Source organism: Heliorestis acidaminivorans, from assembly GCF_008933955.1.
Taxonomy (GTDB): domain Bacteria; phylum Bacillota; class Desulfitobacteriia; order Heliobacteriales; family Heliobacteriaceae; genus Heliorestis; species Heliorestis acidaminivorans.
This window is the reverse complement of sequence record NZ_WBXO01000011.1, coordinates 57,295-98,998: the sequence shown is the minus strand read 5'-3', so window position 1 is coordinate 98,998 and position 41,704 is coordinate 57,295. Positions and strand designations below refer to the sequence as shown.

35 protein-coding genes, 1 rRNA gene and 1 other annotated feature (1 of these 37 cut by a window edge) are annotated in these 41,704 nt (G+C 42.8%); of the genes, 14 read left to right on the top strand and 22 right to left on the bottom strand.

Going from position 1 to position 41,704, the window contains the following annotated elements:
* The 4 genes from F9B85_RS14640 to tyrS form a co-directional block, all read right to left on the bottom strand.
* A 16S ribosomal RNA gene (locus F9B85_RS14640) occupies window positions 1–82 on the bottom strand; the annotation flags it as partial.
* A gap of 15 nt (window positions 83–97) precedes the next feature.
* Window positions 98–319, bottom strand: a complete 222-nt coding sequence (locus tag F9B85_RS14635; protein ID WP_207707117.1) for a hypothetical protein — start codon at window positions 317–319, stop codon at window positions 98–100.
* A 138-nt stretch (window positions 320–457) separates the two neighbouring features.
* The gene (gene yunB, locus F9B85_RS12335) at window positions 458–1,156 is read right to left on the bottom strand and encodes a sporulation protein YunB (RefSeq protein WP_151621378.1); all 699 of its coding nucleotides are present in this window, start codon (window positions 1,154–1,156) and stop codon (window positions 458–460) included.
* A 391-nt stretch (window positions 1,157–1,547) separates the two neighbouring features.
* The gene (tyrS, locus tag F9B85_RS12330; protein ID WP_151621398.1) at window positions 1,548–2,813 is read right to left on the bottom strand and encodes a tyrosine--tRNA ligase; all 1,266 of its coding nucleotides are present in this window, start codon (window positions 2,811–2,813) and stop codon (window positions 1,548–1,550) included.
* A 192-nt stretch (window positions 2,814–3,005) separates the two neighbouring features.
* On the opposite strand from tyrS, the gene F9B85_RS12325 reads away from it, so the two are divergent.
* Window positions 3,006–5,546, top strand: coding sequence for a transglycosylase domain-containing protein (locus F9B85_RS12325; protein WP_170270518.1), 2,541 nt, complete (start codon window positions 3,006–3,008; stop codon window positions 5,544–5,546).
* On the opposite strand, the gene F9B85_RS12320 is transcribed toward F9B85_RS12325, so the two are convergent.
* Window positions 5,543–7,912, bottom strand: coding sequence for an endonuclease MutS2 (locus F9B85_RS12320; RefSeq protein WP_151621396.1), 2,370 nt, complete (start codon window positions 7,910–7,912; stop codon window positions 5,543–5,545). The two genes, F9B85_RS12325 and F9B85_RS12320, sit on opposite strands and share 4 nt — an antisense overlap.
* Before the next feature lie 59 nt (window positions 7,913–7,971).
* Entirely contained in the window at window positions 7,972–10,611 is a 2,640-nt protein-coding gene (locus F9B85_RS12315) for a U32 family peptidase (protein ID WP_151621374.1), read from the bottom strand.
* A 290-nt stretch (window positions 10,612–10,901) separates the two neighbouring features.
* On the opposite strand from F9B85_RS12315, the gene rfbD reads away from it, so the two are divergent.
* The gene (rfbD, locus tag F9B85_RS12310; protein WP_151621372.1) at window positions 10,902–11,801 is read left to right on the top strand and encodes a dTDP-4-dehydrorhamnose reductase; all 900 of its coding nucleotides are present in this window, start codon (window positions 10,902–10,904) and stop codon (window positions 11,799–11,801) included.
* Window positions 11,802–11,824: 23 nt separating this feature from the next.
* Here rfbD and F9B85_RS12305 read toward each other — a convergent pair whose 3' ends face one another.
* The 12 genes from F9B85_RS12305 to infC form a co-directional block, all read right to left on the bottom strand.
* Window positions 11,825–13,402, bottom strand: coding sequence for an FMN-binding glutamate synthase family protein (locus F9B85_RS12305; protein ID WP_151621370.1), 1,578 nt, complete (start codon window positions 13,400–13,402; stop codon window positions 11,825–11,827).
* 116 nt (window positions 13,403–13,518) lie between these two features.
* Complete coding sequence (gene glnA / locus F9B85_RS12300; RefSeq protein WP_151621394.1) at window positions 13,519–14,853, bottom strand: type I glutamate--ammonia ligase; 1,335 nt, start codon at window positions 14,851–14,853, stop codon at window positions 13,519–13,521.
* Between the two features lie 201 nt (window positions 14,854–15,054).
* Window positions 15,055–16,017 carry an NGG1p interacting factor NIF3 gene (locus F9B85_RS12295; RefSeq protein WP_151621368.1) on the bottom strand — a complete coding sequence of 321 codons (963 nt, stop codon included), beginning with the start codon at window positions 16,015–16,017 and terminating at the stop codon, window positions 15,055–15,057.
* 23 nt (window positions 16,018–16,040) lie between these two features.
* The gene (gene polX, locus F9B85_RS12290; RefSeq protein WP_151621366.1) at window positions 16,041–17,765 is read right to left on the bottom strand and encodes a DNA polymerase/3'-5' exonuclease PolX; all 1,725 of its coding nucleotides are present in this window, start codon (window positions 17,763–17,765) and stop codon (window positions 16,041–16,043) included.
* Window positions 17,766–17,866: 101 nt separating this feature from the next.
* A complete protein-coding gene (gene zapA / locus F9B85_RS12285) occupies window positions 17,867–18,145 on the bottom strand; it encodes a cell division protein ZapA (RefSeq protein WP_151621364.1) in 279 nt (92 codons plus the stop codon).
* Between the two features lie 244 nt (window positions 18,146–18,389).
* Entirely contained in the window at window positions 18,390–20,840 is a 2,451-nt protein-coding gene (gene pheT, locus F9B85_RS12280) for a phenylalanine--tRNA ligase subunit beta (protein ID WP_151621362.1), read from the bottom strand.
* Window positions 20,841–20,878: 38 nt separating this feature from the next.
* Window positions 20,879–21,901, bottom strand: a complete 1,023-nt coding sequence (locus F9B85_RS12275; RefSeq protein WP_151621360.1) for a phenylalanine--tRNA ligase subunit alpha — start codon at window positions 21,899–21,901, stop codon at window positions 20,879–20,881.
* Between the two features lie 41 nt (window positions 21,902–21,942).
* Window positions 21,943–22,232: a binding site (T-box leader), on the bottom strand.
* A 7-nt stretch (window positions 22,233–22,239) separates the two neighbouring features.
* Complete coding sequence (locus F9B85_RS12270) at window positions 22,240–22,329, bottom strand: YqzL family protein (protein ID WP_151621358.1); 90 nt, start codon at window positions 22,327–22,329, stop codon at window positions 22,240–22,242.
* Window positions 22,330–22,411: 82 nt separating this feature from the next.
* Entirely contained in the window at window positions 22,412–23,233 is an 822-nt protein-coding gene (locus F9B85_RS12265; protein WP_151621356.1) for a TrmH family RNA methyltransferase, read from the bottom strand.
* Window positions 23,234–23,345: 112 nt separating this feature from the next.
* On the bottom strand, window positions 23,346–23,708 hold the full coding sequence (rplT, locus tag F9B85_RS12260; protein WP_151621354.1) for a 50S ribosomal protein L20: 363 nt from the start codon (window positions 23,706–23,708) through the stop codon (window positions 23,346–23,348).
* A 46-nt stretch (window positions 23,709–23,754) separates the two neighbouring features.
* Window positions 23,755–23,952, bottom strand: coding sequence for a 50S ribosomal protein L35 (rpmI, locus tag F9B85_RS12255; protein ID WP_151621352.1), 198 nt, complete (start codon window positions 23,950–23,952; stop codon window positions 23,755–23,757).
* Between the two features lie 89 nt (window positions 23,953–24,041).
* Window positions 24,042–24,623 (bottom strand): translation initiation factor IF-3, encoded by a 582-nt coding sequence (gene infC, locus F9B85_RS12250; RefSeq protein ID WP_207707119.1) that lies wholly within the window; start codon window positions 24,621–24,623, stop codon window positions 24,042–24,044.
* A gap of 349 nt (window positions 24,624–24,972) precedes the next feature.
* Between infC and F9B85_RS12245 the strand changes: the two genes are divergently transcribed.
* The 11 genes from F9B85_RS12245 (at window position 24,973) to F9B85_RS12200 (ending at window position 35,043) form a co-directional block, all read left to right on the top strand.
* Window positions 24,973–26,109, top strand: a complete 1,137-nt coding sequence (locus F9B85_RS12245) for a 3-dehydroquinate synthase II domain-containing protein (RefSeq protein WP_243138206.1) — start codon at window positions 24,973–24,975, stop codon at window positions 26,107–26,109.
* A gap of 3 nt (window positions 26,110–26,112) precedes the next feature.
* Window positions 26,113–26,889, top strand: a complete 777-nt coding sequence (locus F9B85_RS12240) for a class I fructose-bisphosphate aldolase family protein (protein ID WP_243138204.1) — start codon at window positions 26,113–26,115, stop codon at window positions 26,887–26,889.
* Between the two features lie 11 nt (window positions 26,890–26,900).
* Complete coding sequence (locus tag F9B85_RS12235) at window positions 26,901–27,641, top strand: hypothetical protein (RefSeq protein ID WP_151621348.1); 741 nt, start codon at window positions 26,901–26,903, stop codon at window positions 27,639–27,641.
* A gap of 77 nt (window positions 27,642–27,718) precedes the next feature.
* Window positions 27,719–29,161: a hypothetical protein gene (locus tag F9B85_RS12230; RefSeq protein ID WP_151621346.1), complete on the top strand. Its 1,443-nt coding sequence runs from the start codon at window positions 27,719–27,721 to the stop codon at window positions 29,159–29,161.
* 1 nt (window position 29,162) lies between these two features.
* Window positions 29,163–30,497: a phenylacetate--CoA ligase family protein gene (locus F9B85_RS12225; RefSeq protein ID WP_151621344.1), complete on the top strand. Its 1,335-nt coding sequence runs from the start codon at window positions 29,163–29,165 to the stop codon at window positions 30,495–30,497.
* A 4-nt stretch (window positions 30,498–30,501) separates the two neighbouring features.
* On the top strand, window positions 30,502–31,263 hold the full coding sequence (locus F9B85_RS12220; RefSeq protein WP_151621341.1) for an amidohydrolase family protein: 762 nt from the start codon (window positions 30,502–30,504) through the stop codon (window positions 31,261–31,263).
* A gap of 7 nt (window positions 31,264–31,270) precedes the next feature.
* Entirely contained in the window at window positions 31,271–32,572 is a 1,302-nt protein-coding gene (locus F9B85_RS12215) for a phenylacetate--CoA ligase family protein (RefSeq protein ID WP_170270516.1), read from the top strand.
* 18 nt (window positions 32,573–32,590) lie between these two features.
* The gene (locus tag F9B85_RS15070; RefSeq protein WP_151621337.1) at window positions 32,591–33,199 is read left to right on the top strand and encodes a chorismate pyruvate-lyase family protein; all 609 of its coding nucleotides are present in this window, start codon (window positions 32,591–32,593) and stop codon (window positions 33,197–33,199) included.
* Window positions 33,177–33,335 carry a hypothetical protein gene (locus F9B85_RS14480; protein ID WP_170270514.1) on the top strand — a complete coding sequence of 53 codons (159 nt, stop codon included), beginning with the start codon at window positions 33,177–33,179 and terminating at the stop codon, window positions 33,333–33,335. The genes F9B85_RS15070 and F9B85_RS14480 overlap by 23 nt, the downstream gene beginning before the upstream one ends.
* 146 nt (window positions 33,336–33,481) lie before the next feature.
* Complete coding sequence (locus tag F9B85_RS12205) at window positions 33,482–33,829, top strand: hypothetical protein (protein ID WP_151621335.1); 348 nt, start codon at window positions 33,482–33,484, stop codon at window positions 33,827–33,829.
* A gap of 167 nt (window positions 33,830–33,996) precedes the next feature.
* Window positions 33,997–35,043 (top strand): glycosyltransferase family 2 protein, encoded by a 1,047-nt coding sequence (locus F9B85_RS12200; RefSeq protein ID WP_151621333.1) that lies wholly within the window; start codon window positions 33,997–33,999, stop codon window positions 35,041–35,043.
* A gap of 45 nt (window positions 35,044–35,088) precedes the next feature.
* Here F9B85_RS12200 and F9B85_RS12195 read toward each other — a convergent pair whose 3' ends face one another.
* Genes F9B85_RS12195 through F9B85_RS12180 form a run of 4 tightly spaced genes read right to left on the bottom strand, consistent with a single transcriptional unit; the run spans window position 35,089 to window position 41,251 of the window.
* Window positions 35,089–36,144: a glycosyltransferase family 61 protein gene (locus tag F9B85_RS12195; RefSeq protein WP_151621331.1), complete on the bottom strand. Its 1,056-nt coding sequence runs from the start codon at window positions 36,142–36,144 to the stop codon at window positions 35,089–35,091.
* Window positions 36,141–38,306: a glycosyltransferase gene (locus tag F9B85_RS12190; protein WP_151621329.1), complete on the bottom strand. Its 2,166-nt coding sequence runs from the start codon at window positions 38,304–38,306 to the stop codon at window positions 36,141–36,143. Before F9B85_RS12190 ends, F9B85_RS12195 begins: the two co-directional genes overlap by 4 nt.
* A complete protein-coding gene (gene galE, locus F9B85_RS12185) occupies window positions 38,276–39,259 on the bottom strand; it encodes a UDP-glucose 4-epimerase GalE (RefSeq protein WP_151621326.1) in 984 nt (327 codons plus the stop codon). The genes F9B85_RS12190 and galE overlap by 31 nt, the downstream gene beginning before the upstream one ends.
* 18 nt (window positions 39,260–39,277) lie before the next feature.
* A complete protein-coding gene (locus tag F9B85_RS12180) occupies window positions 39,278–41,251 on the bottom strand; it encodes a glycosyltransferase (RefSeq protein WP_151621324.1) in 1,974 nt (657 codons plus the stop codon).
* 143 nt (window positions 41,252–41,394) lie between these two features.
* Between F9B85_RS12180 and F9B85_RS12175 the strand changes: the two genes are divergently transcribed.
* Window positions 41,395–41,704: the beginning of a UDP-glucose dehydrogenase family protein gene (locus F9B85_RS12175; protein WP_151621322.1), read on the top strand. The gene runs 1,064 nt beyond the window's last position; 310 of the gene's 1,374 nt are visible here — the first part of the coding sequence; it begins with the start codon at window positions 41,395–41,397; the stop codon falls past the right edge of the window.

Genomic DNA, 41,704 nt, shown 5'->3' with positions numbered 1-41,704 from the left:
TACTTAATCGACTCCGTTCGACTTGCATGTGTTAGGCATGCCGCCAGCGTTCGTCCTGAGCCAGGATCAAACTCTCCGTAAAATGGATTTTACGAAGTTAACCGCGCCATGGATGGCAATAGCGGTTAACATCCTTTATATCCTTATATTCCGGAGCTTTGACAAGCTCTAATTGACTTAAATTGATTGGTGTCTCTGCCTTTCGGCTTCGACGTTTCGCACGCTTGACTTTTTTTACAACTGTTTGATTTTCAAGGACCAGAACAGTAAGCTTTTTTTGTTGCTTTCTGTTGTTTTTTGTCGCTTGTTGCGTCAACAAAAGCTATCTTATCACATTAACTTCGTTGTGTCAACAAGTTTTTTTGCTGTTGTTTGTCGCATCGCGGCGACAAGGAGTATCTTATCACAGTAGTTCTATAAAGGTCAAGAGTTTTTTTGAAATAAGATTAATCATTTGCTATTCTGCAGTTTTGGAAATATCGATGGATGGCATGATGCCACTGTTGCCTCCCATATAAACGTGGGGAACTTCACCGGGAATGATGGTAGTTGAAATGGGGACGATGGTGTTAACAGCCATATCTGAAGTTACCATGGGCACTACGATACGCACAACTGTTTCAATATCGAGAAAGACCATAAATTTGGTCTGGTTGATACCAGCTTCTTCAAAAGTCTCTACTGCTTTTACTTGAACTGTTCCTATAGGAAGGATACGAACTGGTAGAGTAGGACCTCGGTTAGCAAAAAGGCTAGAGCCTGATATTTGACCTAGCGGTATTTTCAATTCAGTGCTGTTAAGGTTAGATAGTGTATCTTGAACTTCTAATGCTGTTTCAGCGGCAAGGTGATTAATCATGATCGTATTAGGTTGAAGTAAAACAATCCTTCCTTGTTGATCAGTTTTATAGATAATTAGATCTTGAAATTCATTTTGATTGGCAATTCTATGACGGATAGCTTCATTGATTGCTTCTACAGCAAGCGCTTTTCCTCTCGCTTCAGCCATAGCTATAACGGTGCTTCGTAAATTGTTTTCCGCATAAACAAAAAAAACAGGGAGTGACAATAGCAACAACAGAGGAACTGTTATAAAGATAATTAGCAGTCGCCCTCTCCAACGCTCGAATAACCATCTTAAGCGAAGCCAAAACATCAGAGTCACCTCCCTGCTCCCTCAATCTATGCAATAACTCAAAAAAGGTGCATCTTCCTCATTATATTTCGTTTTGAAAAACACTGAGATAATAGACTAATGATTAAACTATGCAAACTTAAGTACTTTACTTATGTTCCATGTCTAAAAAACAAAAAAGAGCTATACTCCTACAAGAATCTTTCTTTGAATTATTATGCTTATGTTATCTACTTTAAGTTTATGATAATAAAACTTTCTCAAATGTCTTAAACAGTGAGGTATACAAAAAAGGGTGGTCTAGCTTTGATGCTAAAACCACCCTTTTGATGTACCGGTTGATATAGAAAGACTAAGGACTAAGGAGTAAGGACTATTGTCTGTTGTCTCAACCTTTTTCTTTTGGCTACTTTTATTTTATTACTTTGGCAAACTTACGCTTACCTACTTTAACAATCATACCATCTTGAATTGTTACTTCTGCTTTATCGTCTTTGATTGTCTCGTTATCAATCTTAACAGCGCCTTGATTGATCATGCGACGACCTTCGCCATTACTTTTGACCAAACCAGCTTCCACCAAAAGTTTAACGATCCAGACGGTACCGTTTGTTTCTAAGTCTGCGGGAACTTTATATTCAGGAATCTCATCTGGTAGTTCTTTTTTCTGAAAAATATTGATGAATTCTGCTTCTGCTTGTTGAGCCGCTTCTGCATTATGATAGGTAGAAACAATTTCTCGAGCTAATCTCATTTTAGCATCGCGAGGATGTATCTGTCCTGATTCTAAACCGGCAGAGATTTTTTCTATCTCATCTAAAGGTACGTTAGTAACTAATTCATAGTAACGAATCATAAGATTGTCGGCTATAGACATGGTTTTTCCATACATTTCCCGGGGAGACTCATTAATGCCGATGTAATTACCAAGACTTTTACTCATCTTGTTAACGCCATCGAGACCTTCTAGGATCGGCATGGTGATAGCTATTTGCGAGGCTTGGCCATACTCTTTCTGTAAAGCTCGTCCTACGAGCAAGTTAAATTTCTGGTCTGTGCCTCCTAATTCCACATCGGCTTGCAATGCTACTGAGTCGTATCCTTGCATTAAAGGATAGAAAAGTTCATGAATTCCTATAGGAAGGTTTTCTTTCATGCGTTTGGTAAAATCATCGCGCTCTAGCATACGAGCTACCGTATATTTTGACGCTAGCTCCAAGATATTTGCAAAATTTAATGGGTTTAGCCAGGAGGAGTTAAATGTTACTTCTGTTTTTTCATGGTCTAGGATTTTAAATATCTGTACTTTGTAAGTTTCTGCATTGCGATTTACTTCTTCTTCTGATAGTTGTTTCCGTGTCTCTGACTTGCCGGAAGGATCGCCGATGCGACCTGTAAAGTCACCAATAATGATGATCACATGATGTCCCAAATCTTGAAAATGACGAAGCTTCTGCAATACAACGGTGTGGCCTAGATGTATATCAGGCGCTGTAGGATCAAGTCCTAGCTTGATGCGCAAAGGTTTATTTTTAATAATCGATTGTTCTAATTTTTTGGTAAGTTCTTCTTCCGGTATAATTTCAGCTGTTCCTCGCTTGATAATTGCTAATTGACGTGCCACTTCCTTTTGTACTTCTGGTGATGGTGCATCATCAGAGTGTGCTGGTTTTGGCATCGCTGTCTCTTCCGTCACGCTGATTCCCTCCTGCTTTGCTCAATAAACTAAACTTTATCATGTTTTTCCACTTCTTTCAAGAAAGTGACCATAATTCGCTTTTTTCAACCTTTTTGTACTATAAAAGACCATTGTAACGACTTCCCTCTCCTGTGCTATAATAGGCAAGAAGTCGAAAGGAGGGCTTTCCCTGTGGAACGTGATAAACCCCAGGAACAAAAAAATACAGTGAAACGCAAAAAAAGAAAAATTCACTGGCCTCGCTTTATTATCTTTATCACAGCAGTTCTGCTGGTAGTTGGCCTGGGTGTTGGATCAGGATTACTTTTTGCGTGGGCAACCGATACGCCTTCGTTTAGTCCTGACGATTTAGATGTTCATACAACAAGCATTTTATACGATATTCATGGCAATGAGTTTGCTAGGCTTCATGGTGGGGAAAACAGAACCCTTGTAGAATTAGATACGATACCACAAAGTGTCCTTGATGCCTTTTTGGCTATTGAGGATAACAAGTTCTATGAACACCACGGTGTCGATTTTCTTGCTATGATTCGAGCTGTTATGGCTAATATCACAGGCGGTTATGGTACTCAAGGTGCTTCTACGATTACACAGCAGTTAGTAAAAAATGCTTTTTTGACACCTGATAAAAAATTAAAGCGTAAAGTACAAGAGGCTATGCTTGCTTTTCAGTTAGAGCGTACCTACTCCAAAGATGAAATTTTTCAGATGTACCTGAATCGAATCTATTTCGGAGAAGGTGCTTATGGTGTACAAGCTGCCGCTCATACTTTCTTCGGAAAGCCCATTAGTGAAGTAGGCCTTCATGAAGCGGCCTTACTAGCGGCTATGCCTAACGCTCCTAACCACTGGTCTCCCTACCGTAATCCTGAACTGGCTGAACAGCGCCGCCAGCTAGTGCTGACGCAGATGAATCGTTTTGGTTACATTACTGCGGAAGAAGCGGAAGAAGCAAAGCAAAATCAACCTACTGTAGTGGAGCGCGGCAATCGTGTCGGTTCAGCTAGCTCCAACCTCTATCCTTATTTTGTTGATTATGTCATTCAGGAAACTATTGAAAAATACGGTATCAGCGAAAACCTTCTCTACAGAGGCGGTTTACGCATTTATACGACTGTTGATCCTAAAGTTCAGAGACCAGCTGAAACATCTCTTTCTGACAGCAAAAACTATCCTCCAAGCCGCGGAAGTCAACCTGTGCAAGCTTCTATGGCCGTTATCGATCATACTACAGGGCAGATTCGCGCTCTTGTAGGCGGTCGAGAGCATACAGCTAAAAGAGGTTTTAACAGGGCTACAGACTTGAAGCGACAACCTGGTTCTGCTTTTAAGCCAGTTGCTGTTTATGCTCCTGCTCTAGAGATGGGAAGGACAACGGCAACAGTTGTTGACGATGTTCCCGTTCGTTACGGTAATTATGAACCAGATAACTATGATGGCGTTTATCGTGGTTTAATAACGATGCGGGAAGCAACGCAGTATTCTGTGAACATCTATGCTGTTAAGTTACTTAACGAGATTGGCGTGCAAAACGGTTATAATTTTTCCAAAAGACTTGGCATTAAGTCTCTAGATGACAAAAGAGATCAAGTTTTAGGACTTAGCCTAGGTGGTTTAACTCACGGAACTAACCCTTTGGAAATGGCTGGTGCCTACGGTGCTTTTGCTAACAAAGGGGTATGGATTGAGCCCCATGCTGTTACGCAAATACTCGATCGCGAAGGCAATGTTTATGTTCAAGCTAAACCGAAACAAGATATTGTAATGAAAGAAACGTCAGCTTATCTGATGACAAGTATGTTAGAGACAGTTGTACAAAGTGGTACGGGTACGCGAGCACAGATGAATCGTCCTGTAGCTGGTAAAACAGGGACGACGGAATTACCAAAAGACGATCCTCAGTTTCGAGGCATGCGCGGTAACAAAGATGCTTGGTTTGCCGCTTATACGCCCGAGCTTGTTGGGGTTGTCTGGATGGGATATGACCAAACAGACCGCAACAACTACCTTTATCAAACTTATGGTGGTTCTTATCCCGCTCAAATATGGCGCTCTGTAATGACGGCGGCGCTAAGAGATGTGCCTGTAAAAGCTTTTCCAAGACCTCGTGGTCTGACAGAAGTAGCTGTGGATATTAAGTCTGGTATGTTACCTAGCGACCTTACTCCTTCTCAATTTATAAAAACCGAAATTTTTGATGAGCGAACTGTGCCAAAAGAGACGAGCAATGTGTGGGTAGAAGGTGTTGTTTGTGTCGATACAGGCTTACCTTATACTTTTGGTGATGACTGTGAAGGTGGCTTGACTAGAGCTGTCTTTTTACAAAGGCCCGTTCCCTATACAGGTGCAAAGCGACCTCTAGATGCGGCATTAGAAGTGCCAACGCCTATCGTAGCGGATGAAGATGCAGATGATGCTGATTCTAACAATACACCAGATGTACCTTTGAGACCTAATGAAACGCCAGCTGTTCCAACACCAGCACCTGCAACTCCCTCACCTTCTCCTGCTGAAAATAATCAGCAACAACAAAACTCATCTTCTAATTCTTCTGGCAATTCGTCGCCTTCTCAAAATGATCGCAATGTCCCATCTGTTCCTGCTGAACCTCCTGCTTCAGGGAATGGGAAAAAAGATGAAGAAGAGAAAAAACAAGAAGCCGATGATGTTATAGAGAGACCCTTAACACCACCGGCAGAACTCTTTTAGCTTTTCATCTCAACAACAGTAACGCCGAGACCACCTTCACCCTGCTCTCCATTGCGGAAGGATTTGATGTAATGATGGTTTTTCAGATAGCTTCTGATAGCGGAGCGCAAGGCGCCTGTTCCTTTACCATGAATGAGATACACAGGTGAAGTGCCTGTAAGATAGGCATCATCTAGGTACTTGGCGACTTGTTCCATAGCTTCATCAACAGTAGTACCACGGAAATCTAATTCTCTAGAGATTTCTCGCGCTTTATCTCCGGCCATGACTGCGTAAGATGTTCTTCCTTTTTCCTCTTTTTCTTCTTCTGTAGCTTCTAGTTCTTTAATATTTACGGTAAGCTTCAAAATACCTGCTTGAATTTGCAGGTCACCTTGATTATTAGGCAGTGTTAATACACTGCCTTTTTGATTGAGTCTTGGCACGCGTACAGTTTGGCCGATTTTTACTGTTTTGAGCCCATTATGGGCTCTTTCTTCTTTATTTAGCCTTTGCCCTGTAATTGTATCTTGCATTTGCCTTAATTTGTTACGTTCTTGTTCTGCTTTGAGCAATTCTTCCTTAATAGGCAAGCGCTTCATTGCTAAGCGTAAATCTTTGACGATGCGCTCGCTTTCATCTTTCGCTTCTTTCACGATACGATAAGCTTCGTCACGAGCTTTTATTAAGATTTTATCTTCTTTTTCTCGCCAAGCCTTTTCTCTCTGATCTAGTTTTCGTCGTAATTCTTCTGCTTCTTGTCGTAAGCGCATAGCTTCTTCTCGTTCTTTTTGCGCTTCTACTTGATTAGCTTCGAGGTGTTCAATCAAGTTAGCTACGTTTCGTTCATCTTGCGTAAGCAGTGAGCGCGCGCGATCGATAATATTATGACTTAAGCCTAGCCGTCCTGAAATCTCGAAAGCATTAGAGCGACCTGGTCGACCGATGAGCAATCGGTAGGTGGGGCTTAAGGTTTCAATGTCGAATTCTACGCTAGCGTTTTCAATTTCTTCACTCGTATAGGCAAAAGTTTTGAGCTCGCTGTAGTGTGTGGTGGCGATGGTTTTAGCACCTTTTTGGTGTAAGTACTCTAGTATGGCTTGAGCAAGGGCAGCACCTTCCGTAGGATCGGTGCCTGCTCCGAGTTCGTCTAGTAAAACTAAGCTTGAAGAGTCTGTTTTTTCCAAAATCTGTACGAGATTAGTCATGTGAGATGAGAAAGTACTTAATGATTGTTCGATAGATTGTTCGTCACCTATATCTACGAAAATCTGTTCAAAAATAGCTAGCTCTGTGCCTGGTTCAGCAGGTACATGCAAGCCAGCCTGAGCCATAAGCGTTAGAAGGCCTACAGTCTTTAAGGTTACTGTTTTTCCACCTGTATTAGGGCCTGTAATGACGAGAGTTCGAAATTTTTTCCCTAACTCAATTGAGACAGGGACAACTTTGCCTGTAATCAAAGGGTGTCTACCTGAGCGAATAGTCAACTGTCCCCTTTGATTGATAGCTGGTTCTCCACCATCCATTTTCTGTGACAGTCTAGCTTTGGCAAAGATAAAGTCAAGACGGCTGAGGATTTCTGTACTTACAGCTATATCTTCGCTTTCTTGCCCTACTAGAACAGAAAGACTTTGCAAAATTCTTAAGATTTCCGTTTTCTCAGCGGCATGATAGCGTTTCAAGTCATTGTTCAATTCGACAACAGCCATAGGTTCAATAAATACGGTGGCACCAGAGGCTGACTGATCGTGGATAAGCCCAGGAATCTGGTTGCGATATTCTTGACGGACAGGAACAACATAGCGGTCACCGCGCACAGTGACGAGAGCTTCTTGTAAGTATTTTTGTTTTTCGGGACTTCGAATAATAGCTTCTAACTTTTCCCGTACTCTTGTTTGAAAGGTTTTAATCGTTTTACGAATCCGTTGTAGTTCTGCTGATGCATTGTCAGCAATTTCCCCTTCTCCAATAATGCAACGGTTAATCTCTTCTTCTATGTTGCGATAATTGCCCAGACCTTCAGCTAGTGCTTTAAGCATGGGAATGGGCCTTTCTTCTTTCTCTTCTGTAGTTAGGAATGTGCGCATTTTCCTTGAAGCTCGCAAGGTAGAAGAAACTCGCAAAAGCTCCTCCGGCTCTAAGAGACCACCGATTTGTGCTTTTTTGAGAGCAGAACGAATATCTTGAAGACCAGCTAAGGGCACGCTGGGACGAAGACGAAGCGTTTCTTTCGCTTCTGTCGTTTCCGCTAGCCCATCTTTAATATGCCAACCTTTGGTGGAAGGCCTAAGCTCTTGGGCTTTTTCTTTGCCTAATGAAGAAGTGCACAGTTGGGCTAGGTTTTCAATAATTTTATAAAACTCCAGCTTGTGCAAGATCGGATCCATCAAAATGCTTTTTCTCTCCCTTTGTCTTGCCAATTTGCTTTTTTTAATGTTTTTTCTGCTTACTCAACACCGCGGAATAGATGACCTTTCGTATATCCTGCTTGGTGACAAGAAGTAAGCTCTGTCACGGCTTTCTGAAGATGCTGATCTTGCAATTTGCCTGTTCGCCACAGCTTTAAGGCTTGGCTATAGATAGTAGTAACTTTTTTTATCCAGGCCGGTGATTCTGTACGACCTTCGATACGCAATCTTCCCAAGCCTAGTTGAGCTAGTTGTGGTAACTTTTCTATCAGAGCAAGATCTTTGGCATTCATTAAGTGCATGCGACAAAAGGCATCAACGTAGATCGGAAATCGAAAATTCATGCGGTCTTGTAGATAAAGTTCTTTGTGACGCAGACAAGGCTTGTTACAAGCTTTTTGATTGCTCCGCTCACCAAGAAGTGCACCAGCGGCACAATATTCGCTAATCATCATGTTCAATGAGCCATGAATAATCATTTCAAAATCCTTTGCTGTTAAGCCCTTCTTCGGTGCTGTCACTTGCATCATTTTTTCTATCTGAATCCACGCTAGCTCTGGACTAAGGGTAAAGCTATCTAGTCCTTGCTCACGTAAAAAAGAGGCCGCTTCTGTGTTCATTACCCAGAGTGGATAGTCAGCTCTGATCTGCAAGTCTGCTCCTGTTAGGCTCAAGGTTCTTAACAATGGTAGATATCCTAGATTAGCAATAAGAAAGGTACGAGCGCCTGCAGAATACCATCTGCTGATAATTGCTTCTACTTCTTTTTCTTGTTCTACTCGATAGAGCTGAGGCAAAGCGACGACAGCTTGTAGGCCTGACTTGCTACAAAGCTCAAGAGCTTTTTTCTCTTCTCCTACCTGAAAAGGTCGACGGTGACGAAAGCCTTCTGTGCTTAAGTAGATTTCATCTGCTCCACCTTCTATGGCGCTTTGTACAGCGGCCAGACCTTCTACGGTAACAGAAAGCAAAGGCCCTGAAGAAGCTTTGCCGGAGGGCTTTGCTGAGGGTTTAGATGAAAGCCTTTTCCCTGCCTCAACAGTGACAGTGTCGTTCTGAGCTAGTGGCGAAGGCTTTTGGATTTTTCGCAGATTCTGCCGCCAAATTTCCTCATCAAGAGCAGGATTAGTGAATCTCTCTGCTCGATTTTTTTCTAATTCAGCAATAGCTTGACGGCGTACTTCGTTCAATTGCCTTAAAGGTACCATGGCCGCTGAGTCGAGCTGACATTCTAAGCTTTCTAAGGAAAAGGCAGTTGTACCGAGCCGACCTAGTTGCTCTCTCAAAACCTCTTCTGTCAAAGGTCGTTTCAACGCTATTTGGACAACATCTTCTGTACTAGCTTGTCCTTTGTTACCTTCTCCATCACAGTAAGTTACCGTCAGTGGTAAGCCTACTTGGGCAGTCACCTGACCTACTAAAGGGATGCGACTTAAGAGGCTTGGGCGCTGGTAAGATTGGCGAGCCCAATTCATCAATTCATGGTCATATATCTTAAAAACCCGATCGCCTGTACGGAAAGCGCCTTGCCAGGAAAGAGTTACAACTTCTCCCGGTAAGGCTTTTTCTCTTTTTTCTTCTGCTACAGTCATTTCCTTGACAGCTGTAGTAGTTCGACCACCTTTAGAGACCCAGGCTTCAATTTCGTCTTCTAGAGATAAAGTTTCATCCAAATCGATGTGTACAAGATTTTGTTTGTAATCACTGCTTCTGACTCGTCCTATATAAAAACCACGATGATTGGGCCTTTTATAACTCATCAAGTCTTGACCAGGGTTACCTTGCAAATAAGAAGGTGAAAAAGAGCGGTTAAAGATCTGATGGAGTCGTCTTTCTTCCTCTTCTAGTACCTGAAAAGATCCTTCTAAAGCTCGATCAAGAGCCTGACGGTACTGATGAACGACAGTAGCTACATATTCGGGCTTTTTCATTCTTCCTTCTATTTTTAGGGATTTAACACCTGCTGCGATTAAAGCTGGTAGATGTTCGATAGTCTTAATGTCTCTAGGACTTAGTAAATGGTGGCCTACTTTTTTTCCATCTATTAGATTTTGCCCCTCTTCATCGACCAAGTCATAAGTTAGTCGACAAGGTTGCGCACAACGACCGCGGTTTCCACTTCGTCCTCCAATGAGACTAGACATGAGACATTGACCAGAGTAGCAAATGCAAAGAGCCCCGTGGACGAAGACCTCTACTTCTATATTGGGAAGCTCTGTAATCTTCTGAATCTCCGTAAGCGATAATTCTCTGGCTAAAACGATTCTATTCAAACCTTCTTGAGCCAAAAAAGCTGCTCCTTCAACATTGCTTACAGTCATCTGCGTACTGCCATGAAGCTCCCAGTCTGGAAAAAGAGTACGCAACCTGCGTAATACACCTAGGTCTTGAATAATGAGAGCATCTACTTGAGCTAAATATAGCTGGCGAGCATAATCAGTCAGCTCCTCTAGCTCTCGATCATGAAGCAACGTATTGACGGTTACATAAACAGCAACATTACGTTGATGAGCATATTGAACAGCTTGAGCTAATTCATCGAGGTCAAAGTTAGAGGCATATTGGCGAGCACCAAAACGGGTGCCACCTAAGTAGACAGCATCGGCTCCATTTTCGATAGCACCTCGTAGAGCTTCCATCGAACCAGCCGGCGCTAATAATTCAGGCAATTCAGGCACAAAGTGGCCTCCTTACGTTTGCTTACATTCTATCTTTTTCTACATATCTCATTATAACAAATGCTTGACCAATGAAAAAGAAAGGCCCATACACCCTTTTCTCTATCCTTTCATAGATTGAAAAGAAAGTCTAGGCCCAAAAGAGGTTGTCGTAACCTTGTCTATGACTACAACAAAGCTTGTATCAAAAGCATAGGCCAATATGCACAAACGAACAGGCCTTTTGTGTACTCACTGAAAGGGTCCACCTTCCTTTAGGCATTAGAAAGTAAAAATTAGGAGGTTCGGGCATGCCCCGAATATTGCTCATCGGAAAAAAAGGTCAACTAGGTTCACAGTTAGAACCTTTGCTAGCACCCTTAGGTGATCTTATCGCCCTCGAACGAAGTCAACTGGACTTATCTGAACCAGATACTATTCGAGAATATATGCGCCTGATACGCCCTGATCTAGTAATCAATGCAGGTGCATATACGGCTGTTGATAAAGCGGAAGAAGAACCTGTCTTAGCTCAAAAAGTGAATGCTCTCGCACCAGCCATTCTGGCAGAAGAGTTAAAAAAAACTAATGGAATGCTCATTCACTATTCAACAGACTACGTTTTCAATGGAGATAAACATGCACCTTACACAGAAGATGATGAACCTAGCCCCTTAAACCGCTATGGACAGAGTAAGTTAGAGGGCGAACAGGCTATTCAAGCTGTAGATGGTGCTTATCTAATCTTGCGTACTAGCTGGATTTACGGACTAAGAGGTCAAAATTTTCTCATGACCATAAAAAATCTTTTAGAAGAAAAGAAAGAAGTTGCCGTGGTAGACGATCAGATAGGTGTCCCTAATGACAGCAGTACTCTAGCGCTAGCTACAGTACAATTAGTTGAAAAAGTACTGCGCAAAGTATCGCACTGGTCCGATTATAAACAGCTTTACCACCTAAGTGCTAAGGGAGCTACCAGTTGGTTTGGCTTTGCTGAAGAAATTCTAAAAATCATGCGCAGTAATCATCCTAACAAGTTATGGGCTTCTCTTAAACCTGTTGCTACAGAAGCTTACCCTTCTTTTGCTCAAAGACCTGCTTATTCTGTTCTATCTACTACAGAGCTACAAAAAGATTTTGGTATTGCTTTACCTCCCTGGCAAGCATCTTTAGCTTCTCTCCTAAAAGCAAAAAAAGGCCCACTCCACTAGCTTAGGAGTAGGCCTTTTTTTGATTAGCTATTTAAGATAGCTTGAGCTTCTTCTTCATCATGTTCCATGATGTAACGAATGCCGCTGATTTCAGCCGCTTCTTTGGTGAGAGCCACAACGTCATCACGAGTGATGTAGTCGAGGGAGAATTTGCGAGCACCACACATAAACTGCTTAAGGCCCATGCCGAGGCGCTCAAAGTAACTGTACACACCAATGGCACCAACTGGGAGATCACTGTAGCGATCGCCGAGCATATTCTTCACATTGCAAGCTTGTGCGAAGATTTGCTCCACATTGGTGCCGTACTTGGCAGCGTCGCCAGAAACCTTACCTTCTTTGATCTGGTTGCCGATAGTTTTACCAACCATAGCGGCTGTGAGAGGTGAACGAGCCATGGCAATAACTTTAATGTAAGGAGAACCCATGGCAAAAGCTTTGAACATCTGATCTTCTAAGGTGATACCACCAGCGATAGCTACAGGTGGGATGTACGCACCTTTCTCTTTCAGCTGGTCAAGATACTTAATCAAGAGGGACTGAATGTAGATAGTTGGTACGCCCCACTCGTTCATCATTCTCCAAGGGCTCATACCAGTACCGCCACCAGCACCGTCGACAGTAAGCAAGTCTAGCTTAGCATCGGAAGCAAACTTAACAGCTCTAGCTAAGTCTACAGCTCTATAAGCACCGGTCTTCAAGAAGATGTTCTTAGCACCAGCTTGACGTAACTCTTCCACACGAGCCATGAAAGATTCACGAGTTACCATACCTACGCGGGAGTGACGCTCGAACTCTTTGAAGGATCCGCTCTTGTAAGCCCTTTGCACGCCAGCGTCAGTTGGATCAGGTAAAACGATATAGCCACGGCTGTGTAATTCGAGAGCTCTCTCTAAAGAGTTGAGCTTAACTTCACCGCCAATGTCTTTAGCACCTTGACCCCACTTGAGTTCTACAGCAGTAACGCCGAGCTTCTCAATAGCGTACTCTTGTACTCCAAGGCGAGTGTCTTCTACGTTAGCTTGCACAGCAATGCAACCATAGCCTTGGTACCAGTCTTGGAAGTCACGAACTCTCTTTTCTAAAGCAGGAGAGTGGACAACACGACCGTTTTTGATCTCTACGTTAGGGTCCATGCCACAAATATTCTCACCAATAACTATGGCGGCACCGGAGATAGCACAGCCAGAAGCTAGATGATCCCAGTTGTTAGCGGCTACGTTAGTAGAGCCCATACCAGCAACAATAATAGGGTTTTTCAGTTTGATTTTATGTTCATTACCGATTTCCGTTTCTATGTTGGCGGCCGGGAAGATAGCTTTATCAGAGTCCGCTTCAATACCGTGAGCACCTACAGCTGTTCCCATAATATTGAAGTGTGAGTAGTCAACGGGGTAGTCTTTTTCTGAAGCGGAGGTAGTAGTTCCAAAAGGTTGGGGATAAAGTGTCTCTTTGGAACGATAAGCCGCTTTGCCCACTTCACAAAAACCTGGGCAACCGTCTAAACAGGTGGCGCAAAGGCCCGAGAAAGGAACGATACTGTCGGGAGTCCGACACTTAGTAAGTGTTGCAGCACTGCGGTTAAGTTTGCTGTAAGTCATACTTAACAACCTCCATATAAAGTTTTTGAAACAATGATAACATAAAAGATAGTGTTCATATGAACCTTCAAAATCGAGCTTATAGTTCTGACACTATGAAAGTAACGCTATGGTTTCTAGTAACGTGTTAGATATTGATCTATCTCCCATTGATGAACTTGAATGCGATAAGCATCCCATTCCTTGAGCTTTGCATCCATATACCGTTCATAGATATGTGGTCCTAACGCCTCTTGAATTACACTGTCCTTTTGCAAAGCCTCTAATGCTTCTTGTAAGTTCATTGGTAATTCACCGATAGACTGCTCTGCTCTCTCTGCTTCTGTCATAGTGTAAATGTTACGATCAACAGCTGGAGGAGGCATAAGTTCTCGCTTAATACCGTCTAGACCTGCCTTAAGAGCAACTGTTAAAGCCAGATAGGGGTTACATGAAGGATCAGGATTACGCAGTTCAACACGCGTACTCAGCCCTCTTTTGGCTGGAATACGAATAAGGGGACTACGGTTTTGAGCTGACCAAGCAACATAAACAGGTGCTTCAAAGCCTGAGACTAGACGCTTATAAGAGTTAACTATGGGATTAGTAATTGCTGTCATGGCTTTCACGTGTTCCATTAACCCAGCAATATAATGATAAGCCTCTTTGCTTAGCTGACGCTCTCCCTGAGGATCAAAGAAAACGTTCTGATTGCCTTTAAACAGCGATTGGTTCATATGCATACCAGAACCGGCTATACCAAAAATTGGCTTAGGCATAAAAGTAGCGTGCAGACCGTGCCTTTGAGCGATCGTTCTGACTACGAACTTGAAAGTCATAACTTTATCAGCCACTGCCAAGGCGTGATCGTATTTGAAATCTATCTCATGCTGTCCCGGTGCCAACTCGTGGTGGGAAGCTTCAATTTCAAATCCCATAGCTTCTAGGGTCAACACCATTTCCCGACGGGCGCTTTCTCCTAGATCAACTGGTGTAAGGTCAAAATACCCAGCTTTATCGTGGGTAATCGTTGTGGGTTTACCATCTTCATCTACATGGAAGAGAAAAAATTCCGCTTCTGGACCTACGTTAAAAGCACTATATCCGAGCTCATCCGCTTCGGCCAGCACACGACGCAAAGCAGTACGAGGGCATCCCATGAATGGCTGGCCATCCGGCAAGGCCACATCACAAATGAGACGAGCAACTTTGCTTTCTTTGGGCGTCCAAGGAAAGACAGTAAAAGTTGAAGGATCAGGCTTAAGCATCATATCAGATTCTTCAATCCGAACGAAACCATCAATGGAGGAACCATCAAAAGCAATGTCTCCATCTAATGCCTTAGGTAATTGTTCTACGGGAATTGATACGTTTTTGGGAATGCCAAAGATATCAGAAAATTGTAATCGTACAAATTTCACTTGATGTTCTCTAGCTTGTTCTAGTACAAAAGACTTTTCTGCTGAAGTCATGATCATACTGTCTCACCTCCTTATCGAAATACTTGCTAATCATAACAAATTTATATTCTCGGAACAATAAATCTTGATTCGTTATGCAGTATACATGATTATGTATATATTTTGCTTTCAACAGCTATACATACTTGGTATCTAATGGTAAGAAAAGACTGCTAGAGGTTGGCGACCTTTAGCAGTCTTTCTCTTGATGAATTAGCCTTTAATGTTACGACTAAAACGAATCATACCTGCACAAGGGACGATCTCTAGACCTTGTCTTTCCAGAGCGTCTAGCAAAAGATTCATGCCTAAAGAATCGCTAGCCATATGTCCTGCGATTACTACGTTAATGTGGTATTTTTCAGCTTCTTTACGATGCTTTTCACCCATATGCATACCAACTATAGTACCCACACCAGCTTGCGCTAGCTTGGCATAAGCTTCTTCAGAACCAGAAGTTCCACCTGTCATGTCTACAACAACTTTTCCGCAACGACCATCTTTTCTGCCCGCAAAAAGCGTTGGGCCTGAGCCTCGCTTAGCCGCTGACTTGTATTCAGGAATTTCTTTGAGCAGTTTTAAGATATCGCTTACTTTTTGGGGATTCCGCTCATCAATCATACGTTGAAGAAAGGTTTGTACTTGATTATCAGCTGGCGTGTGTACGCACATAATAGGCAAATCTAAAATAGCGGCGGCATCAACAGCTCGATTATGGTTCAATGGAGCTAGACCTCGCTTAACTTCACCGATGCGGCTAGCCATAATGCCTTCAGCGACGTTCACAGGCACACCTAAGCGATGCAACAAATCTTCTTGCATGTGCATCACCTGATGAAGAGCTGATAAAGCTTTTCCTTCGGGATGGTGGGCTACGACTAGATCGATAGGGTTACCTTTTTCTCTTAACCGATCAGCTAAAAGGACTTCACCAACTTCTACATCAATACCTACTAGTAAGCGTTTTACCTGCCTGTTCCCATCACCGTAAAGTATGGCTGTATCGCTATAAGGGTTCTGTAGTGAATCAATATTGTAATCTTCTCGTTCTGCTTCCTTAAGCTTTTCATATTCTTTTTGACGTTCAGCCAGTTGTGATTCTACTTGTTGCCTTCCTCTAGGGTCGGCATCGACACCCATGGAGACCATGAGTTGATAGATTTCTTGTAGTTTCAACGTTGCTTCCTCCTTAATATGTTTCAGCTTCTACTATTTCTTTTGCTTTTAGGTTTATTTAGTATCTTCTGAACTTCTTTGAGACTATAGCAGTTGAGTACATCTTCTTTTTCTAGTCCCGCTTTGCGTGCATTGTTAATGCCGTATTGAATGTCACCAAGTCGAGCACGATCATGGGCATCTGTATTAATAGCAATCAAGATATCTCGTTCTTTAGCTTGCTTAACAAGATTAGCCGATAAATCTAATCGTTCTGGTGAAGCGTTAATTTCAAGTACTGTGCCAGTCTTAGCGGCCAAATCAAACAGCCAGTCAATATCAACGTCATAGGGATCTCTCGAACCTAATAAGCGTCCTGTAGGGTGCGCTAAAATATCTACGTGGGGATTTTTGAGAGCTTGCTCTATACGATTGTGTATTTTATGGCGCTCTTGCCGCAGAGATGTGTGCACAGAAGCAATTACGAGATCCATTTCCTGAATAAATTCATCAGGATAATCAAGGCGACCGTCTGTTAAGATGTCCATCTCTACACCAGAAAAAACGGTAAAGTCTGCACTGTTTTTGTTGAGACTTTCAATAGCTTTTTTCTGCTTTAATAACTGCTCTTCTGATAAACCGCGGGCAATATGGAGGGACTGAGAGTGGTCGGTAATGGCCATGTACTCATAACCTCTGCTCTGACAAGCCATAACCATCTCTTCAAGAGACGATACACCATCACTCCATTTGGTATGAATGTGCAAATCGCCCCGAATGTCTTGTTCCTTGATCAGTTTAGGAAGCTTACCTTGCTTAGCTTTTTCTACTTCTTGTCCACTATCTCGCAATTCTGGTGCGATCCAAGGCAGTTGTAGGCTCTCATAATAATTTTCTTCCGCTTCTTCTGTCGTCTGGTAGCTTTGCCAAGGGTTATTGTAGTGACTTGCTTGCTCTCTTCGAAGATCTTGTAAAGCTTGCCAGTGTGCTTCTGTTCCTGTTGTCTCTACCCAGCGCGGTATAAATTCTGCTTCCGACGTAACTTCGATATGCATAGGAATTCCAAAAGTTAGACGAAAACGAAGATAGCCTGCTCCTTCATCCAATATATGAGTAGCTGAAGGATGCTTTTTGAGCAGTTCTAGCAGTGCTGACTCTTCTTCAGCAGTACATAATATATATATTTCTTGTACCATTTCTTCATGGCGACGTAGATCGCCTGTTAATTCTACTCGATTAACTTCCGGTAGATTCTTTAGGAAATGCACAAAGCTTTCTGCCGCTGATTTGGCAATGCCAATAGGAAATTTTCCACTACGACGGCGAATCATTTCAATGCCTCGTAAAATAGCCAATTCTGTCTTCGGCCCTTGACCGGGTAGTTGGCGTATTTTGCGAGCCTTAGCCATTTCTTCTAGTTCTTCTATAGTCGTGATACCTGCTTTGAAGAAAGTTCGTACGCTGGAGATACCTACGTTAGGAAGGTCTAAGATTTCAAGTAAGCCTGGGGGAACTTCATTGCGCAGTTTCTCAAGCAGTTGACTTTTCTCATAATGGACAAGAGACTCAATTTCTGCACAAAGTCCTTTACCAATACCTCGAATCTTGGACAGCTGATTGCGAGCAACTAGCTTCGTTACGGGGCTTTCTATGGATTCTACGATGAGAGCACCCTGGCGAAAAGCTCTTACTTTAAAGGAGTTCTCTCCTATAATATCCATTAAATCAGCAATTTCGGATAATGCCCAGGCGATCTCTTGGTTATGCATCCTTACGCCTCCTTCAGGCTATTTTGCCCAGAGAACAAGCAGGCTATTTTGCTTAATGAACAATGAAAAAAGCGCCTCCCCGTCATTATGGCGCTTTTTTCCTAGGGGTTCGTAATTTTTGATGCGTGAGAGTCTTCCAATAGTTTGATGAGATCGTCATAGTCCTCTTGTATTTTCATTAAGTCATGAGCCAAATGAAAAGAGGCCAGAACGGCGACTTTGGAGATTGATAGGTGCGGTGCTTTACGGCTTATCTGTTCCATTCTTTCATCCACTAGAGCCGCTACTGCCTGCATATGTTCTGGTGGCACAGCCCCTTTTATTGTGTAAGGTTCTCCATAGATGCGTACCGTTGCCTTATAAGTTTCTTCTTCGCTCACACCAAAGAACCTCCTTCATTACGCTAATAGCTGACTTGCAATGACTCAGTTTTATAATGGTTCAGTTTTTTTCTAACTATGGTTCTTTATGCTAACATTTTAATAAACTTTTTACTGCTACGTTAAACTTTTCGCTATTACCTCAAAAAACCCTTCTAGCTTCAAAAAAAACCCTCGATCGCCTTTTTTTACGATCAAGGGTTCTTTTTACCTTTGAGGGGTCTTTTTACCTTTGAGGGTTTTTTTACCTGAACTGGGCACCTAATTCTGCTGTTAGAGCTGATTTGATATCGTCATGGGTTTTGTTTACTTCTTCGTCTGTTAAGGTGCGGTCTGCTCTTTGATAACGGAGAGAATAAGCAAGACTGCGATATCCTTCAGGAATCTGGTTGCCTTGATAAACGTCAAATAGTTGCCATCTTTCTACTAGCTTGCTCCCCTTCTGAGCGATAATGGCTTCTACTTTGCTAGCTGGTACGTTGATAGGTAGAATCAAGGCCATATCACGATCTGTGGAAGGATACTTAGGTAGAGCTTTGTAGTAGCCTTTGGCTTGAGCCAAAGCTGTTAGGGCCTCTACATCAAGCTCCATAACTACAGGTCGTCCTGAAAGGTCGTAGGCTTCGATTACATCTGGATGGACTTCTCCTAAGTAACCGATATCTATTCTTTCTTTGCCATCTTCAGTGTAGAGTCGAGCACTTCTTCCTGGGTGTAGGAATGGGCATTCTGGCCAAGCTTCCCATTGTACCTTTTCAATCTTTAGAGTTCCTAAAAGCTTCTCAATGATACCTTTGAGGTAGTAGAAGTCATAGCTTTGAGGTTTGCCGCTCCAATGAATGCCTTCTTGACCCATCATCAAAGCTGAAAGCTTTGCTTTTTCAATGGGCAGTTCTTGCAAGGGTAGTTGACGGGGCTGAAAGGTACTGCCAAGTTCAAATATTGCTAGATCGTTAATGCGTCTACTAGCATTACGTACAGCTACATCAAGCAATCCTGCCATCATGGTAGGGCGTAGAATTCCTTGTTCTTCACTTAAGGGATTTTGTAGTGCTATAACAGCAGGTTCTTCTGGCTGTGCTGTCATTTTTAGTTTTTGTAAATGTCGTGGGTTGATGAAGGAGAAGGTGATCACTTCACGGAAGCCACTTCCTACGAGTGTTTGTACCATTTTCTCTTTCACCGTCTGAGGCCAAGTGCGCTGACCTGTTGTCGTGACGCCCTTAGGTAATGTTGTGGCAATGTTGTCATAGCCAAAGAGTCTAGCCACTTCTTCAGCTAGATCGTGTTCGTCTTTCATATCTTGACGGTAGGTGGGTATGGTTACTTGCCCTTCAAGCTCTTCCTGACCTGTCTGCCATTTAACTGCAAAGCCCAGGTTGTTGAAGAATCGCGCCATTTCTGTTCCTGCTATTTGAGTTCCTAGGAGATTGTTAATGCTCTCTACCTTAAAAGATATGACTCGTTCTTCAGCAGGCTTTAGATAAACATCAACTGTGCCAGGTACAACGTCAGCTACATTTAATTCTTCAATCAGTTGAGCCGCTCGATCCATAGCTAGAGCTACAGTAGCGATGTTAACGCCTTTTTCAAATCGTTGTGATGCTTCAGAACGCAATCCTACTTGTCGAGCAGTGCGGCGAATGGAGGCTGGATTAAAGTGTGCCGCCTCTAAGAGGATGCTTTCTGTCTTATCTGTAACTTCTGTTTCTAGTCCACCCATAACTCCAGCTAGGGCCACAGCTTTTTCTGGGTCGGCAATAACAAGGTTTTCAGGATTGAGCTGTCGTTCTTGTTCATCGAGGGTAATGAGCTTCTCTCCTTGATGAGCTCGACGAACGATAATCTGTCCCTTAGCAATTCTATTGTAGTCAAAAGCGTGCAAGGGGTGGCCCATTTCAAGCATGACATAGTTGGTAATGTCGACGATGTTGTTAATGGGCCTCATACCGGCACTTTGCAAGCGCTGTTGCATCCAAGCGGGAGAAGGGCCTAAGCGCAAGTTGGTAAAAAGACGAGCAGCATAACGACCACAAAGCTCGGGATCTTCAATAGCTACTTGAACTTGTCCTTCGATGGAACCTTGTCCTTTTTCCTCAACTGTTATGGCTGGTAAGGTCAAAGGTTTCGCTGTAATGGCTGAAACTTCACGAGCTACGTTAATGACAGCAAGGCAGTCTGCTCGGTTAGGTGTCAGTTCTAATTCTAAGATAGGCGCATCGAGACCTAGGGTTTGAGCAATAGGTTGTCCTATAAGAGCATCGTCAGAGAGGATTAGAATGCCTTCTCTTTCTTCTGGTGAGATTGTTTTTTCATCGAGAGCTAATTCTTCGGCAGAACAAAGCATACCGATTGATTCGATGCCACGCAGTTTTGTTTTCTTGATTTTTAGCCCATTAGGCAACTTAGCGCCTGGAGTAGCTACGGGAACTTTTTGCCCTGCTCTTACATTGTCAGCACCTGTAACGATCTGGTACATTTCTGTTCCTGTATCAACTTTACATACGAAAAGGCGCTCTGCATCAGGATGTTTTTCTACTTCTTGTAGGTAGCCTACTACTACTTTATCGAGTCCTTGATCGCGGTAGATTACGTTTTCCACGGCAATGCCGGCTCTTGTCAGTTTATCGGCCAATTGTTCCGCATTAAGACCTGCGTCTACATAGGCGCGAAGCCATTCTATGGATACGTGCATTCTATTCCACCCTTGTTCTTAGATCTTTGCTTTTATTATTAAAATCGACTTAAGAAACGCATGTCATTGTCGTAAAGTAAGCGCATGTCGTCGATACCGTATTTCAACATAGCGACTCGCTCTACGCCCATTCCGAAGGCAAAGCCTTTGACTTCTTCAGGGTCGTAGCCGCCGTATTCTAGCACTTTTTTGTGGACCATACCTGCGCCTAAGATTTCTAGCCAGCCTGATCCTTTGCAAACGCGGCATCCTTTGCCGTCGCAGATTACGCAGGAGATGTCGACTTCGGCACTCGGTTCAGTAAAGGGGAAAAAGGAAGGACGAAGTCTAATTTCTCGGTCTGGGCCAAACATTTGACGGACGAAGGTGAGTAAAGTACCGCGTAGGTCTCCGAAGGTAACTTCTTTGTCTACCAGTAAGCCTTCAACTTGATGAAACATAGGAGAGTGAGTGGCATCGTCGTCACGACGGAAAACGCGGCCAGGACAGATGATTTTGACAGGTACTGTTGGCTTTAATTTTTCCATAGCTCGGATTTGTACTGGTGATGTATGCGTTCTAAGAAGTATATCTGGTGTTATATAGAAAGAATCTTGCATGTCTCGAGCAGGGTGATCTTTGGGGATGTTGAGCGCTTCAAAGTTGTAGTAATCTAATTCAACTTCAGGTCCTTCAGCGATGGAGTAACCCATGCCCAAGAAGATTTCTTTGATTTCGTCAATGACTAAAGTCAGGGGATGTTTACTTCCCATTTTGTTTACTTGACCAGGTAGGGTAACATCGATGGCTTCAGCAGTGAGTCGTTCTGCTTTTTCTGCTTCTTTTAGTTGATAACCTTTTTCTTCTAACATAAATTCTAAGGCCGCTCTTACGTCATTGGCCAAAGCGCCAAGGATAGGTCTTTCTTCTGCTGTAAGCTTGCCCATACCACGTAAAACTTGAGTAAGGTGACCTTTTTTGCCTAAGTATCGAACTCGCCATTCTTGTAGTGCTTCTGAGTTTTCTGCTTCTGCTATCGTTCGGGATGCTTCTGCCCGAATCTGTTCTAGTTGTTCGCGCATCTTGTCCTCCTTATAGATATACAAAAAGACTCCCATCCCCTGAAGGGGACGGAAGTCATCTTTCCGCGGTACCACCCCGTTAGGCTCTAGAAACTGAGAGCCCTCTCGGCCGACCAGATTGGTCGCTTCCTGATAACGGCAGGAAGGCCGGCTAAGCCTACACACCGAGAAAAACCATCTCTCTTCTCTTGAAGGATGGTCTGCTTTCTCGGGTTCAACTTGCTGCTCCAGGGTGAACTTCCTCTCTACCTCTTCAATGGGGCTTCCAGTCTAGGCGCCCATCTCCCTGTCAAGATTCTAAGAGAGTACTTTTCCCATTCTTCGCATTTCTCTGTCCCTTACTGTACGAGCAACCTCTTGTACAGCATATAGGCTGTTATGGAACCCGTTTTTTCAAAAATACGCCAGAAAAAGCAAGCGGAAATCATATCTACACCACAACCTCTCCGCGTTTCAGGGTTCACCAGCTAGTATCGATTATAACACAGCATTTAGGGTGGATCAACTGAGCTAGCGCCCTTTGACAACCTCGAAAAGTAAGATTGCGGCCGCAATAGAAGCGTTTAAAGATTCCACAGGAGCAGATAGTGGTATGGTAGCAATGTGGTCTGCTTTCTCTTGAAAAAAGGGGCTTGGCCCTTGGCCTTCACTGCCAATAACTAGCGCTAGGCCTTGTTTTTTATCCCAAGGTAGGTCATAGTATGCTTTTTCTGCCCCAAGATCAGCAACTATGATAGTACAATTGTTTTCTTTTAACTTGTGCCACAGAGCTTCTTCATCTGATGCTTGGACAAGAGGCATGCGAAAAAGAGAGCCCATAGAAGCTCGAATCACTTTAGGGTTAAAAGGATCGGCTGTCCCAGTTGTTAATATGACAGCATCTACGGCTGTAGCTTCAGCAGATCGCAAGATAGTGCCCACATTGCCAGGGTCTTGTAGGCCATTGAGAATCAGGAAAAAGGGGTAATCTCCCTTTTGCAACTCCTTGATAGATGATAGTTTCTCTAAGGGCAAAACTTCTGGCAAAGGAGCAATAGCTACAATCCCCTGACTGTGCTCTGTTTCACTGATAGATTGTAAAGTTTTATCTTGAACCAAAAGACCTTCTGAACCTTGTGCTTGTAAAGCAGAAATCAACTTTTGTCCTTCTGCCTGCTGAGTCATGCGGTCTGTGAACAGAAAGTAATCAATTTTTATTTTCGAAGCCACTGCTTCTTCTACTAGTCTTCTTCCTTCGATGAGATAGCGGCCGGCTATGCCGCGACCTTTCTTACGTGAAAGTGTGCGGGCTTCTTTGACACGCTTGTTTTGGTCTGAGGTTATGGTTGGCACTGATTGGCCAGTCCTCTCTGTTTTGTAGTTCTTGAGTTACTGAGCGCCGGGGCCGAGGTGGTCAAATAGAAAAGCAAGGCTAGATCGTAAAGATCGTGCCTTGCTTTTTGCATTACTTAGAATTCAGTTGTGTCTTGGCCAGATCTACGAATTTGTTGAAAGAAGGCAGATCGTTTACAGCCAGTTCAGCTAGCATTTTGCGGTTGACGTTAACGCCAGCTTGCTTAAGACCGTTCATGAAAGTGCTGTAAGACATGCCTTCCATACGAGCGGCAGCGTTGATACGAGTGATCCAGAGTTTGCGGAAATCGCCTTTTCTCTTCTTGCGGTGAGCATATGAGAAAGCCATTGCGCGCATAACTGATTGTTTTGCTGTGCGAACGAGCTTCGAATGGGCATTACGATAGCCGCGAGCAAGCTTAAGTACTTTTTTATGTCTTTTGCGGGACATTACTCCCGTTTTTACACGAGCCATTGTGAAGACCTCCAGTAGCCTAAGGCTTAATATTTATTATTGTAAATTAGCTGTATGGCAATAGCTTGACTAGTTTAGGCGTTTCGCTCTTGCTCAAGACAGACGTGCCACGGAGATTACGCTTCCGCTTAGCAGATTTTTTCTCGAGAATGTGACGGGCAAAAGCATTTTTTGCCTTAAACTTTCCGGAGGCTGTTTTTTTGAAACGCTTCGCAGCGCCCCGGTGGGTTTTCATTTTAGGCATTTGGTTCCACTCCTTGTAGCGATATTAAAGAGTATGGTCGTTGAAGCGTTTCTAACTTCAATCCACGGAGCCATTGAGACTTTTTAGTCTTATTCTGGGGTTTCTACATTCGCCGCTTTAGGACCACGGTTTTCCCGTTTCTTCTCAGTTTCCCTTTGTACGTCTGTTTTCGGTGTCAAGATCATGATCATATTCCGACCTTCTACCTTGGCATCACGTTCTACGTTCGCATAAGGCTTACATACTTCAGCCAATCGGACACAAAGCTGTCGACCGAGTTCGGGATGAGTGATCTCACGTCCACGGAACATGATGGTGACTTTAACTTTGTCTCCATCTTCGAGAAAGCGTATAGCATTGCGAGCTTTTACGTCGAAGTCGTGGTCTTCAATATTAGGACGAAGCTTTACTTCCTTAATATTAACAACCTTTTGCTTCTTCCGAGCTTCTCGCTCACGTTTACTCTGTTCGAACTTATACTTGCCGTAATCCATAATCCGACATACGGGAGGTTTGGCTGTTGGAGCAACCTCTACGAGATCAAGGTTTTGTTCTCCTGCAATCCTCTGAGCTTCTCGGGTAATAACAATACCCAACTGTTCACCATCGGAGCCCACGAGTCGGACTTCACGGACGCGGATCTCCTCATTGATGCGCAAATCCTTGCTGATAAATGTTCACCCCCTGAAAAATTTCCCAACACAACAAAAAAAACGGGTTATACACCCGCTTCTTCAAAACGCAAAAAACTGACCGAGCAGTATAATCCTGCCCTCTTGATCGTGCCTTTCACGTATTAACCCAGATTAGCATTTTGCTTAAAAAGCTATTGGGTGAGAAGCGGAGGCTTCTACTTGTTTGTAGTTACTAAGGAAGAATATCACATTGCTATAGGTCTGTCAAGTAAAGCTTGACAATTTTAGAATTCGACAATAAGATTTACCTACTGTCACATTTGGTAAAAAATGGTAATAGGTATAAGTATACCCTTTCTCATAGGGAGTTTAGTAAAAGGTGGCGATGCATCTGATGGCTAGTAGCCTAGAACAAGTCGAAGAAAACCGAGAATTATGGTTCGACGGACGGCCTGTACCTCTTGAAAATAAGGACATTTGGTCTTTTGTTTTCAATTCTAACATTCATACATTCGTAGTTACGCTTGAACAACGGCTTAATGGACAGTTTCCGCTAAAAAGTCTTTTGGTTACAGAAGTTCAGGAAAGCAACGATCTTGCCAAGTTAGAGGGCACAGAGATTGTTCTATCAAGTAATGAACAGCTCTTGATGGACGCGAAGCAAAAAGGCTTTACCACATGCTTTGCTCTTTTTATCCAAGGAAGTCAAGATGACTTAGAAGTGTTCAGTGCTACGGCTCTTAATTTTGATTATGCCATTGTGGATTTTGATCTGCCCACTAACATTCCTTTAGAACTAATTATTGCACGCTTACAAGATAGTTCAACTCGATTGCTGAAAAAAGAAAGTACTTTTGACCAACTAGAGGTTGCCTTTGGTGTCTTAGAGCATGGTAGTGACGGTGTTTTACTAGAGACAACAGACATTCAAGTGCTTCATCAAGCTAGTCAATATCTTGACCAGCAAAAAAAATGGCAGATACAATTACAACCTTTTGTAGTCGACGAGATTCGCCATATCGGCATGGGTATGCGTGTCTGTGTTGATACGACTGGCATAATGACTGCTGATGAGGGCATGTTGGTAGGTTCTACTTCTTTTGGTGGAATTTTAGTCTGTTCAGAAACTCATTATCTGCCTTATATGAATCTTCGTCCTTTTCGTGTCAATGCTGGAGCACTTCATTCTTACGTCTGGATGCCTGGTGACAAAGCCGAATATCTCTCTGATCTGACAGCCGGTAGTAAAGTTCTCTGTGTCAACAAAAATGGTTCAGCACGAGAACTAACAGTAGGGCGAATCAAAATGGAAATGAGACCTTTATTGCTTATTCAAGGCTATATAGAAGGAGAGAAAATTAACGTTATCGTGCAAGACGACTGGCACATTCGTTTGATGAATATCAAAGGGGAAGCGCAAAACTCCATAACTATTAAACGAGGCGATGAGTTATTAGGTTATCGCTGTGAACCTGGCCGTCATGTAGGGCTCAAAGTTAATGAACAGATTCTAGAGAAGTGAGGTATGTCTACAACTATGACAACGGGAAAACAAATCCGCCTGCAAAGGCTCTTTAAGGATGCTCGACGACTTTTGATAGTACCCATGGATCATGGTGTTACCCTCGGCCCTGTTGCTGGATTGATTGACATTAGAACAACGACGTTACAATGCTTTCAGGGCGGCGCTGATGCTGTCATAGTTCATAAAGGATTAACAAAACAGCTAGCCACAGTCGTAGGAGTTGGTTATGGAGAAATGATTCTTCATCTTTCTGCTTCAACTAGCTTAGGTGTCTCCTCCCATCGTAAAGAACAAGTTGCCACTGTCGAAGAAGCTCTTCGTTACGGTGCAACGGCAGTTTCTGTTCACGTTAATTTAGGAGCTCCTTCTGAAGGAGCTATGTTAAGAGAAATGGGTCAGGTGGCAGAACAATGCGAACGCTGGGGCATGCCCTTATTAGCTATGATGTATGTGCGCGATGGCAATCCCACAAGTGAATTTGACCCCAAAAAGATTAAGCATGCCGCTCGCGTAGCAGAAGAACTAGGTGCTGATCTAGTCAAGTTGAATTACTCTGGCTCGGCCCAATCTTTTCACGAAGTAACTTCATCTGTACAAATCCCCGTTTTGATTGCTGGTGGTGAAAGAATGGATTCTGATGAAGCTCTTTATCAAACGATTGACGGTGCTGTCAAAGGTGGGGCTCGTGGTGTCGCTATTGGGCGTAATATTTTTCAACACCCTCAACCAGCTCATCTCTGTCAAGCCATTCGTTTGATTTTAGATAGCGATATTTAGGAGGCTCATAGATGGAAGAAAAGAAAGGTCATACAGCTCAAGATTGGTTTGAGAAAAAGCATTGGGGCAACTTACAGGGCTTTCAGCTAGAGATGAGCAAGAAGGAACTGAAAAATAAAAAGAAAGCAAAGAAAAAGCGAAAAAAGCTGGGACTAGATAATGCTTCTACCTCTTCATTAATCCCCTATGACGAAGCTCATAACGGTTTTAAGCAAAGCCATGCTCAGCTAGAAGAAGCTGTAACCTTGCATGATCAAGGCATAGAAGGTGACAAAGAGGCTGTTGTAAAAGCCCAAGAGCTTTTACAACAGATCCGCCAAGAAGTTCAAGATCCGCTGATTGAGGCTTATTACGGCAGTGCCACTTGCCTATTAGGGCGCGATGCTATCAATCCCAATGTGCGCATGGCCAAAGCTCTTTCAGGGCTTAAAGTGCTTGATCAAGCCGTCAAAACTGCTCCCGGACATGTCGACATTCGTGTTCTTCGCTCTCAAGTCTGTTTTCGCCTTCCTGAAAAATACTTTCATCGCTCTACAACGGCCATCAACGACTTTTGTCAGTTAATCTATTGGTATGAACAGGATAGAGAGCTCTTTTCGCAAGATTTTTATGAACAATGCTTAATCGATCTAGGAGATGCCTATCAAAACGTAGGTAATAAGAAAAAAGCACAAGCCATCTGGCAACAAGGTCTAACAGTAACAAAAGATCCAAAACACTCAAAAACATTAAAGAAACGACTTAATTCCTGAAAAGTTTAAGCAAGACTACTCCATCTTCCCCTAACTTATGGCTTGACTTTTCCCCAGAATAGGAGGCGATATTGCTTATGTTCCCTTCTTCCGGTAGTGGTCCTTATCGAGTGCTTATCACCTTGCCTAAGACTCCTTCCGCAGAATTACAAGAGTCCTTAGAAGATAGAGATTATGGAAAAAAGAGCAAGCAAAAGAAAGAGAAAAAGTCCAAGAAAAAAAAGTCAAAGGCTCAGACCTCTACTACAACTCCCCCTGAAGAATTGAAGCAAAAAAAATGGCTAAAAAGTATTCAGCCTGCCTTGACTCTCTATCAGAAGGCACTAGCAGGTCATGATGAAGCACTAGAAGAAGCTCTTGAACTCTTCCAAAAGATATATGAAGAAGACTCTGATAATGGACTCGCTGGAGCTTATTATGGCGATACCCTTTCACGAAGTGGTTTAAAAGCAAGCGGCTATATTACCATGTTCATCAACGCTCACAAAGGCATGAAAATCCTCGATCAAGTAGTACTTGATCATCCTGATAATTTAGAAATTCGCAAGCTCCGGGCTTATCATAGCTTCCGCTTGCCTGAAGGCTTTTTTCGCCGAACCGTTACTTGTATTGGAGATTTCGAATACTTTCTACAACGCTATGCAAGCGATCCTGCTCTTTTTTCACAAGAAGAATATCACCAGCTCCTTTACGATTTAGGACTTTCTTATAAGAGAATAGGAATGGATGAAGAGAGTGCAGAAACCTGGCAAAAGCTTTCATCTCTCCAAATCACTGAGGAGCTTCGCGAAAAAGTAGAAGCTCAAAGAATTGATCGAACAGAAGAGCTCCGCGGCCAGTTGGCACAGTTAGGAACAAAAGAAGAGCTTATGGCTCAGGGAATTGCACTGCACGATCAAGGATTAAAGGGCGATGTAGCAGCAGCTAAAGTAGCTCACGAATTTCTCGAAAAAGCTTGTGAAAAAGACCGCGATGACGCTCTCGCTCTAGCCTATTATGGTTGTGCTTTTGCCTTGCAAGGCAAAGATGCTACAGATCCTCAAGAAATGTTTCGTCCTGCCGCTATTGGTCTTAAAACAGTTGATCAAGCCTTAGAAATGGACGATAACCCTAAGATTCGTCTGCTAAGAGCACGCTTAGCTGTCGCATTGCCTGAACATTTTTTCCGCACTGGCAGTAAGGCGGCACGAGATTATCAGCAAGTGCTATTGGCTTACGAAGAAGACCATAGCTTGCTTACCCCGGAAGAGTACGAAGACATTCTCTATGCAACAGGTGCCGCTTACCTAAGAGCGGGCAACAAGTACGAAGCCAAAAAATGGTGGAGCAAGTTACTAGAAGTGTCGACAGATGAGGAGCTCAAGAAGAAAGTTGCCAGCTCTTCACTGATGTCTTCTTCTTCACCTTCACCTTCACCTTCACCTCCATCTTCCTCTTCACCTTCGTCTTCATCTTTAGCTTCGTCCTCAGCTTTACCTTCACCTATGAGGAAAAAGTATCGATGGGAGGAAAGAAGTTAATATGAACTTTCCTTTTGAAAAACTCTTTCAGCGAACCAAGTCTGTAAAGCTTCTCAAAAAGTATTTTAAGGGCCCTGATGTAGAACAGATGTCCCTGAATAAACTACAAGCTTTTCAAATTGAATCGATGCAAAAGATTATCAGCAGAACTTACAAGCGCTCGCCTTTTTACCAAGAAAAAATGAAGGCTCTGCAGATCAGTCCCGACGATATAAAGACTCTTGACGACTTAAGAAAAATGCCTTTTACAACGAAAGAAGACTTGCGCCAAGATCCCTGGGCTCTCTTAAATTGCGAGAAAAAAGATCTCTCTATCGTCCATCTCTCTACAGGCACAACAGGGGGCAAGCAAATTTACGTCATGCACAGCTGGCGCGACTTTTATCTCCATGATTTAGCGCCTGGTTACGATACCCTCGTTCCTGTTGTGCAAGGAGATGTTTGCCTCAATGCTCTACCTTATGAAATGAGTTCCGCAGGCCTTGCTTTTCATAAAATTTTCATCAATAGCTGTTGGGCTACCGTTATCCCTGCTGGCAAAGGGGGCGCTTACTCTAGTCCAGAGAAGACAGTAGAAATTATGAAAGATTTACAACCTACTGTTGCCGTCACTACACCTTCTTATGCCATCACATTAGCTGAAAATGCCCAGGCGGCAGGTCTCGATCTAAGGGCGCTTCCTCTCAAGAAACTGTGGCTCACAGGAGAAGGTTGTGCACCTTCATTCCGTGAGCGCGTAGAGGCCCTCTGGGGAAGTATTGCCAACTTCTACTACGGTTCTTTGGAGTGCGGCGTCATGGGTATTGAATGCGATAGTCATGAAGGCTACCACATCCCACTCAGTCATTGCCTGTTAGAAATCATCGACCCTGAAAGCGGCGAAGTTCTAGAGCCTGGTGAAATCGGCGAAATTGTTGTGACTTGCCTTCTGCGCTACGACAGCCCTCTGATTCGTTACCGCACACAAGATTTAGGCTATATCACAGAAGATGTCTGTAGTTGCGGCATCTCCTTGCCTCGACTATTTCTCCGCGGTCGCCGCGTCGACCAGATTATCTTAAATGAAGAAGAGTTTTCACCTTTTTATATTGAAGAATTTCTGATGCAATTGCCGGAAGTAGGCAACTGGTATCACCTCATTGTAAAACCTGGCAACAACGAAGTGTTAAAGATTCGTACTGAACTAGCACCGGGCATAACAGCTTCTGAAGAATTAGCTGAGAAACTAAGTAGTAATTTGGAATTCTCTATCGGCGTACCTTGTGAATTTGACTTTGTGGACCATCTACCTCGTTCAACGGGGAAAACAGTCCGCGTCATCCAGGAAGGAGCGTGACGGAATGATCCTTGATGGGCACGCCCACCTCTCGCCGACCGATTATGGTAACGTTGATCTATACTTGAAGGCACTTCAAGGCACTGGCATTACTCAAAGCATTATCGTACCAGGCGGCATGATGGATGTTCGCAAAATGACTGATTATATCGTTGGCCGAGCGAAGGTGGAAAAAGCAGAACCTAACAACGACTATGTTCAGCAATGCTGTAAGCAACATGAGAACTTACTCCCCTTTGCCTGTCTTGATCCCCACCTGAGCACAGCACTAAAGGATCTTGAAAAACTGCGCAAAAAAGGTTTTTGCGGCTTAAAGCTTTCACCGCTTAGTCATAAGTTTACTTTCTCTAGTAAAGCATTGGCGGCTATAGTCGACTGGTGCGGCCAAGTGGGCTGGCCTGTCTACAGTCACGTTGTCTATAGTCCAGGTGCCGCCACCAGTCGCTACGTAACAGTAGCCAAAAACTTTCCTAAGACGAATTTTATTGTCGGTCACATGGGCTTTGGCCCTGCTGACACTGAAGCAGTAACAGCGGCCATAGAACTTCCTAACTTCTATCTTGAAACATCAGCGGCTAACTATCTGCAGATTCAAGAAGCCGTCAATAAAGCAGGCGCTGAGAAAGTCATCTTCGGCTCTGAATTCCCTCTATCTCATCCCGTAGCAGAACTTCGTAAGATTGAGATCCTTCCTATTAATGATGAGCAAAAAGAGCTCATTCTGGGCAAGAACTTCCTTCGCCTTCTCCCTGCTAAAGGGAGGTGAGCCTACGTTGAGCCATAGTACTAAGAAGAGTGCCCCTTCCTCTTCCATTGCTAATAGTGACGCAAAGACTCTCCAGCGCTTAAATGAAGCTTTACAGCATGGGCTTACTGCGCCCTTTTATCAAAAAAGGTTACCTCCAAAGCCTCTAACTTCTCTGTCCCAGTGGAAAAGCATTCCCTTACTGTACAAAGAAGATCTGGTTGCACAGTCTCCTTTCGGAATGCTTTGCCAGCCGAGAGAAGAATTGCGTCAGTATCATGAATCTTTTGGAACGACAGGCATGACCGTGTCGACCTGGCTTTCTGAAAAAGATGTGCAAGACAATTATGAAGAAGTCGCCACTTGTGCTGTCAATTTCCAACCTCAAGATACTGTGCTGGTCCGTTTTCCTTACGCCATTTCCTTGATAGCCCATATGGTCCACCGAGCGGCTCAATCTAGAGGCGCTTCTGTAATACCGGCAAGCTCACGCTCGACGATCAGCCCTTTTCCTCGCATTATTGAACTGATGCGTAAGCTAGAAGTGACTGTCTTAGCCGCTTTACCTCTACAAGTGCTACTGCTCGCTGAAACAGCCAAGCTACTTGGTTTATCACCTAAGCAAGACTTCCCCCATTTACGAGCTATCTTAACAGGAGGCGAACCACTTCCTCCAGGAAAAAGAAAGCATCTAGAAGAGATCTGGGCTGTTCCGATCTATGAGGTTTATGGCATGACTGAGATCGGGACGGCTGTAACTTCCTGCGAACAAAAGCAAGCTCATAGTCTTGAAGATTACTTTTATTTTGAAGTGCTCGACGATAATTTACAAACAGACGTAGAATCTGGTCAAATTGGCAATCTTGTCATTACATCATTAACTGCCAAAGCAACTCCGATTATTCGTTATGTTACTAATGATCGAGTCTGCAGATTACCAGAGCCCTGTACTTGCGGCAGAGGCTATCCCCTACAAATTAGAGGTCGACGACAAGACCTGCTCTGGATAGAGCAAAAAGCTATTGATGTCTGGGATATAGATAGTTACCTAACAAACTTAACAGAAGCTTATCCTTCTTTCTGGGTTGCTGGTCTTGACGAAAAAGGTCTTCGATTGATTATCGAACAAGAGGGCCTCAAGACTGTTGCCACGCAGAAGGAGGTAATGAGTAACTCTTCTGCGCCAGCAATCACTATAGAGACTGTTCCTGTAGGGACACTCTACGACCGCCGTCAACTTCTTGATACTGGAAAGGTTGGTAAACCAAGATATATCTATAGTCGAAAAGAAATGGCAGAGCAAGCATACCTCCATTCCGACAAAATCTAATTATGTGAGTGTTTGTCTATGGAAAACAAAATGACCCTCTTAGAGAGCCGTCTCAAAAATCTCCTGCTTTATAGTGACGGTTCAACGACCCGACTTCTCTCTCTTCTAACGGGAAGAGAGATTTCTGTAACCCTTCATTATCAGGAAAACCTTCCCTTCGAAGAATGTAGAGGATTTAAAAATATAATAAATCTTTTTCCGTCTCATTTTTCTTTTTGTGCTCAACCTGATTATTTACTATGCAGACTTACATCCTTGCATCATGAAAACACCCTTTTGTCAGAAAATCTAGTCTTCGGTTGTACCAACTTTCTTTCTTCTACTCTTTTAGAAGGGTTAGAACAAGGAGAAATCCCCCTAGGTTATTTGTTATCTCACTTGGAATATCGTAGAGAGTGGCTTTGGCAAGGTGAAAAAGATAGTGCCGAACTACAAAACCTCTTTCACCCAAGATCTTTGCCTTCTAAAACTTACCCCGTAAAGCATTATTTGATCACTCGGCAGGGTAAACCCCTCTTCTATATCTGTGAGCTTTTTCATCTTCACCAAATCACTGAGTACTTCTGTAATTCAGACACTTTCGAACAGGAAGGAGTAGATGGTATTGGATCAAAGAAAAGTTGTTGAAGCAGTAAAAACAATTATGGAAGTTATAGCAGAAGTGAAGGGCGCACCGAACAAGAAAGAGCTGATCAACAAAATACTGGGCGATACGATGAAAGAAATGAACGGCAATAGCGAAGGTAACAGTAATAAGGAGTAACAAAAGGTAATCACGAAAAGGTTAAAGCAATTAAAGTGCTATTCTGTGGCATATAAAGGAAAGGTTAGGAACACCTACCTTTCCTTTGTCATAACATGCTATTGGTAAAAGATAGATTTTTCTATGCTAGCGAGGAGTGTGGTTAAATGGGCCTCCATGATGTACTAAACGAAAAAGTAACAGTAAAACCAAATCAGGTTCACCCTTATACTGTTACATTAAGATGTGACACAAACCGTGCCATCGAATTGTTCTTTGAGCTTGATCGCGATTGTGACTTCTGTAAAAAAGATCTCTTCAAGTTCCTAATTCGGGTACGGCGGGTTAAACCTATGCTCGGCGACGTTGTTGTTTACAAATTCGTTGAAGCAAGACCGAAAGATATTGTTGACGGAAAACTTTCAATTATCATTCCTATCTGCGAAGAACTATGCCAAGAAGCGACTTATAAGCTTGATATATTTGCCGCTGAGTGTGTTCCTGTAATGATGTAAATGTTGATTAAAGGTTGATCTAAGATTGATCCCTGATAGATCTAAGATTGATCCTAGGAAGATCCTGGTACTATTTTGTCTGAGCATCCCTTGCTCAGGCTTTTTTTCACCCTTTGGGAAAAGTCAACATAAAAAGTATAAGCACTTATGAATTGAGGTGTTCGACAGTGCCTATAGAATATAGTGTTGTCATGCCCACCTACAATCGTAGCTACCAATTGATGCTCACTTTAACATCGCTAGAAAGGCAAACTGTTGCTCCCGATCAATATGAAGTTATTGTTGTTAACGATGGTTCTACCGACGACACCTTAGAGCGCTTACAGTCTTACAAGCCTCCCTATGCCTTTCAATACTACTCAACAACAAGTCGAGGTGGCCCAGGCTTAGCCAGAAACCAAGGCGTCGCCAAGGCAGAAGGTAGATACATTATCTTCTGTGATTCCGATTTTTTCACACTGCCTCATTTTATAGAAAGCTTTCAACAGTACCACCGTCAAGAAGAAGAGGCTATCGTTTCCGCTACGCCTTATTGTTTTCAAGGAATTTTCACCCATCTTTATCCTGATTTTAGCGATTGGGAAAGACAGCTGGCTTATTACACTTTATTAAGATCAGGTCTTTGGAAAGATGATTATCATTCCTGGTCACAGATTGTTGAAGTTATTGAGCCTCAAGATGTTCGTAACGATAGATCTATCATCCAAAAAGTTCTCTCTCCTCAAGACTTAGTGCCCAAGGAAATGAAAGCGGAATTTCGAGCAACTGATGTAGCGCCCTGGCTTTTGTTTATAACTCGTTGTGTTGCTGTTAAGAAAGAGAGCTTTCTGAAGCTCGGAGGTTTTGATGAACGTTTAATAAGAGGCGCTGGCGAAGATTGGGAACTTGGTTATCGCTTTTACAAAGCTGGTTACTCTTTCCTGGCCATGAATGAACAGATAGGTTATCATCAAGAGCATCCTCATGCTTATCGAGCTCCTTATAAAGATTTTGTACCTTTTCACAAACTTCTCCTAGATCGTTACGGTGAAAAAAGCGATTTGCTACTATTATCTTTATGGGATTCGTCCGATGATCTCTGGCCTGACATCATTAAGTACAAACAAGTATTACGAAAGCTTCGTTACAAAGAAATATTAAATCAGCCTTATGACGATACAGAACTGCTCTTGCTCCAAGCTTGCCAAAAAGCCGCTTCTCGTTGGCGACAATAAGCATAGATACCCCGCTAGTTCGTTGAACTTGGCAGGGTATCTTTTTTATAGTTTTAACTCTACTAACATAGCTTCCAGTTCTTTAACCGGCACAGTAAGATGATCAAAATTATTTAATCCCCAGGATTTATACTGACGATCGCATTCCTGGGCAGGGCCGATTAGACCTTTATAGTCAAGATCGAGACAAACACTAATATATTCAAAATGCTTCCATACATAGCTTGCGGGAAAAAGCTCAACTACTTTACATCCCTTAGAACAAAAAACTAGATTACTTAAACCTGCACCGTGCGTTCCTACTACAGCTTCTGCCTCAGCAAAGAGGCGAACTTGATCTAGGAAAGATAACTTTTCTAGTAGCACTGCTTGAAAGCCTTTTTTCTTTAAGAGGCCATAAACTTCCTCTTCATTGATAATTTTGCGATAGTTATTACGTCTAATAAAAATGCGATTTTTACGGGAGCTCTTTAAGTCTAATAAGGGCAAGAACGCATGGCGCAAATATTGACAAGCCCAGTGAGAAGGTCCTGTTAAAAAGGTAGGGGCAATCACTTTTCGAACTTGCCAATACAGCTCCGGTTCTGTATAGACCATATCCTTTTGATCAATTGCTAATAGCGATAAACTTTCTTGTTGATAAGGTTGCTGGACCTTAGTGACTACATATTGATCTACCTGACAGCGGCTTTGCCTAATTAAGTCTAACCGAGGCAGTACTTCAAATAACCAATGAAAGTAATTATGGCTAATTGGATGTGTCAGCATCGCTAACGCAGCATCGACATATTGAGGCTTTTGATTTGAATCTCTATAAAAAAAAGGATGTTCTTCTGGCTTATTAAACCATTCATAGGAAAGATCCCAGATTAGTTTGCCATTCGGTGCTATGACCGCACCATGCTTTCCCCATATTAAAGCTTGAGGGATCTGAGCGACAGCAGATTCTTTTTCCCAACTGTATACTTCTTTAGTTCTTTCTTGCTTTGATGGATAGATGATTTGGTATTCTGTAAGGTCTTTAACTGATTCTCTAGAGTTGTCTTCGAGATAATCCCAAGTTCTATGGTAGTACGAAGCTCCTGTTTTTCTTGACATCATCTTTCCTTACCTGCACTTTCTCGACTTGGCAGTGGCCCTTTATTCGGAAAATCTCCCATGAGCATGTTAAAGATTTCTAGGGCGTATTCCTGAAAGAAGGGTTCATGCTTTTCAGCAATAATTTGAAAGGCATAGGAAAGATTACTGCGATTAAATTGTCGTGCCATAGAATCTTTTCGAATCCTGTAAAAGAACCAGGCTTCAGGTATGACAACAGCTCCACAGCCTTGCTTCACCAGATGAATCGTTGGTTCATAATCTTCTAAGGCATAAGGTAGTGTTGAGTCATTACGACCATAAGCTAAAAAGTCACTTTTGCGATAAACTGCTGATTGGCCATTAAAAGTATTAGATACTAGTATTTCTGGTGGCTCTGGATTCCAGTTGGTCCAGAGACCTTGCATATCTTGAAATATCTGATACCAGCAACCGACAGCTGATACATTGTCATACTTTTGAAGAATTTTGATAGCCCGTTCATAGTATTGCGGTGCTACCCAATCATCAGGATCAAGAAAAGCGATAAATTCTCCTAAAGCTTCCTGAGCACCTCGGTTGCGTACGCTGACTAGACCTTGATTTTTTTGATCGATTCGGCGGATCGGTCCGTAAGTCTCTTCTATTTCCTCTAATATCTGCAAGCTTGCTAGGTCATCACTGCCATCGTTAATAAGTAAGATTTCTTTATGTTGATAAGTTACTTTTTGAAGCTCTTCCATAGTTTCTTTTACATAAGCACCCATGTTGTAGTAAGGAATAATGATAGTCAATAAGTCTTTATGGCCTGTCTTGAGAGCTGGATCTACTTTGGCTTTTGGTCTTTCCCTGATAAAAGGAAAGTGAGCTTTCACTTCTTTTTCGCCTACAGTTGTAGCTGTAGCCTTATCTGATAGTTGCGCTTTTTGCAGTATTTCTTCCCAGACTTTTTGCTTAGCTTGGTAAAATCGGTCAGGATGGTAGATCTGTTGCACTCGTTTTTGCCCTCTTAGAGCATAGTTCTTCCGCTCTTCTGCTGTGAGAGCATAGATTTTATCTAGTTGTTTGTGAAACTGATCTTGATCGTGATAGAAAAAAGCATAATCTTGCTCATTATGTTCATTTTCTTGTTGATTCACCTCTTGATACTTTAGCACCATTTGCCCTAAGGCGAGGGCTTCTATTACTGCGTAAGAGAACCCTGCTTGCAGGAAGGGAGCTAGTAGGACTAGGCTTTCTTGCAGCTTGGCGTGCACTTGTTGTGGTTTTACATTGCCTTCGTAACGAAGTAGACCTTGATCGATATATTTCTTGTATCTTTCTTGAATAAGTTGGCTCATGAGACGGTTTTCACGATAGTTGGTACTATCTTTACCGAGCATTATTAAGGGAAAGAGCCAACCTCGATCCCAGCGTGCTTTTAGATATTCAAGGAGTTGTAAAGTTCCTTGACCTAGCTGTAGTTTTCCTACATAAAGCATTGCGACTGGCTCAGATTGGTTCTTTTCTGCCTTTTCTTCTTTCTTTTCTTTCTCTTCTCCATCTTCATAGGGCCCTTGATAGGGATGGGGAATGATATAACAGTTTTGCTTAGTCAGATCAACTTCCTGCGAGAGACGTTGTAACAAGGAAGCACTAGGGAAGATGAGTCCGTCGGCGGCGCGAAAACAGAAGCGTTCCATTTCTAGAATGCGAAACTCATTATTCTCATATTGCGAAAACTCTTCAAGTACTGCTTGTAAGAGTCGAGGACGATGGATAACAATTGTGATATTTATGTTTTCATAAATTGATTCTAAGGTAAGTTTTCGCTGAATCAAAAAGTAAGCAATGCCGCCATAGTCTTGACATTCAATGCAATCGGGCTTGCCTTCTCGTTCTATAAACTGTCCGATCACTTTAGCGTATTGATAACTCAGAGCGGGTACATAGAACATGTAATAGTAGTAGTATTCTTGGTTGGTTTGAAAACGTACAATGCGCAAGTTTCCTTCCTGGCTTATACTTTGGGCAACTTTTAGGGAAGAATCGGCGACAAATATAGTTACTTTGTGACCTTTTTGCGAATAGATGCGACTAGCCTGTTCAAAGTAGGTGGCTATTCCTTCGCCATGTTCAGGTCTATATTCTGTCGTCATCATCCAGATGTGCATGCCTACTCTCCCTTTCTCTGGCTTTGCTGCCACTTCCAAGCGTCTTCAAGAATTCTCTCTAAGGTGCTATAGCGAGGTTGCCAGCCTAGTTCTTTTTTGGCTTTCTCAGCAGATGCTATGAGCACAGAGGGATCGCCTGCTCTTGCTGGTTCAAATTGATAAGCAATCTTTTTACCTGTTATTTGCTCTACTTTTTCTACAACTTCTAAGATGGAATAGCCACGATTGTTGCCTAGGTTATAAGCGCCTGAAGGTAAGCCTCTTTGTAAACTTTCATAAGCTAAGCTATGGGCGGAGGCGAGATCGGTAACATGAATATAATCTCGAATGGCTGTACCGTCAGCTGTGGCGTAGTTATTCCCTAGGATAGAGAGGCTCTTTTTTTCACCGGAAGCGACTTTCAGCACATTAGGTATGAGGTGACTTTCTGGATCATGAATCTCACCGCGTCGCCCCTGAATGTCAGCACCAGCGGCATTAAAATAACGTAATGCTACCCACCGCAGTCCATGTACTTGCTCAAACCACTGAAGCATTTGTTCTGTCATTAACTTAGAAAGCCCATAAGGGTTTTGGGGTAAGGTAGGATGTTCTTCTGGAATGGGGAGTATTCTCGGTTCTCCATAGACAGCGGCAGAAGAGGAAAAAATCAAGTATGGGATAGCGTATTCTGTCATGGTTTTTAATAGTTGGGACGTCTTAGCTGTGTTGTTGATAAAGTAGTTAGCCGGATCGAGCATCGACTCTCCGACTAAGGCTTTGGCGGCAAAGTGAAAGACTGCTTCAATCTGATGATTGAGAAATATTTTCTGTAAAAACTTTTCGTCCCCTATATCGCCATGATAAAAAGGAAGCTCTGGCGGCACTAGCTCCATCGTACCTGTGGAAAGATCATCGACAATGATGATTTCCTCTCTTCGTTCTAGCAGAGCTAAGATACAATGACTGCCTACATAGCCAGCGCCACCGGTGACTAGGATCGCCACAGCTCTTTCCCCCCTTCTTTACAACTGCCGTCCATTAGCCTTAAGGAGGCAAAAAATCTCTCGACTGTACTTGTGATAGAGCTCTTGATGCTTCGTCGATAAGAGATGATAAAAGTGATACCAGTAGACCTTCTGATCATTTCTAGCTTCGTCTAACCGAAAGCGATAGCGATAAAGCTTTTTCGGTATGACTAGGCCTTTACAACCTTGTTTGACAAGATTAATTAAGCATTCATAATCTTCACTGCCACCGTAAAAGGAAGGGTCTAAAGAGCCATAGTGTAAAAGATCTTTTTTTCGATAGACGAGAGCATGGCTAAGTAGGCTATTTTGAAAGAGCAAGAAAGGCAAAGTTGCTTCATAGGCTGGACAGGGTTGCTCATCTTGCAGTATGGCAAAGTCATCAAAAAGTGTATACCAGCTCCCTATATAGGAGAGCTCTTCTTGCTCTTGCAAGAGCTGTACAGCCCATTGATAGTATTCCGGGTCTGGCCAATCTCCCGCTTCTAGAAAAGTTACATAGTCACCTTGGGCATTTTCTAGAGCTTTCTTTTTGGCTCTGATCAAATCTTCTTGTTCAGTAGTAATGACAGTTAGATCGTACTTGCCTTGGATATTCTCAAAAAGCCTAGTAGCGCTTTCCGCTTTGCTTTTCGTCACAGCGATCATAATCTCTAGCTTTTGGTTAAAGCGGGATTGGAGATAAACTAGGCTCTCTTCAAGATGATTAATACGATGACCACAAGGCATAATTGCTGTAAGCAGTAACTCCCGACTATCTTTTTGCAAGCTTGTTTTTCTTCTGGTTCTAATAGTTATGTTTTTGCGCACTTCTTCTATTTCTTGAAGGCTTTTCATTACTAAGGGATAAACATTTGTGTAGCTCTGTAGGGAAAGCATCTTTTTATTCTTTTCATAATCATTGCTTGAACTATTACCTGGCTGAGCTTGTAACTGCTCACGAAGGTCTTGATCTAATGATAGGAAATTTATATTGTATACTATTGCTTCTAAGCGAAGATAAGGTAGGCTATCTCGCTCTGGTGGCAGGAGCAAGTAGTGATAGCTTTGCAAAAGTTCAGCTATATCTTGGTCGTAAAAGGGCTTTTCAATAGTGAGAAGTCCTTTTTGTATATAACTTTGATACTTTTTTCGAAGATGCTCTTCCATAGGTTCTTCTTTTTGTTCAAAAAGAGACTTATCACCAACAATGTGTAAAGCTATGGAAAATCCTTCATCCCATAGTTCTTTGAATTTCTTTAACCATTCCAGAATTCCGTAACCATATTGCAGAGGTCCTATATAAACTGCCTTTTCTTTCTGCTCTCCTCCCGCTTCCTCTTTATCTAGGGAAGGCGGTTTTTTTTGTCTTTTCTCAAAAGGATGAGGCACAATTAGAGTCACTTTTTGCTCAAGCTCATCTCGACAGTTTAACTCTACTTTAAGCATCTCTAGCAAGCTTGCTGTGGGACTGATCAGACCATCAACGTCTAAGAGACATTGCTTCTCCAGCAGACCAAGGCGATAGTTGTCAAAACGGTATAGGGGAGCTTGATTTCTTTTTTGAAGTAGGAAAAAAGGTTCTTGTAAATAGCATAGTATGGTGAGATCACGAAAATAAGGCCAGTTAACTTTTCTTTTTTGCAATGCATGAAAAAGTAGAGCACCGCGGAGAGGACCTGTAAGCACCAGCGGTATGCCCTCGGCCTTCATGATTTCTTCTAATCTATCAGTAAAGTTATAGCTAAGGCTTTCTGCTTTTTCTAAATTGTAGTATTGTTTCACTTCATAAGGGATTAGACGTATGGAGCCGTCATATAGAAAAGCTTCTTGATTAGTTGCTTCTGTCTCACTATTTAGAGAAGGAAAAAAGACTGTTACTTGATGACCTTGCTGTTCGTACATTTTGGCACAGTGCCAAGTATAAGCTGTCACATCATCAATAGAATTGGACCAACTACTCTCTGTTGCCATCCAGATCTTGTAAGGCATTCTTTTTGCCTCCTGATATGGTTTTATTAGTCGTCACCAAAGTAGATTTTTTTAATAACCTGAATTGATATTTCATCTTTACTTTTGCTCTTTATGCTTAATTATTTTTGGTTTTTCCTGCAAACGTAGAGGAGTGAAGGCACGTGGACGTTGCCGTAATTGGCACAGGTTATGTAGGTTTAGTAACGGGAGCATCTTTTGCTTTTCTGGGACACAAGGTTATTTGTCACGACGTAGATAAAGCAAAAATTGAAGCCTTAAAAAAAGGTAAAATTACTTTTTATGAGCCCTATCTAGAAGAGCTGGTTCAAGATCTCCTGCCTAAGCAAAGGCTTCTTTTCACTTCTTCTTTGGAAGAAGCACTTGCAAAAAGTGAGGTCATTTTTATTGCTGTCGGTACCCCGACGGCTCCTAACACTGGTGCTGTCGATATGACTTATGTTCGTCAAGTAG

Coding starts and splice junctions, on each gene's coding strand:
- yunB (WP_151621378.1), bottom strand. CDS start 1,156: ATGTTTTGGCTTCGCTTAAGATGGTTATTCGAGCGTTGGAGAGGGCGA.
- tyrS (WP_151621398.1), bottom strand. CDS start 2,813: ATGCCAAAACCAGCACACTCTGATGATGCACCATCACCAGAAGTACAA.
- F9B85_RS12320 (WP_151621396.1), bottom strand. CDS start 7,912: ATGGATCCGATCTTGCACAAGCTGGAGTTTTATAAAATTATTGAAAAC.
- rfbD (WP_151621372.1), top strand. CDS start 10,902: ATGCCCCGAATATTGCTCATCGGAAAAAAAGGTCAACTAGGTTCACAG.
- F9B85_RS12305 (WP_151621370.1), bottom strand. CDS start 13,402: ATGACTTACAGCAAACTTAACCGCAGTGCTGCAACACTTACTAAGTGT.
- glnA (WP_151621394.1), bottom strand. CDS start 14,853: ATGACTTCAGCAGAAAAGTCTTTTGTACTAGAACAAGCTAGAGAACAT.
- polX (WP_151621366.1), bottom strand. CDS start 17,765: ATGCATAACCAAGAGATCGCCTGGGCATTATCCGAAATTGCTGATTTA.
- pheT (WP_151621362.1), bottom strand. CDS start 20,840: ATGCACGTATCCATAGAATGGCTTCGCGCCTATGTAGACGCAGGTCTT.
- F9B85_RS12275 (WP_151621360.1), bottom strand. CDS start 21,901: ATGCGCGAACAACTAGAACAGATTCGGGCAGAAGCATCCCGAACGATA.
- F9B85_RS12270 (WP_151621358.1), bottom strand. CDS start 22,329: ATGATTTCCGCTTGCTTTTTCTGGCGTATTTTTGAAAAAACGGGTTCC.
- rplT (WP_151621354.1), bottom strand. CDS start 23,708: ATGGCTCGTGTAAAAACGGGAGTAATGTCCCGCAAAAGACATAAAAAA.
- rpmI (WP_151621352.1), bottom strand. CDS start 23,952: ATGCCTAAAATGAAAACCCACCGGGGCGCTGCGAAGCGTTTCAAAAAA.
- F9B85_RS12245 (WP_243138206.1), top strand. CDS start 24,973: ATGCATCTGATGGCTAGTAGCCTAGAACAAGTCGAAGAAAACCGAGAA.
- F9B85_RS12240 (WP_243138204.1), top strand. CDS start 26,113: ATGTCTACAACTATGACAACGGGAAAACAAATCCGCCTGCAAAGGCTC.
- F9B85_RS12235 (WP_151621348.1), top strand. CDS start 26,901: ATGGAAGAAAAGAAAGGTCATACAGCTCAAGATTGGTTTGAGAAAAAG.
- F9B85_RS12230 (WP_151621346.1), top strand. CDS start 27,719: ATGTTCCCTTCTTCCGGTAGTGGTCCTTATCGAGTGCTTATCACCTTG.
- F9B85_RS12225 (WP_151621344.1), top strand. CDS start 29,163: ATGAACTTTCCTTTTGAAAAACTCTTTCAGCGAACCAAGTCTGTAAAG.
- F9B85_RS12220 (WP_151621341.1), top strand. CDS start 30,502: ATGATCCTTGATGGGCACGCCCACCTCTCGCCGACCGATTATGGTAAC.
- F9B85_RS15070 (WP_151621337.1), top strand. CDS start 32,591: ATGGAAAACAAAATGACCCTCTTAGAGAGCCGTCTCAAAAATCTCCTG.
- F9B85_RS12205 (WP_151621335.1), top strand. CDS start 33,482: ATGGGCCTCCATGATGTACTAAACGAAAAAGTAACAGTAAAACCAAAT.
- F9B85_RS12195 (WP_151621331.1), bottom strand. CDS start 36,144: ATGATGTCAAGAAAAACAGGAGCTTCGTACTACCATAGAACTTGGGAT.
- F9B85_RS12180 (WP_151621324.1), bottom strand. CDS start 41,251: ATGCCTTACAAGATCTGGATGGCAACAGAGAGTAGTTGGTCCAATTCT.